This window comes from uncultured Winogradskyella sp. (assembly GCF_947498005.1).
Classification (GTDB): Bacteria; Bacteroidota; Bacteroidia; order Flavobacteriales; family Flavobacteriaceae; genus Winogradskyella.
Window position 1 is genome coordinate 1 of the sequence record NZ_CANMIW010000003.1, and the last position, 57,671, is coordinate 57,671.

Consider the following 57,671-nt stretch of genomic DNA (forward strand, 5'->3'; position numbering starts at 1 on the left):
GAGAATGGTGTGACTTACACAGCATCAGACAGTCCAGTAGTATTAGATTTATCAGATGATAATGGATGTGCTTACACGGCGACATTAGTAATCAATGAAAGCAATGCGACTTCAGATATTTATGAAGAAGTATCAGTATGTGCAGGTTCGGATTATACATGGTCACAAAATGGCGAAACGTATACAGCAGCAGATAGTCCAGTAGTATTAACTATTGATGATAATAATGGTTGTTCGTACACTGCAACATTAACGATTACTGAATATGAAGCACCAGAAAATACAGTAACTGAAGTTACGGTATGTGAAGGTTCGGATTACACATGGTCTGAGAATGGTGTGACTTACGCAGCAGCAGATAGTCCAATAGTATTAGATTTATCTAATGATAATGGATGTGCTTACACGTCAACATTAATTATAAATGAAGGTGGTAATACAGCTTCAGATGTTTACGAACAGGTTACTGTTTGTTATGGTGGTGATTATACTTGGGCTTTAAGTGGAGCTACGTACACAGCAGCTGATAGTCCAGTAGTATTAGAATTAACAACTGATAGCGGATGTCCTTATACTGCAACTTTAACAATTATTGAAAATGAGCCTGTGTGTGATAGTGTAACTGAAGTTTCAATTTGTGATGGAGCTACATATACTTGGGATCAAGATGGTGAATCTTATACAGTAGCCGATAGTCCTGTAGTGTTACATTTAACAGATCTAAATGGTTACGATTATACTGCGGTACTAATAATTTACAGTAATGATGTTGCAGAAGATGTTGTTGATGAAGTTGTGGTTTGTGCTGGTGGAGAATATACTTGGGGTCAAAATGGAGAAACATATACAGCGGCAGATAGTCCTGTAGTGTTGACCATCGATGATAACGGTGGATGTTCGTACACGGCAACATTAATGGTTACAGAATATGAAGCGCAAGAAAATGCTGTAACAGAGGTTACTGTATGTGCTGGTGCGGATTATACTTGGTCAGAGAGTGGTCTTACCTACACAGCAGTAGATAGTCCTGTGGTATTAGATTTAACTGATGCAAATGGATGTGCATTTACTTCAACATTGATTATAAATGAAAGTAATGCAACTTCAGATATTTATCAAGAAGTATCAGTATGTGCAGGTTCAGATTATACTTGGGATCAAAATGGAGAAACATATTCAGTGGCAGATAGTCCTGTTGTGTTAACTATTGATGATAATAGTGGATGTTCTTATACTTCAACTCTAGTAATTACTGAGTATAACACAACTGACGATGTGGTAACTGAAGTTATAGTTTGTGAAGGAACTGATTACTTATGGTCTGAAAATGACGAATTGTATTCAGCAGCCGACAGTCCTGTAGTGTTAGAATTGACAGATGTTAATGGTTGTTCTTATACATCAACTTTAATTATTACCGAGCATGTGCCTGTAAACACTATAGTAACTGAGGTTACTGTTTGTAGTGGAGAAGAGTATGTTTGGTCGCAAGACAATGTTGCATATACTGCAGCAGATAGTCCAGTGGTTTTAAATTTAACAAATGTGAATGGGTGTGCATATACGGCAACATTGACAATTACTGAATTTGTGCCAACGGAAGATATAGTTACTGAGGTTACTATTTGTGAAGATGAAACATATATATGGTCATATAATGATGAGGCATATACAACAGCAGATAGTCCTGTAGTTATAGAATTAATGGATAATAATGGTTGTACTTATACGACATCATTAATTATCAATGAGGAAAGTAATGTTGTTATTGGTGATTATGTTTGGTTAGATGAGAACGAAAATGGTATTCAAGATGATGGTGTTGATTCTGGAATCAATGGTGTTACTGCGACTTTGTATAGTTGTAATGAAAATGCGGAAGTAGATTCTACGGTAACTGCTAATAATCCAGCAGATGGTCAGCCAGGTTATTATATGTTCGAAGTTTGTGCTAACAGTGGTGAATACTATATAGTATTTAGTAATACACCAGACGGTTATGAATTTAGCATGAGTAACAGTGGAAGTGAATCTTCAGATTCTAATGCCAATTCTGATGGAGTTACAACATGTTTTGATGTAACAACTGCAGATGTAACAAGTATCGATGCAGGTTTATTTAATTCATGTCATTTAGAAGTAGATGCAGGTGCAGACGCAGAAGTGTGTGCTAATGAAACTGTAACGCTTTCAGCAAGTTTCAGTGATGTAGATAGTTTATGTCATGGTGGATGTGATTATCCTATTCTTAATCAAGATAGATGTGATGGTCCTTCTGGTGATTTTGAAGTTTGGGTGGTGTCTTCACCTGTAACGGGATCATTTCAGTTTAACGCGTCACAACAATCTTTTGAAACTTTTGATAATGGAACTGCTAAATACACAGCAACTGTATCAAATGGTGTAGATGTATTATTAATAGATTTTACATATAGTGGTTATACAACTGCAACACCTCAGGGAAGTCCAAAATTAAACGACTGTCAAACGTATGATACGTCAGGATATGAGTATTATACACAGTTGACAGGTTTTATTAAATCTCAAAACCATGGTGTTTTTACTGTAACTCCAATGGGTGAAGCATTCCAAATCGGAATGGGAGCAGATGTTAAGAGACTTGGTTTTGGAGCTTCAGGATGGTATACATTATCAGGAGGTGATGGCACATATACTAATGGAGATCTTAATTTAGCGCTTGGTGCATGTCAGCCTAAAGCAGTAGATTACCAATGGACTACACAAGATGGTAGTATTGTAGGAAGCTCTACTCTAGAAACGATTACTGTAGATCAAGCAGGTACTTATACTGTTCAAGCTGTAAACTGTGTAGGTTGTGTAGCAACAGATTCAGTTGTAGTAACGGAATCTAGTGTTTGTAATGGTTCTGATAGTTCTGATCATTCATTAAGAGTTTATCCAGTGCCAGCATCTAGTAATACTAGTGTTACTATTGATGTTGATATCGATGGCTTAGATGGTGATTCAAATTTATCTAATATCGAGGTTAGTGTTTATGATGCAAGAGGAAGACTTGTGCATCAGCCAAAAACATACCAAGTTATAGCTGGTAGAAATTTAATTGAATACGAACTTGGAAATATTGATCTAGGTACTTATTTGATGAAAGTTACTGGTGAAGGATGGTTAGATACAAGCAGACTCATTATTAAGTAAGCTTTTAATAAATTGAAAAGAAAAAGGAATCGTAATTAATTTTACGGTTCTTTTTTTTTTGCTTTAATATTTCCGGCTTGTCATAGGTTATAATCGTCATTCTGTAATTAGGATTGATTATCAGAAGACTAATAAATAATTAAATTCGATATAAAATGTAGCTAATTTGAAATTTGAATTTTTTTATAAATGATTTATCTCTATTTTTAAGCAAACAACAATTCATGCTTAGAAAAGTTTTTGCCAGTGCCGTTTTTGGTGTTGAAGCCTCAACTATTACTGTAGAAGTTAATGTAGATAAAGGTGTAGGGTATCATTTAGTGGGACTACCAGATAATGCTATTAAGGAAAGCAACTATAGAATAGCGGCTGCATTACAGAACAATGGTTATCGAATTCCAGGAAAAAAGATTACAATTAACATGGCTCCTGCTGATTTAAGAAAAGAAGGCTCGGCATACGATTTAACTTTGGCTATTGGGATTTTGGCAGCATCAGACCAAATAAAAGCAGAAAATTTAGATGAATATCTCATAATGGGTGAGTTATCTTTAGATGGAAGTTTGCAACCTTTTAAAGGGGCTTTGCCAATTGCTGTTAAGGCGCGAGAAGAAGGTTTTAAAAAAATTATTTTGCCTATTCAGAATGCAAAAGAAGCGGCTATTGTTGATGACTTAAAGGTCTTTGGTGTTGACAATATTATGCAGGTGATTAATCATTTTGATAATGACGAGCCTTTAGAGCAAACGATTATAAATACGAGAGAAGAGTTTTATAAAAATTTAGATTTTCCTGAATTTGATTTTGCAGATGTAAAAGGGCAAGAGTCTATAAAGCGTTGTATGGAAATTGCGGCCGCAGGAGGGCATAATATTATACTTATTGGACCTCCAGGTTCTGGTAAAACGATGTTAGCAAAACGTTTACCAAGTATATTGCCGCCAATGACTTTACATGAAGCTTTAGAAACTACAAAAATACATTCTGTTGTAGGTCGTGTTAAGGCTCATACAGGTCTAATGGCGCAACGACCATTTAGAAGTCCACATCATACAATATCAAATGTCGCACTAGTTGGTGGTGGAAGTTATCCGCAACCAGGAGAAATATCATTATCTCACAATGGTGTTTTGTTTTTAGATGAATTACCTGAGTTTAAGCGCGAAGTTCTAGAAGTTATGCGTCAGCCATTAGAAGATAGAGAAGTTACTATTTCTAGAGCAAAATTTACGGTTACTTATCCATCATCATTTATGTTAGTGGCAAGTATGAACCCGAGTCCAAGTGGTTATTTTAATGATCCAGATGCGCCAATAACATCGTCTCCAGCAGAAATGCAAAGGTATATGGGGAAAATTTCAGGACCTTTATTAGATCGAATAGATATTCACATTGAAGTCACTCCTGTGCCATTTGAAAAATTAGCAGATGAAAGAAGTGGCGAGTCTTCAGTAGACATAAGGAAACGCGTTACCAAAGCTAGAGAAAAGCAAACCATACGATTTAATGAGCTAGAAAACATTCATTATAATGCTCAAATGAATACCAAACAGATTAGAGAATACTGCAAGCTTGAAGACGCATCAATGCAATTACTGAAATCGGCTATGGAGCGTTTAAACTTGTCTGCTAGAGCTTACGACAGAATTCTGAAAGTTTCAAGAACTATTGCGGATTTAGAAGGTTCACAAGACGTTTTGGGAGCTCATATAAGTGAAGCTATACAGTATCGTAGTTTAGATCGTGATGGTTGGCTCGGTTGATTGTCACTTATGAAAAATCAATAATTATATAGACTAACACCTTAAAGTTAAGTTGTAAAAACAATAATTTAGAAACTTAAAAATTCCATTTATAAAGATGAAAAAATTTTACATATTATCATTAATCTTATTAGTGTTTGGTTGTGGCAATAATGAAAATAAGCAACCAGCAAAACAAGATGTGATTGTTGATGTTGAGGTTGTGGAGATTCCTGCTTTAGACTTAGCTCAAGCTAATAATTTAGCGCAATTACCTTTAAATTGTATTAATACCGAATATCCAAACAAATTGAATCAAGTTATAGGTAGTGCTGACGATTTAAAATCTCCTAGCGAATTGCATCCTGCATTTTATGGCTGTTTCGATTGGCATTCAGCTGTTCATGGACATTGGAGTTTGGTAAGTTTATTAAAGCAATTTCCCGATTTAGAAAACAGAAAGGAAATAGAGCAAAAATTACTTCATAATATTTCAAAAGAAAAGATAGAGAATGAGATATTGTATTTTGAAGGTAAACATTCTAAATCTTTTGAACGAACTTATGGTTGGGCTTGGTTGTTAAAGTTGGCTGAAGAACTACATACTTGGGATGCTGAAGTCGCAAGAGAATTAGAGTCAAACCTTCAGCCGTTAACGGATTTAATTGTTGATAAGTACGTTGAATTTCTGCCAAAATTAAATTATGCTATTCGTGTAGGTGAACATACAAATACGGCTTTTGGGATGAGTTTTGCATACGATTATGCATCAACACTAGATAATGAGGAATTAGCAGAGATTATTGAGAATCGCGCAAAACATTTTTATTATGACGATCAAGATTGTCCATTAGAATGGGAGCCAAGTGGTTTCGATTTTTTATCACCTTGTTTAGAAGAAGCGGCATTAATGAAACGTGTTTTAGAGATAGAAGAATTTAAAGTATGGGTAAATGATTTTTTGCCAGAGCTTAGTGATGCTAATTTTGATTGGTCTGTTGGAGAAGTGTCAGATAGAACAGATGGAAAGTTGGTGCATTTAGATGGTGTTAATTTTTCAAGAGCTTGGAGTCTAAATTATGTTGCGAAGGATTTACCAGAATTTAATCATTTACAAAACATAGCTAATAAGCATATCAATCAGTCATTGCCTAGTATTGTTGGTGATAGTTATGAAGGTGGTCATTGGTTAGGTAGTTTCGCGATTTACGCACTCAATTCTGTTGAGAAATGATAAAAAGCTTTTTTAGAAATATTGGTCCAGGCCCTTTGGTTGCCGCTGCTTTTATTGGCCCAGGAACTGTGACAGTTTGCACTTTAGCTGGTGTAAATTTTGGTTTCGCTTTATTATGGGCTATGGTTTTATCCATTTTTGCTACTATAATTTTGCAAGAAATGGCTGCTAGATTAGGTATTGTATCGCAAAAGGGATTATCTGAAATTATTAGAGAAGAAATAAAGCATCCTGTGGTTAAGGTTTTGGCAATTGTGTTAATTTTAAGTGCGATTGTAGTGGGTAATGCAGCTTACGAAGCAGGTAATATTAGTGGTGGCGCTTTAGGTATGGAGACCATAGTTGGTCATATAGTTTGGGAGCTAGGAAACATAAAGCTCAATGTATTAAGTTTAGTTATTGGTGCAATAGCTTTTGTGTTACTTTATATCGGGAATTATAAATTGTTAGAAAAGGTGTTTGTGATTTTAGTAATCCTAATGAGTTTTGCTTTTATAACAACAGCGATAATTACAAAACCTAATGTTATTGAAATCCTTAGAAGTATAGTCATCTTTGAGTCTCCAGAAGGAAGTGTTTTAACGATAATTTCATTAATAGGTACAACAGTGGTGCCTTATAATCTCTTTTTACATGCTTCGTTGGCTAAAACTAAATGGACGGATAAAAGCGATATTAAAATAGCAAAAAAAGATACGCTTGTAGCTGTTGTTTTGGGTGGTTTGGTTTCAATGTGTATTATCATTGCAGCTTCTACTATACAGAAAACTTCGATTACTAATGCTGCAGATTTGGCTTTGGGCTTAGAACCTTTGTTTGGTAATTTTGCAAAATATTTCTTAGCCATTGGTTTATTTGCTGCAGGTATTACAAGTGCAATTACAGCGCCTTTAGCTGCGTCTTACGTAGCAAGTGGTTGTTTGGGTTGGGATGTAGATTTAAAGTCTAAAAAATTTAAAGCAGTTTGGATGTTTATAGTATTCTTAGGTGTTGCTTTTTCCTCTAGTGGATTTAAATCTATTGAGATTATACAATTCGCTCAAATTGCAAACGGTATACTTCTTCCTGTTATCGCTGGCTTTTTACTATGGATAATGAATAAATCTTCTGTTTTAGGAGCTTATAAAAATTCTAATCTTCAGAATTTCTTTGGCTTAGTTATTTTAGTAATAACCATATTATTGGGTTTAAAAGGGATTTTAAGCGTATTCGAAATGATTTAATATGAAGCAATTTAGCATAGATATAAATGCAGATGTAGGTGAAGGTGTTGGTAATGAAGCCTTATTAATGCCTCTTGTTTCTTCTTGTAATATAGCTTGTGGTGGACATACTGGTGACTTGGAGTCTATGGCTGAGGTTGTGAAATTGGCTAAGGTTAATGGTGTAAAAATAGGAGCGCATCCCTCATTTCCTGATAAAATGAATTTTGGAAGAACAGTTATGAAGCTTTCAAAAGATGAATTATTTAAAAGTTTAAAATCTCAAATAAGCAGTTTGCTTTCTATTGTTAATTCTAATGGTGTAAAACTACATCATATTAAACCTCATGGTGCCTTGTATAATTTGGCAGCGAAAGATGAGGATGTGTCAAATGTTATTATCAAAGTAATTAAGAGCCTAGATTGTTCAGTTCAATTATACGCGCCTTATAATTCTGTATTGGCCATTTTGGCAAAACAAGAAAATATTAATGTTGTGTTTGAAGCTTTTGCAGATAGAAATTATAATGATGATTTGTCATTGGTTTCTCGTTTGAAATCAGGAGCTATTTTACATGATAAAAAGGCTGTTTTAAACCATGTTTTGAATATAATAACAGAACAAAAAATAAGATCAATTAGCGGTGTAGACGTTGCAATAATTGCAGACACCATATGTGTGCATGGAGACACACAAAATGCACTTGAAATTTTAAGTTATTTAAATTTAAATTTGGGTAAAAATAAGATTCAAATTTTATAAATAAAAATGAGATATCAGTTACGATTTTCGCAATATAATGAACGTTCTATTTTGGTGGAATGGCCATCTGAAATTAGTAATGATATACTGCAAGACGTCTTGGTTTTTAAGAAAATTATTGAAAACAATTATAATAAACAAATTATTGAAGTAATATCTGCATATAATTCAATATTAATTGTTTATGTGTTAACTATAGATAATGTCAATAGCACTTTTGTTGAATTAAAAGCGTTAAGTGAAGTAGAACATAACTCAAAATTAGAAACTTCAAAAACATTTAAAATTCCAGTTTGTTATGATGCCGAATTTGCTGTTGATTTGCAATCTTTTTCAAACGCAAAAGGACTATCAAAACACGAAATTATTAAGCGACATACTCAAGAGTTTTATTCGGTGTTTTTCGTCGGATTTTTACCTGGATTTTTATACTTAGGAGGACTAGATTCTAGCTTGCATTTAGATCGAAAAAATACACCAAATCTAAACATCAAAAAAGGGTCAGTTGCAATAGGTGGAAAACAGACTGGGATTTACCCTCAAGACAGTCCTGGTGGATGGCATATTATTGGAAATTCTCCCGTAGAATTATTCAGCCCAAAACGTAATCCTCCTTGTTTTATAAAAGCAGGAGATCGTGTTAAGTTTTATTCAGTTTCAGTAACTGAGTATTATAGAATTAAATCTGATATGATGAGTTCTTCTTTCAATGTTGAAACCTTTTTAAATCATGGTTAAGATACTAAAGGCAGGTTTTTATTCTACTATACAAGACAATGGACGTTTTGGGTATAGTAGTTTTGGGGTGCCAGTTTCAGGAGCTATGGATCAAAAAGCTTATAATTTTGCCAATACTATTTTAGGTAACGACAAAAACTCTGCCGTAATTGAAATGACGATGGTTGGAGCTGAAATACAGTTTATGGTCCCGACCTTAGTTGCCATTACAGGTGCAAACATGACTCCAAAACTTAATGGCATTCCTATAGATATGAATACTTCGATTGTTGTAAGAGTAAACGATGTTTTATCATGTGGCATTGCTAAAAATGGTTTTAGAACTTATATTGCGGTAAAAGGTGGATTTCTTACAGATTTAGTATTGGGCAGTAGAAGTATGCTCAAAGTTGTCACAGAACCTTTTAAACTTAATAATGGAGACAGTATAGCAATTACAGAATCATCTAAATTACAAAATATTAAAAACGCTAAGATTAGATTTAACGATGGATATCTTAAAACAAATTGTATAAAAGTAACAAAAGGACCAGAGTTTTATAAATTAACTCATCAGCAGCAAGAATCGCTTTTAAGTCAAAGTTTTGAGGTTTCAAAATATAATAACCGAATGGCTTATCAACTTTTGCCTTTATTTAATAATAATTTGGAATCAATATTAACAGCACCAGTGTTACCAGGAACGGTTCAGTTAACTCCATCTGGACAACTTATTGTATTAATGAGAGATTGCCAAACTACAGGTGGTTATCCAAGAGTTTTGCAGTTAACTGATCACGCTGTAAATATTTTAAGTCAGAAAATGTCTGGAACTCAAATTTCAATACATTTAAAAATCTAATGCATTTTTAAAATAAATAAATTTCTTTAGCATTTTAATTAAAATGTTTAATTTAACAGATATAACCTTAACAGATTAAATAATATATTATGAACAACATCAACGGCTTAATCACTCCAACAGAGGCTAAAGAATTAAATGACGCGTATACTTCTCGTCATACCTTAATCACAAATCAAATCACTAAAGTAGGAGATAATAGATCATCCTGGTATTCTTTAGAAAAAATTAAAGCATATTTAGAATATGCGGAAAAACAAGCTAAAGATTTAGGCTTTGAAATGAATGGCATCCGCATTTATTGTGGCGCACATGAACCAGAAGAAGGAAGCGACATCGATGCAGAGGGTTTAACTACTTTATTTTTAATACCTACAACTGCCGCAGACGAAGGTAAAGGAGGAGGCGATTCTAATCCTGATATTCCTGGTGCACATGGATTGAACAATGGTAGCCATGGCCAGCCGCCAACTGCTAATTATCCACAATAACGATATATGGACGAATTCATCAATGAATACTATAACCTGATAACACGAGGAGTAGAATTCTTAGCTGCATTTACAGGTATATTAGTTTTTAAAAAATATAAACACACACCGACAAAAACAATAATTTACTTTTTAATTTATGCATTTTGGGTTGATTTTATTGGGTCTTATCCGTCCTTTTTATATAAGAATGATCTTTTTTATTTGATTGAAGGGACGTTAATTCAGAGAAATTATTGGTGGTTTACAATTTTTTGGTGGATTGGTCTATCAGTTTTTGTTTCTTATATAAATTATCAGATAATTGAAAATAATCGGCTAAAAAAAATTATTAAATATAGCTTTTACCTTTATATAGTACAGATATTATTATCTATAGCTTTTAGATTTGAATACTTATTTACACCAAATGAGCAATTTATAAAAATAGCTAGTTTTTGGATGGTTAGCCTGTCTATAATTGTCTATTATTTTGAGTTGTTAGGTTCGGATAGAATAATTCAATTTTATAAATCAGTCTATTTTTATTTTAATTCGGCTTTGTTTTGTTGGATACTTATAATGATACCGATGGATTTTTTTGAGAAATATTTTGTTCCTGAAGATGTAGCCTATATTATGTTGAAATATAAAATATATTTATCATTGAATATTTTTCTTTACCTAACCTTTACAACAGCATTAATATTTTGCAAGCCACAGACCAGATAATAAGTACAGCCGCAGAACGCCAACTAATAATATATATGATTATAGTACTGATTATTATATCAGTACTTATCATATTATTTTTTATTGTCTATCAAAAAAGAAAAAATCAACTTCTTTTAAGTAATATAGAACAACAACAAAAATTTGATGAAGAACTCATTAAAACTCAACAAGAAATTCAAGAAGAAACATTGAAGCATGTTGGGCAGGAGTTACATGATAATATTGGGCAAATGCTTGTATTGGCTACAATGCATATTAATGCTGCTTCTAAAGTGGTAAAGGACGAAGTGAAACCAAAAATTAATAATGCTTCTGATGCATTAAAAAACACTTTAGAAGAAGTTAGAGCACTTTCTAAGTCTTTAAATAGTGATGTTATTAATAATCGTGGTTTCGAAGCAACGGTAAAGAATGAAGTAGAAAGGTTAGGTAAGTTTGGATTTATTGATTCTAAAATGTCAATAATAGGAGAGAAGGTAAACTTTGAAAACAATAAAGATGAAATCATCTTATTCCGAATCTTGCAAGAATTTTTCTCTAATACACTAAAATATGCAGAAGCAGAACATTTGCGTGTAAGCTTAGACTACCAAAAGGAATTTTTAATAATTTCTGCACAAGATGATGGATCTGGTTTTAACTTAGAAACAGCAGAAAAAAGTTCTGGATTAATTAATATGGAAAAACGTGCGGAGTTACTTAATGCAGATTTTCAATTAGAATCTAACATTGGTAAAGGAACAATTTTAAGAATAACGTATCCATATAAAACAGCTTAGTTATTACATGCGTTCCAGACTGCTTCATTTGGCAGAGGTGCTGTAAATTTTAAATCTTCTTTCTTTACAGGATGAACGAAACGCAATGTTCTTGCGTGCAAACTAATACTAGCATCTTTATTACTTCTATTAAAACCATATTTTAGATCGCCCTTTATTGGGCAACCAATAGAGGATAACTGAACTCTAATTTGATGATGTCTTCCCGTTTCTAAATCTATTTCTAGAAGGTAGAAATTATCTAATGTTTGTATTATTTTATAATGAAGAATAGCCTTTTTACTCCCTTCAACTTCTTTGATATAGGCTGTAGATTTATTGTTTTTAGGATTCTTTTTTAGCCAATGTATCAAAGTGCCACTTGTTTTAGGTGGTTCGTTTTTTACTAAAGCCCAATACGTTTTTTTTGCTGTTTTCTCTGCAAATAGTTTATTTAATCTAGGTAAAGCTTTACTTGTTTTAGAAAATAATACAATTCCAGTAGTTGGCCTGTCCAAACGATGAACCACACCCAAATATACATTTCCTTCTTTGTTGTATTTGTCTTTTAGATAAGACTTAACAACTTCACTTAATGGTTTGTCACCTGTTTTATCGCCTTGCACAATATCTCCAGCACGTTTATTCACAACGATGATATGGTTGTCTTCATGCAAAACTTGAAGATTATTTTTATTAGATGAAATTTTTTCTGAACGATGAGCCACTAATACACTACTAATTAATTTCGCTTACTGCTTACTGCTTACTGCTTACTAGTACTGCTCCTTCTCATTAGGAAAATCACTACTTTTTACATCAGTTGCATATTGAGAAATTGCTGTTGTCATTTCTTCATACAAATTCATGTATCGTCTTAAAAAGCGAGGATTAAATTCATGTGTCATACCCAACATATCATGTAAAACCAAAACTTGCCCATCAACACCATTACCAGCACCAATGCCTATTACAGGAATAGAAACACTCTCAGCAACTTCTTTAGCTAATTTTGCAGGAATCTTTTCTAATACAATCCCAAAACAGCCTGCTTTTTCTAACATTAAAGCATCTTCCTTTAATTGCTGTGCTTCTTGTTCTTCTTTAGCTCTTACAGTATAAGTTCCAAATTTATAAATGGATTGAGGTGTTAGTCCTAAATGTCCCATAACTGGAATTCCTGCATTTAAAATCCGTTTAATGGATTCTTTCACTTCTTTACCACCTTCCATTTTTACAGCATGTCCTCCTGATTCTTTCATTATTCTAATCGCAGAACGTAAAGCCTCTTTGGGATCACTTTGGTAGCTACCAAAAGGTAAATCAACAACTACTAAACTTCTATCAATTGCTCTTACAACAGAAGACGCATGGTAAATCATTTGATCTAACGTAATTGGCAAGGTTGTTTCATGGCCAGCCATGACATTACTTGCAGAATCACCAACCAAAATAACATCAATACCAGCACCATCAACGATTTTTGCCATGGTATAATCGTAAGCCGTAAGCATAGATATTTTTTCGCCTTTAGACTTCATATCTATCAAGGTTTTTACGGTAATTCTTTTATATTCTTTTTTTGCTGTAGACATTATTGTTTTTATTAGTTGAATGTAAAAATAAAGAGATTTTTATATTTAGCTTTAAACTTAAGAGGATTTATTGAGTTGCAGAATCAAAGATGAATATACAGGACGTTGTAAAACTTAAAAGGTGTAAGTTAAATTAGCAGTCTGCCAAATGTACTCCAATAGCCAAACCGCCTTCAGAAGTTTCCTTATACTTTGTATTCATGTCCTTTGCAGTTTCCCACATGGTATTAACCACTTTATCTAATGGTACTTTTACGTTTTTAGGATCCGTATCTAAGGCTAATTCTGCTGCATTTATGGCTTTTATAGCTCCCATAGAGTTTCGTTCTATACAAGGAATTTGTACTAAACCACCAATTGGGTCGCAAGTTAATCCTAAATGATGTTCCATAGCAATTTCTGCAGCAACAAGGACTTGTTCTGGAGTTCCGCCTAATAATTCGGTTAATGCGCCTGCTGCCATCGCAGAAGATACACCAATTTCTGCTTGACAGCCACCCATTGCAGCACTAATTGTTGCTCCTTTTTTAAAGATACTGCCAATTTCGCCAGCAACTAACAAGAATTTTTTAATGTGTTCAAAATCTGCGTCATGGTTTTCAATAACCATATAATACATTAATACAGCCGGAATTACACCAGCACTTCCATTTGTTGGTGCAGTAACAACTCTACCTAAAGATGCATTAACTTCATTTACGGCTAAAGCAAAACAACTTACCCATTTTAGGATTTGTCTAAACTTTACCTCAGTTGTCCTAATGGTTTTTAGCCATTCTTCGGGATTGTCATATTTATTTTCGCCAATGAGATTTTTGTGCATATCAAAAGCACGTCGTCTTACATTAAGTCCACCAGGTAAATTACCTTCGGTGTGGCAACCAGTATACATACATTCTAGCATCGTATTCCAAATACGTTTTAACTCAAAATCTATTGATGATTCTGCTCTAATAGACTTTTCATTTTCTAGTACAACACCAGAAATAGGTTGTTTTAACTGATCACAAAATTTTAATAGCTCTTCGCCATAAGAAATAGGATAAGGAAATGTGCAATAGAAAATTATTTTATTGGCTTTAGATATTTTTCGTTCCTCTTGAACTACAAAACCGCCACCAATAGAGTAGTAAGTAGATTTATAGTTTCTGCCATTGATTGTAGCTGTGAACACTAATCCGTTAGAATGAAATGGTAAAAATTTTCTATTAAAATTTATATGAGCTTTAAAATCAAAAGGAATATCTCTTTCGTTATTAAAATGTAGAATGTTTTTCGTCTTTACATTTTCAATAATAGTAGTGATGTTTTCAACAGGCATTCGTTCTGGGTCAGCACCAGTTAAACCTAAAATAACAGCAAAGTCTGTGGCATGTCCTTTTCCTGTTAAGGATAAAGAACCGTAAAGATCTACCTTAATGTTTTCAACTTTATCAAAACGTTTTTTATCTTTTAATTCTTTTATCCAACGTTCTGCAGCACGCCAAGGTCCTAAGGTATGTGAACTCGAAGGGCCAACGCCAATTTTTAGCATGTCAAAAACTGAAATACATTCCATCAAAAAGTAGCTTTAATTTATGTGGACAAATATACATTTTGTTGTTTTATACAAGGTTGAATTTAAAAAAATAAAGAGGCTAACTAAAAAGGTGTAAAATTTGTCATTCTGAATTTATTTCAGAATCTGAAATGAGTTCAAATAAACAAGAAAAACACTTTTTTAGGTAGCCTCTTATAAAATTAGTTTAAAATTTTAATAGCTATTCTACAAATTCCATAACAGCATCGTAGTCATTAATATCTAAATTACTGCTATTTACAAAATCCACAGGTAATACCACAACTCTAAACGTTTGATTAAGGCGTTCATCATCTAATAATAAATTAAAATCGAAAGTAGGATGTGACTCAATGAAAATTGTTACGAAATCAAAATTATGTTCAAAGTTATATTGAAATTCTTCTCCTGCGTTGATATAAACAGTTTCAGGTAATGCTTTCCAAACATCATAACCGTCGACTTGACCTCTTAGATGATACACTAAAACCATATCAGATTCGTACAAGTCAATATCTAATGGAATTTCAATAGTTTCTTGATAACTGTTATTAAATGTAAAGTCTATAGTTCTTTCAAAAGATTGTCCTGTAATGTTTACACCATCATAACCATCAAAGCCTGGAGGTCCTTGCTCGCCTGCACAAGAAGTTAGTAATAATGCAAATACTGTAATAATAGATAATATATGTCTCATAATGTTTAGGTTTTTCAATTAGGTATCAATATTAATACCAAAGTTGAGTTTAATTTAGAAAAAAGATTTAAATCCTTTATGACATCATGTCATATTTTTTGTCATGGCATAATCATTGAATAATACTAATCGAGTTTAAAAATTAATAACACGATACTTTTCGCGAAAGCGGAAAACAAATAACAAATATAATTATGAGTAAGATTATTGGAATTGATTTAGGTACAACCAACTCTTGTGTTTCTGTAATGGAAGGTAATGAGCCAGTTGTAATCCCAAACGCTGAAGGTAAGAGAACAACACCTTCAGTTATCGCTTTCGTAGAAGGTGGTGAAATTAAAGTAGGAGATCCTGCAAAAAGACAAGCGGTTACTAACCCAACAAAAACAGTTTATTCTATTAAACGTTTTATGGGTAACAAGTATTCTGAGTCTAAAAAAGAAGCAGAACGTGTACCATACACAGTGGTAAAAGGTGACAACGATACACCAAGAGTAGATATCGATGGTCGTTTATATACACCTCAAGAATTATCAGCTATGATTCTTCAAAAAATGAAGAAAACTGCTGAAGATTATTTAGGTCAAGATGTGTCTGAAGCTGTAATTACAGTACCAGCATATTTTAATGATGCACAAAGACAAGCAACAAAAGAAGCTGGTGAGATTGCAGGTTTAAAAGTTCGTAGAATTATCAACGAACCAACAGCTGCAGCATTAGCTTACGGAATGGATAAAAAAGGTACTGACCAAAAAATCGTAGTATTTGATTTTGGTGGAGGAACACATGATGTTTCTATCCTAGAATTAGGTGATGGTGTTTTTGAAGTATTGTCTACAGATGGAGATACACACTTAGGTGGTGATGATGTTGATCAACGTATTATCGATTGGTTAGCTGAAGAGTTTATTGCAGACGAAAACATGGACTTACGTAAAGACCCAATGGCTTTACAACGTTTAAAAGAAGCTGCAGAAAAAGCAAAGATTGAATTATCATCTTCTGCTCAAACTGAAATTAACTTACCTTACGTTACAGCTACAGCTAGTGGACCAAAGCACTTGGTACGTACATTGTCTCGTTCTAAATTTGAACAATTAATTGATGATTTAATCAAGCGTACTATTGAGCCTTGCCAAACAGCTTTAAAAGCAGCAGGTTTATCAAAGTCAGATATTGATGAGGTAATTTTAGTTGGTGGTTCTACAAGAATACCAGCAGTACAAGAAGCTGTAGAAAAGTTCTTCGGAAAAGCACCAAGTAAAGGTGTAAATCCTGATGAGGTTGTTTCTTTAGGAGCAGGTATCCAAGGTGGTGTATTAACAGGTGATGTAAAAGACGTTCTTTTATTAGACGTAACACCATTATCTCTTGGTATTGAAACTATGGGTAACGTTAAGACTAACTTAATTGAAGCAAATACAACGATTCCTACTAAGAAATCGCAAGTATTCTCAACAGCAGCAGATAATCAGCCATCAGTAGAGATTCACGTATTACAAGGTGAGCGTCCTATGGCAGCAGATAATAAAACAATTGGCCGTTTCCACCTAGACGGAATTCCACCAGCAAGACGAGGAACACCTCAGATTGAAGTTATCTTTGATATTGATGCCAATGGTATCATTAAAGTATCTGCAGAAGATAAAGCTACAGGTAAGAAACAAGATATTAGAATTGAAGCTTCATCTGGATTAACAGAAGATGAAATTGCTAAAATGAAGCAAGAAGCAGAAGCAAATGCAGAAGCAGATGCAAAAGCAGCTGAAAGTGCTAAAAAACTGAATGAAGCAGATTCTATGATTTTTCAAACTGAAAGCCAGTTGAAAGAATTTGGTGATAAATTATCTGATGATAAAAAAGCACCAATTGAATCAGCTCTTGAAGAATTGAAAAAAGCATACGAAACAAAAGATATCGCAGTTATTGAGCCAGCTTTAGAGAAAATCAATGAGGCATGGAAAGTAGCAAGTGAAGAAATGTATAAAGCACAAGCAGAAGCGCAAGGTGGAGCTGCAGGCCCTGAAGCAGGAGCAGAGCAACCAGTTGACGAGTCTAACGATGTGGAAGATGTAGATTTCGAAGAAGTGAAATAATTTGTCATTCCTGCGAAGGCAGGAATCTCATAAAAATAATCTGTGTGGCATGGGTTCGAATCCGTATTCTCCACTGAAAATTTATAAAAGGGGAATTAGCTCAGTGGCCAGAGCAGCAGTGTGAAATTAGAAAACGCAATCATTAATTTGATTGCGTTTTTTTTGTTTTTTACATGTTTGTTATTTCTATGAAAGCAAAAATCCAATTTATATTTTCTTAATTGTCTAGATTCCTGCTTTTGCAATAATAACAGCAAGATTAGTTTTGTATTTTCGCAACATTACTTAGAGATATGCAATTCACAAAACAGATTAATTCAAAATATAACCCAAAACGCCTTGCTGTAAAGTTAAATGCTAAAGGTGAACAATTTGTGGTAAAAGGCCATCCATGGGTGTTTTCAAACAGTATTGTTAAGATTAATGACGATGCTAGAACAGGTGATTTAGCTATAATTTTTAGCAAGAATAAAAACAAGGTAGTTGGTTTAGGTTTGTTTGATGGAAATTCTCCAATTAGAATAAAAATTATTCATAATGCCGAAAAGAAAGTCACAATAAATGCAGACTTTTTCCATAGTAAGATCGCGTCAGCATATTATAAACGTGAAGAATTATTAAGCACTAACACCAATAGTTATCGATTAATATTTGGAGAGAACGATGGTTTCCCAGGATTAATAGCAGATGTGTACGATACTGTTTTAGTTGTAAAATTATACTCCGAAATTTGGTTGCCCTATTTAGAGCCAATTCTCAAAAGTTTGCAACAAATATCTATGGCAAAAACTATAGTTATGCGCTTAAGTAGAGGCTTACAAAATAGCGATCAGCACAATTTTGTAGATGGTGAAGTTATTTACGGAACCCTAAATAATGAGGTTGTTGAGTTTGTGGAGCATGATGTGAAATTTTCGGCAAATGTTATAAAAGGTCACAAGACAGGTTACTTTTTAGACCATAGAGCAAATAGAAAACGCGTCGGAGAGTTAAGCACAGGAAAATCTGTTTTAGATGTGTTTTCTTATGCTGGTGGTTTTTCAGTCCATGCGTTAGCAAATGGAGCAAAAGAAGTCACAAGTTTAGATATAAGTAAACAAGCCTTAGATATGGCACGCGCTAATGGCAAACTGAATGCGTATTCTGGTCAGCATAAAACGATTTCTGGTGACGCTTTTGAAGAAATGAAAGCATTAATTAACAAAGGAAAAACTTATGATGTTGTAGTTATTGATCCTCCGAGTTTTGCTAAACAACAATCTGAAATTGATTTAGCTAAGAAAAAATATGCTCAGTTAGTAGAACTAGGTGAGAAGCTTACGGCAAAAAAAGGTATTTTAGTTTTGGCATCTTGTTCTTCTAGAGTTTTAGCACAATCGTTTTTTGATTTAAATACCAGAGTTTTAAGTGCGCAGTACAGACTTTTTGAAACAGAACTAAAAACAAGGCATGATAGTGATCATCCTGTCACTTTTCCGGAAGGCGCTTATTTAAAATGTGGATATTATAGATTTTTAGAATAAAAAATTTTCTACTTCATAAGCATAAAGCTTAAATTAGTGCATTAACTTAAAACTGATATCATGAAAAAATTGAAATTTACCTTTATAATGTGTTTGTCAATTTTTATGATGTCATGTTCTTCAGATGACGATTCTAATAATACATTGAGTGAAGACTTTTTGTTAGGCACATGGATAGGAGTAGATTTAGAATATTCTGGCACAACGGAATTTGAATATTTAGGTATTCCTATAACTACACAATTTGTTGGAGACGCTTATGATATAGATTATTCTATTTCGTTTATGGACGACCCAAATGAATTTACTACAGATGGCACCTATAGTATTGAATTATCAACAACGGTTTTAGGTGAGACTCAAGTGGAGAATATTGAGGGCTTAATGTTTTTAAGCGATGGAAATTGGTCATTATCAGGTAATGAATTAACTATTGTTAACCAAGGTGTAGCATCAGTAGGTACTTTAACTATATTATCAAATGATCTGCTAGAACTTAATGTAGTAGAGATGCAAACGACTGTTCTCGATGGTATAGAATATGTGGTTACAGTAAATTCAGTTTCTACCTTTGAAAGGGAAGAATAAAACCTATTATTTATCAAGATTTTATGGATTGAATTATTTGAATAAGATTCATATTTCATTAAACTATTATGCGTGCATAATAAATTTAATTATATTTGTTAGCCAAAAATTAATAATATAAAGACTTTTTACCCTTAGATTATGCAAAGTAAACTCACAGAACTGCTAGGAATTACACATCCAATAATACAAGCTCCAATGTTTTTGGTTTCTAATGTTGCTATGGTGACAGAAGCGATGAAAGCAGGAATTGCAGGTTGTATACCAGCATTAAATTATAGAACTATTGATGAATTAAGAGCTGCTATAAAAGAATTAAAAGCAAATAAAGTAGAAGGAGGCGCTTTTGGCTTTAATTTAATTGTGAATAAGTCTAATGTTAAATACAAAGGTCAATTAGAAGCTATTTGCGAAGAAGGCTGTGATTTCATCATTACCTCTTTAGGAAGTCCTGAAGAAACCATAATTCAAGCACACGCAGTTGGTATTAAAGTATTTTGTGATGTTACCGATTTAAGATTTGCAAAAAAGGTAGAACAATTAGGTGCAGATGCAGCTATTGCCGTTAATAACGAAGCTGGTGGACACAGAGGTAATTTGTCTCCTGAAGAATTAACAAGCCTATTAAATAAAGAGTTATCAATACCTGTAATTTCGGCAGGAGGTGTAGGCTGTAAAGCAGACATTGATAAAATGATGAGTTATGGTGCAGAAGGAGTTTCTGTTGGTAGTCCGTTTATAGCTTCCGTTGAAGCAGGTGTTACTGATGAGTATAAACAAGCTTGTGTAGATTATGGCGAAAAGGATATTATAATGACAGAACGTATTTCTGGTACTCCTTGTACGGTGATAAATACACCTTATGTTCAAAAAATAGGTACTAAAGCAACATGGATAGAAAACCTATTAAATAAAAATAAGAGCCTTAAAAAATGGGTAAAAATGATTCGTTTTTCAATAGGCATGAAAGCTACAGAAAATGCGGCTAAAAAAGCAACCTATAAAACCGTTTGGGTTGCAGGACCAAGTATTGAGCATACAAAGGCTATTCTTCCGGTTAAGGCCATTGTAGATAAACTAATATCTTAAGTATTGAAAGTATTTGTTACTGTTTTAATCAGTGTTTTATGTTTATCCTGTACATTTAATACACTTCAAATAAAGACTGGAGATATTGTATTTAGAGGCAAAGTTAATAGTAATTTGTCTGAAGCTATAAACGACGTCACGCAAACCACTAAATCCACAAATTATACGCACATTGGCATTTGTAAGGTAATAGAAAATGAGGTTATTGTATATCATTCAGATTTAGGTAAAGGTGTTGTAAAAGAGTCCTTAGAGTTATTTAAAACATCTACTGATACTATAAACTATAACGTAGATTTATACAGAATAAACCCAATAGATATTAAGCAAATTGAAAAAGCGATCTCTACAGCAGATTCCTTACTCGGTCAGTCATACAATACCACATATATTTTAGAAGATGAAGGCTATTATTGCTCCGAATTTATTTATGAGCTATTCAAAACAGATTCTATATTTCAGTTAGAACCAATGACTTTTAAAAATTCTACAACTAACGAATTTCACGATGGTTGGGTTGAGCACTATGAAAATTTAGGTATAGATATACCAGAGGGTAAGCTAGGTTGCAATCCTAATGGTATGGCTAATAGCGATAAAATATTTTTTATCAGAAAAATTCAGTAAACGCTAATTAAGTACTAACTCTTCAAGTTTTTCTTCTTCAACATCTTTCTGTTTATTTTTCTTTTTTCTGGTAAATAAGTTGAAGGTGTAACTCGCAACAAAGCCACCTGCAGCTGTAGCTATAGCTTCTCCTGTGTCAAACTTTCCACTAATAATATAGCCGTCATAAATTTCTTTAGATAAGCCTGCTAATGTAGAAAGTCCTAAACTATACCAAAATGCTTTTTTAGAATTTTTAGTTTTAGAATAGATCACTGCATAAGTAGATGCGGCAATACCAGCACCAATAGTAAAATGCAATTGATCATCATTAGACATTGTTTGCGCATTGCTAGAATTAAAAATGAATAAGATAAAAATGGCTAATAAAAATTTCATGATTGGGGTTTTGAGTCGTGAAATGTATTATTAATGCTAAGAAGTAAAAATTTTTTCCGATTGGATAAGGTTTTTTACGACGAACAACCAAATTTTTAATCAGAAATAATAAATACATTGATTTCTCCATGAATTTAAGAAATTAGGAATAGCTTCAATATCAATTATTTGGTTAATTTTAAAGCATGATTTAAATATTTTTTTTAAAAATTGTCCCTTTTTATGTTTTGGTAAACGTCTTAAGGATATAAATAATTAAATTCTAAAAAATTATGAAAGATTTTATGATGATTTTCGTTGGCAAAGAATACGTAGATTTAGGCTTGTCGCCAGACGAACTGCAAGCGCGAATGGAAAAATGGTTTGCTTGGGGAGCAAAAATGGAAAAAGCAGGAATATTGAAAGGTGGCGAAGCCTTAACACCTCAAATTAGACGTGTAACGGGTAAAAATAGAACAGTAACAGATTTAACCTCTACAGAAGTAAAAGAAATTGTTGGCGGTTTTTATTTGATTAAAGCAAAAGACTTTGATGCTGTACAAGAAATTGCACAAGATTTCCCAGACTACGATTTAGGAAATACTGTAGAAATACGTGAAATTATGGTATTTGACCAATAATGGAAACTAAAGATATAGACCATCTGTTTCGCCATCACAGTGGAAAGATGGTCTCTGTTTTAACACGAATTTTTGGATTGCAACATCTAGATATCATTGAGGATGCAGTACAAGACACTTTTATAAAAGCCAGTTTAACGTGGCGAAAGCAACAACCAGATTATCCTGAAGCTTGGTTAACTAAAGCGGCTAAAAATAGAGTTTTAGATATCTTTAGAACTTTAAAATCTCAAAAAAATAATCTCCCAAACATTTCGCAAGGAACAGATGCAATTGCCATTAATGAGTTGTTTTTAGATTCTGAAATAGAAGATGCACAACTTAGAATGATTTTTACTGCGTGTCATCCCAAATTAGATCCACGTGATAGAATTTCATTTGCCTTAAAAACAGTTTCGGGTTTTAGTATTAAGGAGATTGCTTCGGCATTATTAACGAAAGAAGAAACAATCAAAAAGCGTTTAGTACGCGCTCGAAAAGTCATAAAAAAGGCCAAATTAAAATTTAATATACCACAAGGAAAAGACTTATCGGAACGTTTAGAAAGTGTTTTAGAAGTCTTATATCTAATATTTAATGAGGGATTTCATTCTAATAATAAAACGCAATTAATTAGAACAGATTTATGCACAGAAGCTATGCGCTTATGTCAACTACTGCTAAAACGAAAGCAAACCCAATTGCCAGAATGCTATGCTTTATTTGCCTTAATGTGTTTTCATTCTGCAAGATTAGAAACTAAAATGAGTTTGGATAATGCAGTTTTAGATTTAAAACAACAAGATAGAAGCTTATGGCATTTTCCGTTAATTCAACTTGGTAATTCCATGATGTATAAGGCCGTTGAAACGGATGAGTTTTCTTGTTATCATTACGAGGCAGCAATCGCAGCAGAACATTTAAAAGCTAAAACTTTTGAGGCCACAGATTGGAGTAAAATTTTAAAATGGTACAACGCTTTATATCTTTTGCAACCTATGCCATCACATTTGCTTACTATGGCTGTTATTTGCATGCAGACTGAAGATTATAAAATGGCTAATACCTACTTCAATCAAATACAAGCTTCAGATTTGGAGCAACGTGCCTATTTATTTTATGCGGCGAAAGCAGATTATTATGCTCAAAATGATAATTTTTCTGAAGCAATTCTGCAAATTGATTTAGCGTTAAAATTGGTTAACAATAATTTGGAAAAGGCCTATTTAGAAAAGAAAAAAGAGTTGTGGTTACAAAATTAAAGGGAAGGTAAAGTATATTAAATATTACAGCTTATGAATATTTAAAATTAAACTTCAAGGAATTCGCTAATTTTATACTTTAAACAAAAACCAATATGAAACTAAAACCAAAATCCATAAGACCATTTATAGGCTCTAAACATTTTAATGTCTCAAGACAATTTTATAGAGATTTAGGTTTTGAAGAGTTTGTAATTTCTCATAATATGTCTGTTTTCACTAAAGAAAAATTTGCCTTCTATTTGCAAGATGCATATGTAAAAGATTGGATTGATAATACCATGATTTTTCTTGAAGTAGATAATGTAAAAGAACATTTAGAAAATTTGAAGCAATTAGGATTAGTCAATAAATATGAAAATGTTAGGTGTTCTGAGGTTGTAAATAATGATTGGGGAAATGAGTTTTTTCTTCATGATCCATCTGGAATTCTTTGGCACTTTGGAGAGTTTAATTCCTAAATAATTAGGTTTTTCAATCTTATAATAATAACTTATATCTATCATAAATCCTTGGCATTAAATTTGTTTGTAACAAAACAGTAAGTTCTGCGACGTATAAAGTAGAACACAAGTTTAATTAAAGAAAAAAAAGTTATGATTAATAAAGGAGTAGTAGTTTTAGGTGTATTGTTAGGAGCAGCAGCAGGCGTTTTATTAGCGCCAGAAAAAGGAAGTGTTACACGAGATAAACTAAAAAAAGAAGGTAAGGATATTAAAAATCAATTATCTAGCGACTTAACTGAAGTAAAAGAAGATCTTTCTGAAGCTGTAGCGTCTGGTAAAGAAAAATTTAAACAAGATATGGAAGATTTTGCTTCTAAATCGAGTTACAAAACCGAACAAGCGATTACGTTTATAGAAAAGCAATTGGCTATTTTAAAGGAAAAGAATAAAACCTTACAAAAAACGAGTTAATCCTTTTGTAATATACAAAAACGTCATTTAGTATAAATTTTACTTCCAATAGCTTTTGAAATAGAATTTTGCAAAATGACGTCTTTTATTTAGTACTCGTTTTTATAAAATAAATTAAACTAATGTATTAATTATTTCAACATTGACCACATGTTTTCCTTCAAAAGGGATAACTTTTAATCGTTTACCAAATAAAGATTGAGCGCGTTCAGATTCTAACTGAATTCTGTTGTCATCTAAATATTCATCTTCAGTACCATAAATGAGTTTTACTTCGGTGCTGTCATTTAAATACTTAAAATCTTCATTGGTTAACTCTATTGGTATTCCACCAGAATGTATAACTAGCTGATGGCATTGCAATTCTTTTTTTGATAAATAGCGTAACGCAACACTCACACCTTGTGAATAACCCAAAACAATTAAATTTACATTGTTAGGTATGTTTTCAGATTCCAAAACCGAATCAAAATAATTAATAATAGTTTCCATACCACTTTTAGTTTCATCCCTCGTCAACCAATTAGCACCAACATGCATCTTAGGTTGAATATAAAACTTACTTGGAGCCTGAGGTGCAATTATATAATTTTCTTCTGCATTTAGGCCTTTAAAATATTTAAGAAAATAGCGACTTAGATAACCCATACCATGGCAAACAAACCATACGTTTTTTGTCTCTCTAGTAAGCGAATTTAAAGTGGAATAGGAGTTGGTGGTTTTATATGAAACTTCTTTCTCTATTGATCTCATTTTTGACTTAGTATTCTTTATCTTTGAGGATAAATTTACTCATTTATATGCAATTATCTAAAGAAGAAATTATAGCTAAGGCCAATGCGATTAGTAAAAATACATTAATGGAAACCTTAAGTATTGAAATTGTAGATTTTAGTGATGATTATCTAATTGCCAGAATGCCTGTAACTCCAAAAGTGCATCAGCCAGATGGTATTTTACATGGAGGTGCTGTGGCAGCTTTAGCCGAAAGTGTTGGCGGTTATGCAACTTATATTTTTTTAAATAATGAAGAGTTTTTTATACGTGGATTAGAAATTACAGCCAATCATGTAAAGAGTGTAAGCGAAGGTTATGTCTATGCCAAAGCAACTTTTATGCATAAAGGAAGAACAACACAATTATTAGATATTAGAGTAACAGATGAAGCCGATAATTTAATTTCAATTTGTCGCTTGTCTACCATTTCACTTCCAAAAAAATAAGAAACCAATGACCGAAGATTCATTTTTTGAAGCTTTACAAATTCATTATTCTAAGCACTTGCCTTTTGTTGTTTACAGCAAACCAACAGATAATGACATAAAATGTTGGTTGCAGCAAGACGCAACTTTAAATACATCAGATTCATTTTTAGAAAGTGGCTTTTTATTTTCGCCATTTAATGCTTCGGAAGATAATATTTTATTCGCTTCAGATGCTTGTGAGTTTATAGAAATTAGTGTTTCTTCCTTAAACGGAGAAGTTATAGAACCTGCTGAAATTAGTGCTGAAGTTAAAGATAAAATTCAGCATATAGACTTGATAACAAACGGAATTAAGCATATAAATGAAGATTGTTTACAGAAAGTCGTTTTATCGAGGTGTCAAACTAAATTACTCCAAGATAAAAGCCCGTTTTCTATTTTTAAAAGACTTTTTAATAAGTATAAAAATGCTATGGTTTATTGCTGGTATCATCCTAAAGTAGGCTTATGGCTTGGAGCAACACCAGAGTTATTATTAAAAGTTGAAGGAAAACGTTTAACTACGATTTCATTAGCTGGTACACAACCTTACAGACGAATAGCAAAGCCAATGTGGTCGCATAAAGAATATGAAGAACAACAAATTGTAACGGATTATATTACTAAACAGTTAGAGCCTTTTACCAAGCAAATTAATGTCACAGATGTTGAGACTGTTAAAGCAGGAAGCTTATTACATCTTAAAACAAAAGTTACAAGTTTAATCAATGATACATCTCAATTAAATGACATTTTAAAAGCATTACATCCAACACCTGCAGTCTGCGGTTTTCCAAAAGTCGATGCTAAAGAATTTATTCTTCAGAATGAAAATTATAAGCGTAGTTATTATACTGGTTTTTTAGGTGAACTAAACTTAAAACAAACGACAACACGCAATACAAACAGACGCAATGTAGAAAACAATGCCTACGCTGTAGTGAAATCTACTAGTACGTTTTACGTGAATTTACGTTGTATGCAATTAATGGATAATTTAGCACATATTTATGTAGGAGGTGGTATAACAAAAGACTCTAATCCAGAAAATGAATGGGAAGAAACAGTTAATAAAACAAGCACTATTGGGTCAGTTTTATATTAATAAAGGTTAATTTCAAAAAACAAATGTAAATCTCGAATATTAAAATTGAGAGCAAAGATTTTATGATATATTCAAAAATTCCATTAGCGCAAACTGTAGTCACGCTATGTAAAACGCATAACATAAAGCATATTGTGATTTCTCCTGGTAGTAGAAATGCACCATTAAATATCGGGTTTACACATGATGATTTTTTTGAGTGTTACAGCATTGTAGATGAGCGATGTGCTGCATTTTTTGCCTTAGGCATTGCGCAACAGATACAAGAACCAGTTGCTGTAGTTTGCACATCAGGTAGTGCGCTTTTAAACTATTATCCTGCAATTGCAGAAGCGTATTATAGCAATATTCCTTTAGTTGTATTATCTGCAGACAGGCCAAAACACTTAATAGATATTGGAGACGGCCAAACCATAAAACAGAAAAATGTTTTTGGAGAACATGTATTATATAGTTCCAATTTAAAATTAGATATAAAAGATTCTGAAAACATTAGTCAAGAGAGTGAATTGCCAATTTTTAAAAATCTTGAAAATAAACTCGAACGTTTCCTAGGTTTGCAAAAGGACATTCAAACTTATAATGAATCTGAAATACATGATGCCTTAACAATTTCAAAATTGAATTTAGGACCTGTTCATATTAATATTCCTTTTGATGAGCCTTTATATGAAACCACAGAGGAATTATTGATAAATCCTAAACCTTTTAAAATTCAGAATAGGTTAGATAAGGTTGATGCCTTTGAAATAAAGAGTTTGTTAGATACTTGGCATAGTGCTAAGCGAAAAATGATTTTGGTAGGTGTGTTGCAACCCAATTATATTGAGGCAAAATGGCTTCAAGAAATTGCAGATGATGATAGCATCATTGTATTCACAGAATCTACGTCTAATTTGCATCACAAAGATTTTTTTCCAGGCATTGATAAAATAATCGCGCCTTTTGATGATGACGATTTTAGAGCGTTACAACCCGATTTATTGTTAACATTTGGAGGTTTAATCGTTTCAAAAAAAATCAAAGCATTTCTGAGAACCTATAAGCCAAGTCATCATTGGCATGTTGGGTTAACTAAAGCAAATGATACATTTTTTTGTTTAGAGAAACATATTAAACTGAAGCCAAATACCTTTTTAGAAGCCTTTTTATCACAAGTAACGCATCATACAAAGAGTACATACAAGACTACATGGTTAGCCGTAAGAGAAAAAAGAAGAAAACTACATAAGGATTATCTTCAAACAATAACTTTTTCCGATTTTACAGTGTTTAATAAGATCTTAAAAAGTATACCTAAAAATACGATTTTGCAAGTGAGTAATAGTTCTGCTATTCGTTATGTACAATTATTTAGATTTCCAAATAGCATCGAAGTCTTTTGTAATAGAGGTACTAGTGGTATTGATGGTAGTACAAGTACTGCTTTGGGTACAGCTGTTGCCAGTGAAAAGCAAACTACTTTAATAACAGGAGATTTAAGCTTCTTTTATGATAGTAATGCACTATGGAACAATTATATACCTGATAATTTTAGAATAATAATTATAAATAATAAAGGTGGTGGCATTTTTAGAATTCTGCCAGGAAATAAGAATACAGAAAAATTTGACACTTATTTTGAAACCAAGCATCATTTAACTGCAAAACAATTGTGTGACATGTATGGTTTTGAATATAGTGAAGCAAAAAATGAAGAGGAATTAACAGCTAAATTGAGCACTTTTAACGATATATCAAAACAGCCAAAATTGCTAGAAATATTTACACCTTCAAGGATTAACGATGAAATCTTATTAAATTATTTTAAGTTTATTAAATAAATTTAGAAAAAAAGCTCCTAAAAAGTGACTTTTTGAACATTGACGTTTCTAAAAAATACCTACCTTTAGGAAAACTAATTTAATTAACATAAAATACATAGTAAAATGAGTAAAAGAGACGATTTAATTGTAAAGTATGCAGCAGATTTAAAAGATAAATGTGGTGTTACTGCAGATATGGATTTGTTAACAAAAGTAACTGTAGGTTTAGGACCTTCAATTTACAATGCGGATTCTTCAACTGTTTCTGGTTCTGATGAGAAAGAATTAGCGACAGTAAAAAACAATTATTTAATCAAGAAATTAGGATTAAGTGATGGAGATGCTTTAGATAAAGCTATCGATTCAGTTATTGAAACATACGGAAAGTCTAATAGAACGAAGTACAGAGCTGTAGTTTATTACTTATTATGTAAGCATTTTGGAAAAGAGTCTATTTACTCATAAGTAGATTTATATACTATATAACGAAGCGTTGTAATTTTATTTACAGCGCTTTTTTTATGCAAAAATAATTTCAGTGATCTTTTAAAATATCAATACCTTTGCATTATGATAAAATTAGGCGAATACAATACATTAGAGATTTTAAGAGATACTGAACCAGGTTTATTTTTAGGTGATGGTGAAGAAGGAGAAGTGCTTTTACCTAATAGATATGTGCCAAAAGTTTTTGAAATTGGTGACAAGATTGAAGTATTCGTTTATTTAGATAATGAAGAAAGACCTGTAGCAACTACAGACCAACCTTACATAAAAAAAGGAGATTTTGCATTGTTAAGATGTAATCAAGTTACAGATTATGGTGCATTTTTAGATTGGGGTTTGGTAAAAGAATTATTTTGCCCATTTAGAGAACAAGCGTTTAAAATGAAATCTGGTGGCTGGTATTTAGTGTATTGCTATTTAGATGAGGAATCAGAGCGTTTAGTTGCCTCTAGTAAAACCAATAGTTTTTTAGATAATAAAGAGTTAACCGTTGCTCAATTTGATGAAGTAGATTTAATAGTGTCTCATCCATCAGATTTGGGTATGAATGTTATTGTAAACAAAACGCATCTTGGCTTAGTGTTTAATGATGATATATATAAATACCTAAGCGTTGGTGACCGACTAAAGGGTATCATTAAAAAAGTAAGACCAGATAATAAACTCGATATTTCATTAAATCAAATAGGTTATAGAAATATAGAACCTAATGCAGAGCATATATTAAATGAACTGCATGATAATGGCGGCTTTTTACCTCTTCATGATAAATCTGACCCAGAAGAGATTAAACATCAACTTCAAATGAGTAAAAAAAGTTTTAAGAAAGCCATTGGTACGCTTTACAAAGAAAGACAAATCACTATTGAAGCTGGTAAAGGCATCAGTTTAGTATAACAAAGCTAGAGTTCTATTTTATGCTGTGGGCATGAAATATATTCTGTGATAACTTCGGTAAAAATTAATTTTTATCTATTTACAATATTGACTATCGGTTAGAATGCTAATCATTCAATTTCTTAGCTTAAAACGTAACATTTTCCTAAATTTTCATCGGAATAAAATATCGTCGTTAAATTACAAAAATCAAGGATGATATAGCCACTGTAAGGTTGTTATTCATTTAAATATTATTTTAAAAATCTGTATCTTTGGATGCTAAATTTTTTAAAATGAATAAACCAAAATGGATAACAGCAAAAACCTATGAAGACATCACTTATATGAAGTCTAATGGTGTTGCAAGAATTGCTTTTAACAGACCAGATATAAGAAATGCCTTTAGGCCAAAAACAACCTCAGAATTATACGATGCCTTTTATGACGCTAATGAAGATGTAAACATTGGAGTAGTGCTGTTAAGTGCGGAAGGACCGTCTTCTAAAGATGGTGTATATAGTTTTTGTTCTGGAGGTGATCAAAAAGCGAGAGGACATCAAGGTTATGTAGGAGAAGATGGATACCATCGTCTAAATATATTAGAAGTTCAACGTCTTATACGTTTTATGCCAAAGGCCGTAATAGCAGTTGTGCCAGGTTGGGCAGTTGGAGGAGGACATAGTTTACATGTGGTGTGTGATTTAACTTTAGCGAGTGAAGAACATGCTATTTTTAAACAAACTGATGCCGACGTTACCAGTTTTGATGGTGGTTATGGTTCTGCTTACCTCGCTAAAATGGTAGGTCAGAAGAGAGCAAGAGAAATATTTTTTCTAGGTCGTAATTATTCTGCTAAGGAAGCTTATGATATGGGAATGGTAAATGCCGTTATTCCTCACGCAGAATTAGAAGCTACGGCTTACGAATGGGCTCAAGAAATACTAGCCAAATCACCAACGTCTATAAAAATGTTGAAATTTGCAATGAATCTTACTGATGACGGTATGGTTGGGCAACAAGTATTTGCAGGTGAAGCAACTCGTTTAGCTTATATGACAGAGGAAGCTAAAGAAGGACGTGATGCTTTTTTAGAAAAGAGAAAACCAAACTTTCCAAAAAAATGGATTCCATAATCTAAACTTATTCAAATGAATAAAATTAAACCGTGGCTATCTGCCATGCGCTTAAGAACACTACCTCTTTCTGTTTCTGGTATAATTTTAGGAAGTTGTTTTGCGTACTATAACGGTCAATTTAACATATTAGTTTTTGCATTAGCCATGCTTACAACTATAAGTTTACAAATCTTATCTAATCTCGCAAATGATTATGGTGATGGTGTAAAAGGTACTGATAATGAAGATCGTGTTGGTCCAGAACGTGCTATTCAGAGTGGCGCAATTACGCCACTAGAAATGTTTGAAGCCATAAGGTTTAATATTGTTGTGGTCATCATGCTCACTGTTATTCTATTATGGATCGCATTTGGTTTTGCAAATATCTTATACTTCTTGTTGTTTATGATATTAGGAGGCATGTGTGTATATGCAGCTATTAGGTATACAATGGGTGAATCGCCTTATGGTTATCGCGCTTTAGGAGATGTTTTTGTATTTATATTTTTTGGTTTAATAAGCACAATTGGCAGTTATATTCTATATCTAAATTCTTTTGATCACGTTGTCGTTCTTCCGGCTTTAGCTGTAGGTTTGTTGAGTGTTGGTGTCCTTAATTTAAATAATATGCGCGATATTGAGTCTGATGAGAAATCTAATAAAATAACTGTAGCGGTTAAATTGGGTTTACCTAAAGCTAAGCAATATCATTACTTTTTAATCTTTGGTGCTTTATTTATAAGTATCATTTTTTCTGTATTATATTACGTAGAGCCTTATAATTTCATATATTTAATTGCTTTTATTCCACTATTAATTCACGTTAAGAAAATTAAACATGCGCGTACACCAGATGACTTTGATAGTCAATTAAAAGTATTAGCATTATCTACATTTCTTTTCTCTGTATTATTAGGTGTTGGATATATTTTATATTAAAATTTAAACAGATTGAATTTATTTTTATGAAGAACTTTTTTACACTTTTAGTATTAGCTACGGTTTCACTTGGTTTTGCTCAAAAGACAACTCTAAAAGTCACTGAGAGTGACGAATTTAAGGATAAAGTTAAAGCATTTAATGTACTAACTATCCATACAGAAGGTGACGTTACAGGTGTAGTAAGAGAAGGGAAACGTGATTATTTGTTCGATGTTTTTGATAAAGACCTTAATAAAATTCATAGTTCAGTTATTGAAAGTGATAAGAAAGAAGTCTATGTTGGTGAAGTTGTTTTTGGCAATGAAATAAAAGTATTTACAGTGTATTCGCCAAAAGCTAAAGAACGCATAGTGTATTGTCATATTTTTAATATAGAAACAGGTACACATACCAAAAAGACGTTATTTGAAGTAACAGTAGCTAAAAAACGAAGCTTGTTTTTTAATAGAAATGACAGGCAAACAAGTTTTGCACTTTCACCAAATGGAAACTATTTAGCAATAGCAACAGATAATATTTATAAAGATGTAAATGATTATGCTATACGTGTGTTTGATGCTAATTCATTAAAATTGATTTATACTAAAAGCTATCAAAAGCATAAAGAAAAGCACTTTAAGCACAATGATATTTCGGTTTCAGATAATGCAGACATTTTTATATTAGGTAAGCTATATAAAGAAGGTAAAAGAGAAAAGAAAAAAGGAGAAGCCAATTACGATTTTATTCTTAATAAAGTCACTGAGAATAGTAATGAGGAGTTGTTGGTATCGCTAGACGATCAGCATATTAAAAGTTTAAACATTTCTACTATAAAAGATCAATTACATTTAATTGGTTTTTATTCAGAAAAACGAGCAGGAAAAATTAAAGGTGGATGTAATTTTATTGTTGACGCTGAAAAATTTACAATTTCAAGCAAAAAAAATTATGAATTACCATTAGACGTTTATGAAGACCTTTATGGAGATAGACGTGGTTCTAAAAAAGAAGGAAAAGAATTAGGGAGTTTTTATATTGACTATATCATTGAAGACTCTGTAGGGAATACATACATATTGGCTGAAGAATTTTTTATATCCCAAACTTATGTTTCTAATGGAATGAATGGCGGTGGTTATTGGCAAACAACCTATCATTACAATGATATTTTAATCTTAAAATTTGGTGCTTCAGGTAGTTTAGATTGGGGCAGAAGTATTTTTAAAAGAGCAACAGCACCATCCTATAATGCATTTTTAAAGAATGATGAACTTCATGTTTTACTCAATTCGGGTAAACATCTACTTGAGAAAAAGGATGGAAGAACTAAGGTTTCTCAAGGTTTATTTGAATCGTCTTCATTATATGACATTACATACAACAATGCAGGAGAGGTCGTTTACAGTAAAATTCAAGATAATAAAAGTAATACTTATTACTTACCATTTTTTGGTACTTTCAGTAACGATGTGTTTATTATGATGAGTGATGGACGAAAGAAAAGACAATTCATGATTTTAGAATAATTAGATTTCTGTACTTATTTAAGAGACATTTTCTTAACTTTTAAATCTTCAAAAATAATAGTAAACATGAAAATTACATTCTACGGTCATTCATCATTAGGCATTCAAATAAAGGACACTTTTATTTTAGTTGATCCTTTTATTACAGGAAATGAAAAAGCTTCAAGCATTGATATTGATACTTTAAAAGCGGATTACATCTTAGTTACTCATGCGCATCAAGATCATACTTTAGATGTTGAAACCATTGCCAAACGTACAGGAGCTGTTATTGTTTCTAACTATGAAATTATTGAATATTATCAAAAGAGAGATTTAGAAGGGCATCCAATGAATTTAGGTGGATCTTGGGATTTTGAATTTGGAAATCTAAAATATGTCAATGCCATTCACACATCGTCGTTTCCAGATGGTAGCTATGGTGGACAACCAGGTGGATTTATTATAGAAGGCGAACATAAAACCATATATATTGCTGGTGATACAGCTTTGACAATGGATATGAAGTTAATTCCTATGCAAACCAAGTTAGACTTAGCTATCTTACCAATTGGAGATAATTTTACAATGGGAGTTGAGGACGCAATTTTGGCAAGTGATTTTGTAGAATGCGATAAAGTCTTAGGTTATCATTTTGATACTTTTGGTTATATTGAAATAGACCATGAAGAAGCTAAACGTAAATTCTTTGATAAGGATAAGGATTTAATGCTGTTAGAGATTGGTGAGAGTGTAGAATTGTAGAATTAAATCAAATATTTATTTATCTATTGTATGAAAAAAATCATTTATGTATCAATTTTACTGATCGTTGCGTTTGGTTGTAAAAACGGAGCACAATTTAATGATCCAATTCCTGAGCATGATAATTTTACAATCGCGTCTAAAATAGTAAATGAAACTAGGGTAATTAACGTATGGACTCCTCCAAATTATAAAACAAGTAAAGATGCTTTTCCTGTTTTGTATATGCCAGATGGAGGTGTAGTACAAGAGGATTTTCCGCACATAGCAAATACTATTGCAAAGTTGGTTGCGAATAAAAGTATTCCGCCAATCATTTTAGTAGGTATAGAAAATACAGATAGGCGAAGAGATTTATCGGGTTTTTCTAAAGTTAAAGAAGATGAAGAATATTGTCCTTTAACTGATGGCGCAAAACAATTTAGAGCTTTTATCACAGATGAATTAATGTCTGAGGTTAATAAAAGGTATAGAACAACAACCGAAAAAGGGATTATTGGCGAATCTTTAGCTGGTCTTTTTGTGGTTGAAACATTACTTTTAACGCCAGAAACATTTGATTTTTATATCGCCATGGATCCTTCACTTTGGTGGAATGATCATTACTTAGAAAAAAATGCGGAAGACTTCTTAAAAAATATTTCAGATAAGAAAAAGCGATTTTGGTTTGCAGGCTCTAGCGTAGAAGATATTTCTGTACATACTAATAATTTAGCTAAGACCCTTGAAGAATTAAATATAGAGAACTTAGTTTGGCAGTATTCAGATGAGCCAAATGAACAACATAATACAATTTTTAGAGCAACAAAAGAGAAAGCCATTACCTGGATATTAAATACAGATAGTGAATAGTTAAAATTTAGTTGTTATATAACAAAACTAATTTAACTGTATCTTTGCAGCACTATGAAAACGAATCAACTTACAGATTGGCTGCCAACAACTAACAAAGAAGTAAAACTTAGAGGTTGGGAAGAATTAGATGTTATACTATTTAGTGGAGACGCTTATGTAGATCATCCCTCTTTTGGTCCTGCTGTAATTGGTCGTATTTTAGAGAGTTACGGTTTAAGAGTCGCTATTGTTCCACAACCAAGTGTCAACGATAATTTACAAGATTTTACTAAATTAGGTACGCCAAGATTATTTTTTGGTGTCACAGGTGGTTGTATGGATCCTATGGTAAGTAATTATACGGCAACTAAGAAACGTCGTGATAAGGATGCGTATACACCAAATGGAGATAAAGGATTTAGACCAGATTATGCAACTTCTGTATATTCTAAGATATTAAAAGAGAAGTTTCCAGATGTACCCGTTTTAATTGGTGGTATAGAAGCATCATTGCGTCGGGTTACGCACTACGATTATTGGAGCGATAAACTATTGCCTTCTATTCTAGAAACCTCTAAAGCAGATATGCTTGTTTATGGCATGGGAGAACAACCATTACGAGAAGTGGTAGAGTTGTTGCAAAAAGGGGTTCCGTTTTCTAGTTTAAGAACAATAAAGCAAACAGCGGTTTTATTAGATAAGAATGAAGCAATTCCTAAAAATAAGAATTGGGAAGATGTAGAAATTCATTCCCATACCGTATGTTTAAACGATAAGAAGAAATTCGCTTCTAACTTTAAAGTGATTGAGCAAGAATCTAATAAGTTGAAAGCCAACCGTATTTTTCAACAGATTAATGATAAAACTTTAGTTATCAATCCACCTTTTCCGACCATGTTAGAAGAAGAGATTGATGCATCCTTCGATTTACCTTATACGCGTTTACCGCATCCTAAGTACAATAAACGAGGACCAATTCCTGCGTTTGAGATGATTAAGTTTTCTATAAATATTCATCGTGGTTGTTTTGGAGGTTGTAGTTTTTGTACCATTTCGGCCCATCAAGGGAAATTTATTGCTAGTCGAAGTCAAGAATCGGTTTTAAAAGAAGTAGATAAGGTCGCTAATATGCCAGACTTTAAAGGCTATTTGTCCGATATTGGTGGACCATCTGCCAATATGTATAAGATGAAAGGCAAAGTGCAATCTATTTGCGATAAATGTGTGGCACCTTCTTGTATTTCGCCTGTAATATGTAGTAATTTAGATACGTCACATAAGCCTTTAACAGAGTTATATCAGGCTGTAGATAAGCATCCAAAAATCAAAAAATCTTTTATTGGTAGTGGAATTAGGCACGATATGTTGGTGCCAGAATTCAATAAAAATGCTGACCCAAAAGAATTAGACGATTATACAGAAGAAGTAATGACTAAACATATTTCTGGGCGATTAAAAGTTGCACCAGAACATACGTCAGACCCTGTTTTAAAGTTGATGCGTAAACCTTCGTTTACTTATTTTCATAAGTTTAAAGAGCGTTTCGATAAAATCAACATTAAGAAAGGTTTAAAGTTGCAGTTGATTCCTTATTTCATATCTAATCATCCTGCTTGTGAAGTTGAAGATATGGCAAACTTAGCCGCTGAAACTAAAGATATGGGCTTTCAGTTAGAGCAAGTACAAGGGTTTACACCAACACCAATGACGGTTGCTACTGTAATTTATTATAGTGGTTATCATCCATATACTTTGAAGCCAACCAAGACGCCTAAATCTAAAAAAGAGAAAGATGACCAACATCGTTTCTTCTTTTGGTATAAAAAGGAAAACAGAGACTGGATTAAAAAGACCTTAAATAAAGTTGGACGAAAAGATTTAGTAGAAGCTTTGGTACCAGAACAAGAAAGTAAAGGTTGGAAAAGCGTGAATCTTAAAGCTGTTAAAAACACATTTGATGATGCTGTACCAGCTACAAAATCAAATTCTTCTAGTGGTTCTCGTAGAAAACGCAAACATAAGTCTCGTAAGAAGCGACGATAGAAGCATCATGTGGATTCTTAGTATTAAAAATAAACCTCAATTGAACTCTAAGAATTTCAGTTAAATTGATAATTCATATCCCTATTATTGCCTATTTTTGGTTGTACATATGAAAGCAACCTATCACAAATATAATTTAGAGTTTAAACGACCAAGCGGAACATCGAGAGGTGTAATGACTACCAAAGAAACGTGGTTTATTGTTATAGAACAAAACGGTAAAACAGGCGTAGGCGAGTGTGGCATTTTAAGAGGTTTATCTATTGATGATAGACCAGATTACGAAACCAAACTAAAATGGACCTGTGATAATATTCATTTAGGATTAGATATGCTTTTAAGTGAGCTTATCGAATTCCCAAGTATTCAATTTGGTCTAGAAACTGCTTTTAAATCTTTAGAAAGTACTGATCAATTTAATCTGTTTCCATCAGAATTTACAAGAGGTAATGACGCTATTCCTATTAATGGTTTGGTATGGATGGGAAGTGAGGATTATATGCGCACTCAAATTAAAGAAAAGATTGCAGTTGGTTTTGATTGTATAAAGTTAAAAATTGGCGCAATAGATTTTCAAACGGAATTAAATATTTTAAAATCAATAAGAAAAGAGTTTTCTGTTAACGACATAGAATTGCGAGTAGATGCCAATGGCGCTTTTTTACCAAATGATGCTTTAGAGAAACTAAAACAGCTTTCAGAATACAAATTACATTCTATTGAGCAACCCATAAAACCTAAGCAGTTTGAGGTTATGGCAAAACTTTGTGAAGACACGCCTTTGCCAATTGCTTTAGATGAAGAATTAATAGGTGTTTTTCAAAAAGAGGAAAAGCAAAATGTATTGCAGACTATAAAGCCACAATATATAATTCTAAAACCGAGTTTAGTTGGTGGATTTTCAGGCAGTAAAGCGTGGATAGACTTAGCTGAAAATTTAAATATAGATTGGTGGATAACAAGTGCATTAGAAAGTAATGTTGGTCTAAATGCCATCTCACAATGGACGTATACTTTAAATAGTAAAATGCCTCAAGGGCTAGGAACTGGCAGTTTATTTACAAACAATTTTTCTTCGCCATTGATGGTAAAAAATGGTAATTTGCACTACAATAAAAAACAAAATTGGAATTTTAATTTATAAACATGAATTTTATACAACAAGCTTATAAAGGTCATCGCGATCTATGGATGTTTTTGCTAACTACATTTTTAGTTGCAGGTATTTTTATAGCAAATTTTATTTTCTATTTAGTATCAGATCCAAGTGATTTAGCTGCTGCAATGGAGTCTATGGAAAAATGGGGATTACCTGCTAATGTTACCTTGGCAATTAACTTAATTCCTTTTGCTTTTTTATTAGGTCTTTTATTTGTTTTAGTAAAATTTGTACATCAAAGAAGTTTATTGTCCTTAACAACAACAAGACCTAAGGTCGATTTTAAGCGTATTATATTTTCATTTTTACTAATTACAATATATACGGTCGTTTCATTTTTTGTCATGTATTATATTGATTCATCAGAGATTGTATTTCAGTTTAAGCCAGTGAAATTTGCGATTTTATTCATAATTAGTATCATTTTATTTCCATTTCAAATTGGCTTAGAAGAGTATTTATTTAGAGGTTACTTAATGCAACATATTGGTGTTATGGTTAAGAACAAATGGTTTCCGTTACTTTTTACATCTATTCTATTTGGTTTAGCGCACAGTGCAAATCCTGAGGTTGGAGCCATAGGATTTTGGCAAATGATGATTTTTTATGTTGGTACAGGATTGTTATTAGGTATCATGACGTTAATGGATGAAGGATTAGAATTGGCTTTAGGATTTCATTTAGGAAACAACCTTATTGCATCCTTATTAGTAACAGCAGATTGGACAGCTTTACAAACAGATGCTCTTTTTAAAGATATGTCCGAACCAGAATTAGGATCAGTTTTCGAAATTATTTTACCAGTCTTAGTTGTTTATCCATTATTTCTGCTAATTCTATCAAAAAAATATGGCTGGAAAAACTGGAAGGATAAATTATTTGGAAAAGTCACTAAGCCACCGAAAGAAGATTATAAAATTATTGAATAACCTAAGTATTGAACTTTAACCTTAAACTTATTAAAGATGACACCAACTTACAATAAAGTACATAACCGTTTTAAATTTAACGGACTCCATTTTAGTCATGAAGAATTAAAAGAAGTGGCTTACAGTCTTATAAAAGAAGGTAAACCTTATGAGAAAGTAACAGGCGATTTTTTAATTGATTGGTTAAATAATAAGGACTTTTTAGTAGTAACAACATCTGGATCTACAGGTTACCCAAAACAGATTAAACTAAAAAAACAAGCCATGGTTAATTCTGCCATTGCAACAGGGAACTTCTTTGGTTTAGAACCAGGAGATAAAGCGTTACATTGTTTGCCAAGTCATTTTATTGCAGGTAAAATGATGTTTGTACGTGCTTTGGTTTTAGGTTTAGAGATTGATTTTGTAGAGCCTGCGGCACAGCCAGTTTTTGATTTTGAGAAAACGTACGATTTCTGCGCAATGATTCCTTTACAATTGAAGCATACTATAAAGTATATAGATAATATTAAAAATATTATTGTTGGTGGATCTAAGGTGACAAAACCGTTAATTGAGAAGATTAAAGATTGTAAACCTAGGTTTTATGAAACGTATGGAATGACAGAAACGGTAACACATGTTGCTGTACGTTCTTTAGAATCTAAGAATGGAAAAAAAGAGCCCTATTTTACAGCGCTACAGAATATAAAATTTGAGCAAGACGATAGAGGTTGTTTGGTAATTCATGCGCCTAAATTGGTAAAGGAAACTTTGGTAACAAATGACATTGTAGAATTAAAATCAGATCAAAGTTTTAAACTTCTCGGTCGCTTTGATAATGTGATTAATTCAGGCGGTGTAAAGTTATTTCCTGAGCAGATAGAAGATAAAATTCAACCTGTAATTGAAGAACGTTTTATTCTAGTAGGAGAGGAAGATGCGACTTTAGGAGAAAAATTGATTCTTATTGTAGAGCAACCTAAAGATTCAGTAGAGGATATTCTTAAGGTTATTAAGGAACTTAAGAACTTAGAGAAATTTGAAGTGCCTAAAAAAATATATACTATTGATAAGTTTCCTGAAACTAATAATAGAAAAATACAGCGTAAAAAAGCGGCTAAATTAGTCTTAGAAGCGAAGTAGTTATTGTAATAATTCTTTTCAAAAGAAAAGAATAAATTTTACAATTTACTTAGAATTAAAAAACCCAATGCAAATGCATTGGGTTTTCTTATATTATTAATCTTAAGATACTAGTTACCTTCAGATAAGTTTTTCATTTCAGATTCAACCATTTCGTAGAATTGGTCAATTTTTGGTAGTACCACAATACGAGTACGTCTGTTTTTCGCTCTGTTTTCAGCAGTATCATTTTCTACTAAAGGAACGTAAGAACTACGACCAGAAGCAATTAATTGTTGAGAGTTAACACCTAAGCTTTCTAAAACTCTTACAATTGATGTAGCACGTTTTACACTTAAATCCCAGTTGTCAATTAATGGTGGTTTGTTATATGGTACATTATCAGTATGAGATTCTACCATAGCTTCAAAATCTGGTTTGCTATTTATAACCTTAGCAACTTTACCTAATATTTCATTAGCTCGAGTTGTTACGTTGTAACTACCACTCTGAAATAATAACTTATCAGCAATAGAGATGAATACAACACCTTTTTCAACATTGATTTCTATATCAGGATCACTAATACCAACGGCCTTTTTAAGACTCGTTACAACGGCTAGAGTTACGCTGTCTTTCTTTGTTAAGGCATCTTGTAATCTTGTGATTTTTAAATCACGTTCTTTTAAACTTTCTAGAGACTTTTCAAGATTCTCAGCACCTTTTTGTGTTAAAGTTGTTAAGTTTCCTTTTGTGTCAATTAAATCCTGATTAGACTTTCTTAAATCGGCCAATTGATCTTTCATTGTTTCTACTCTCGCATTGGCCGCAGCAACATCAGATAAACAACTATTTAATTTTACAGTTGCCGTATTTAATAAATCTTGAGTTTCTTGATATTTTTCTTGCAATGCAACATGCTCTTTTTTAGACACACAAGACGCCAAAAACAACATTGAACACGCACTTAATAACATTAGTTTTTTCATAATTTAATTATAGTTTAAAATTTTAGTTTTAACATAACAAAATTATGTAAAAGAATAGACGGCTGAACACGGATTAACAAAAACTTTAACAGTTTTATAAACAATTAAAAGGTTCTCCTATTTTTTATAAAATACGACCAAACAATGGAGTTGCTTTCGTAGTAATTAGCCCTTTGAGATAATAGATTTCGTTGTTTTATTAACCGTGGTAAATTAGAATAAAAAGAAAAATGAGCTTTAAGAATGGCTAAGAAAAATGCTGGTTTCAGCTGAAATAAAAATCTAACACCTGCTACACCATCTAAAAGCATACGTGCAACAATGCGTACAAAAACTTTAGAGTCCGTATTTTTTAATAAAGTAAATAAGCTATTTCTAAAATTAAGATAGGTTTTCCTAGGATTTGTATTACTCAATGTCGCACCACCAACATGATTAACGGTTGAAGTACCAACATATTTAATAGTGTAATTGGCGTTAAAAGCGCGCCAACACAAATCTATTTCTTCCATATGAGCAAAATAAGATTCATCAAAACCTTTTAATGTTCTAAATACAGATTTTCTTATAAATAAACATGCACCAGAAGCCCAAAATATATCTCTTGTGTCGTTGTATTGTCCGTTGTCTTGTTCTATAGTGTCAAAAATTCGACCACGACAATAAGGATAGCCATATTTATCAATAAATCCGCCTGCAGCTCCTGCATATTCAAATAGTGATTTGTTTTTAAAATCTAATATTTTAGGTTGAATAATGGCTGTATTCTCATTGGCACTAAATTCTGAAACGATAGGTTGAAGCCAATTTTTAGTAACTTCAATATCACTATTTAGTAAGCAGAGTAGTGGTTCTTCAACATGTTGTAAAGCCTCGTTGTAACCTTTAGCATAACCTCCATTTTCTGTGTTTTTTATAACCTTAACCATTGGAAATGTTTTTGCAATAAATTCAACGGAGTCATCTGTTGATGCATTATCAGCTACATAAATCACAGCATCATTAGAATACTTTATAACGGAAGGTAGAAACTGCTCTAACAATGCTTTTCCATTCCAGTTTAAAATAACAACCGCTAAGTCTTTTGTTTGAAGCATTTATAGAGATTTATAATCTGGAATATCTTTTAAAAACGAATAGCGTTCTTGTTCCATATCCATTTCACAATAATAATGATTTAAACCGTTAGTTACCATTAAATACGTGGCATTTAAAACAAGGTTATAACGCGCAATTTGGTCAAAGGTAGTTTGGTCAATCTTTATACTGTGCGATTTGCATTCTACAATTAAAAAAATACTGCCATCAGGATTAAAAATAACAATATCATAGCGTTTTTTTAAACCATTAATAGTGAGTTCTTTTTCAACGTTAATCAGTGATTTTGGGTAGTTTTTATCATTAATTAAATAGTGAACACAATGCTGTCTTACCCATTCTTCAGGTTGAAGAATGATGAATTTTTTACGAATGACATCAAAAATAGAAACTTTATTTTCTGTACTTTTGAAACGGTATTCAAACTTTGGAAAGTTGAGTTCTTGAAACACTAAAATTACTGATTTGGTTCAAATTTAAGGACATACAAGCAATATCCAAAGAACAAACTATAAACTTGGAATTTTTAAACTTTTGGACGACGTAAAACAACTTGTATCTGCTATAAAAAAAGGCGACCTTAAACCTATTTATTTCTTAATGGGTGAAGAAGCTTATTATATTGATAAGGTTTCAGATTATATTGAAGACAACGTGTTAGATGAAGCCGAAAAAGGGTTTAATCAAATGGTGCTTTACGGTAGAGATATTACCATAGATGATATTGTGAGCAATGCTAAGCGTTATCCAATGATGGCTGAGCGTCAAGTAGTGATTGTAAAAGAAGCCCAAGATTTAAGCAGAACTATTGAGAAATTAGCGCAATATGCTACAAATCCACAACCTTCAACAGTTTTAGTGCTTAATTATAAGTATAAAAAGTTAGATAAACGTAAAGCGTTGTATAAAGCCATTAAGAAGGTTGGTGTTGTTTTTGAAAGTAAAAAAATGTACGAAAACCAAGTTGCGGATTGGATTAGACGCGTACTCGCTGGCCAGAATTACAATATTTCGCCAAAAGCGGCCCAGATGCTAGTTGAATTTTTGGGTACGGATTTAGGTAAAATTGATAATGAACTGAGTAAGCTTAAAATTGTTTTACCAGCAGGCACACAAATTACACCAGAACATATTGAAGAGAATATAGGAATTAGTAAAGACTACAATAACTTTGAATTGCGTAAAGCTGTTGGTCAGCGCAATGTGCTAAAAGCACATAAAATCGCTAAGTATTTTGCCGACAATCCTAAGGATAATCCTATGGTTGTAACTGTGTCTTTATTGTTTGGTTTCTTTTCGCAATTATTGCATCTTCATGGCATGTCTGATAGAAATCCTAGAAGTGTGGCATCTGCTCTAAAAGTGAATCCGTATTTTGTAAATGAATATTTAGATGCAGCTAGAAATTACCCTATGAAAAAAGTGAGTTATGTTATTGGAGTGCTACGAGATTTCGATGTAAAAAGTAAAGGTGTAGGATCTAATGCAACACCTCAAGGCGACTTGCTTAAAGAGTTGTTAGTCAAAATTCTAGGATAAGTTTATAAAATTTATTTTATTCTTTAAAACAGCATATTATAATGCTGTCATTCTGAACTTATTTCAGAAACTATAGAATTATCAATTGCCTAATTATTGTCGATGTTTTATCATAATTGTGAATTTTCACAAAGTAAATTCCTGTTTCAAATCCTGAAATATCAACCTTATTTTTTGTGGTAGTTGATATAATTTCCCCAGTTGAATTATAGATTGAAACGATACAATTCTCCTTATTTATTTCGAAATAATCTTGAGCCGGATTTGGGAAAATGATAAGCTTATTATCTTCAAATTCTTCAACATTTAAAGTGGGTATATCCAAGTGATACAGACCTTGTAAATCACTATTATTTTCTTCAGCAGAAATGTAATATTCAGTTGAATTAATAGCAGTTATGCCTTCAATTTGTGTTGAATAATTTAGAGGCACTTCAACAGAGGTCTTAGTTATTGTTCCGTTAGAAAATAGACCAGAATTAAAATCACTTAACTGAATTAAAAAAGCACCATTAAGGTCGTAACCACAAATAAGAATTGAATTAGTTATACTGTTATAAGTTGCTCCAGACACTAAGCCTTGGCTTACAATCGTGTCAATAGGAGCAATGCTATACGTTCCTGGTGTTTTAGATACTTGATAAATATTAGTGTTGCCATCTACCCAGTTTTTACTGAAAATATAAAGGTTATTGTTATAGTGAATTAATGCTTCAGCATCAAAATTAGTAGCTAAAGGACTTGGCGTAAAATCAGTTTGGTTGCTATAATTAAAGTTAATAATATCAGCTGTTACAGATATGTTGGCAAAATAATCTGCAATACTAATTCTGTAGATTTTTAAATCGGTTCGTTCGCCTGTATAGTTGCCAAAATCGCCAATATAAATGTAAGTATCATCATGCGCTAAATCTTCCCAATCTGTGTTAGTTGCATTGGTTATGGTAACGGTTCTTGTGATGTTTCCTGTGCTGACATCAACATCATAAAGCTCGTTAGAAGCATCAGAATCGTTATGAGAAATCAATGTATTATTAAGATATAATAAGCCTGATGTTTCGGTTAATGCTGTATCTAAACCAGAATGTAAGGTTAATTGTTGTGCATTAGAATTAATAATAAAGACTAAAAAAAGGAGTTGAGAAAATTTAATCTTCATTCTAACATTAGTTTTTAATTCAAACAAAAATAACAATTCATTACTTTTTTAGTTTATATTTTTATTTAGGGCTTGAAGGTTATGTTTATTTGCGAAATTTTTATTTTGCCACTCTCAATCCTTCAGCATAACTACTGCTAAACTCACTATTTTCAACGGCTTTCGCTGCTTTCTCAATATCATATACTGCTCGTTTAAAGGTGACTTTTATAGCGTTAGGATTAGAAGGTATTGTGTTTTGGTTCAATTCCACAATAGCATAACAAAGTCTAGAATCGCCATCTTTTGGTTTGCCTACGGAACCAATATTTACAACATGTTTATAACCGTTTTCACTTTTAATAACACGATGAAAGGGTTTATGAGTATGGCCACATAAAAGCACATCGGCTTTTTGTGATTGCATCATCTCTAAAACGTCTTTTTCAGGATAATCAACAACCATATAATCGTTAATCGCTTTTACGCTACCATGAACCATTAATAAATTAAAAGATTCATTATTACTCATAAAATTGAGTACTAATTGTCTCGGTAAATTAATGAGATAATTTCTATTATTATCTGAAACCATTGCACGTGTTAAGCCTTTGTTTGACGGTTTTAATTCTTGCACAAGAGGTAATAACAAGGCTTCATCATGGTTTCCCATAATTGTAGGTATGTTTCGCTCTCTGATGGCGTTAACTACTTCATTTGGCCAAACATTATAGCCAACCAAATCACCTAAACAATAAATGGCATCTACATTTTCCGCATCAACATCTTTAAAAAAGGCTTCTAAAGCTGGTAAATTGGCATGTATATCTGAAAAAAAAGCTATTCTCATTTACTTACAATTTTTGGTGTGTCAAAATACTTCTTTTTCAACCAAAAGGACACACGAACTAGTAAAATTAAAGCTGGTACTTCTACTAAAGGTCCAATGACACCAGCAAATGCTTGTCCGGAATTTAAACCGAAAACAGCAATTGCAACGGCTATGGCTAATTCAAAATTATTTCCTGCTGCAGTAAAGGCAACAGCTGTTGTTTTGTCGTATTCTGCACCTGTGGCTTTTGTGAAAAAGAAACCAATGATAAACATTAAGGTAAAATAGACTAACAAAGGAACCGCAATTATTAAAACATCCATTGGGATTTCAACAATAAGTTCGCCTTTTAAAGAAAACATGATGATAATTGTAAATAATAATGCGATTAAAGTTAATGGCGAAACCGCTGGAATAAATTTAGTAGTGTACCACGCTTCGCCTTTTATTTTGACTAAAATTACTCGACTTAAAATGCCTAAAGCAAACGGAATACCTAAATATATAGCAACACTTTCTGCAATAGTGGCAACAGAAATATCTACAATGGCACCTTCAAACCCAAAATAGGGTGGAAGTACTGTAATAAAAATCCATGCATAAAAACTATAAGCAAAGACTTGAAAAATACTGTTTAAGGCTACTAAACCTGCACCATATTCACTACTGCCTTCTGCTAAATCATTCCAAACTAAAACCATGGCGATACAACGTGCTAATCCTATTAAGATTAAACCAACCATGTATTCTGGATAATCGCGCAAGAATATAATGGCTAAAAAGAACATTAAAACAGGGCCAATAATCCAGTTGAGAATTAATGAAATCGATAAGATTTTTGTATTTCGAAAAACCTTTGGTAGCAACGCAAAATTTACTTTCGCTAAAGGTGGATACATCATAACAATTAACCCGATGGCGATAGGAATATTGGTGCTTCCACTACTAAATGAATTTACAATTTCTGGAAATGACGGGAAAAAATAACCAATTCCGACACCAATGGCCATGGCTGCAAAAATCCAGACCGTTAAATAACTATCTAAAAAACTTAATTTCTTTTTCATTACTTATGTGTTGATTTGAGAGAAAATATAGAATAATTCAGTGGCGATTTGAAGACTTCTTTCGTTATACTTTTCTGCTTGCTGTGGTGTATTGTCAAAGGCTTTTGGGTCTTCAAACATAATAGGAATTCTTTGTTCTGCACCAACAACTAAAGGACAAGCTTCATTAGCAGAATCACAGGTCATAATAGCTGCGAATTCTGATTTTGGATTAAAGTCATCATTTAATTTCTTAGAAAAACCAATAATAGGATGCTCATTTTGATCATATTTTATACTGTAAACTGGGTTTTTACCTTCAGAAAGGGTCTTGATTTCAAATCCAGAGTTCTCTAATGTTTGCGCAACCATAGGAAAAAGCGCAGTAGCTTCAGTTCCGCCAGAATAGCAAAACACATTTTGTATGCTGAAGTAATGTGCCAAGGTTTGCGCCCAAACTTGTGATAAATGACTTCTACGTGAGTTATGCGTACAAATAAAATTGATATGTACGTCTTTTTTGTTAGTAACCTTATCTTGAATAAATGCTACTAAGGGTTGTAATATCAATTTTCTTTCTTCAGAAATGGTGTCTGTGTTTAAGCTTAGTATAGCAATTTCTATTTCAGAAAACAGGTTGGATTTTGTGGTTATCATTTTATATTATTTAAAGGTTAACAACAGTTGCCATCTGGTGTACAACAAGGTTCTTCGGTTAGATCTCTAAATTGTAATTTTGGTTTTTCTGCAGGAATTCCGCATTTATCTTTGGCTAAACAATCTGTTTGTTTGTTGGTTAATAAGAAGTTTTTACCATCAAAATCTAACCCGAATTTACCAATAGTATCGTCTTGGTATTCTACTTCGATTTCTAAATCTCCTATGCCTAATACGTTTTCAGAAAGTTCAATGATTGATAGTAATTTTTCAGGATGCAATCTATGGTCGTAGTCATTGGCATTCCATAATTGAAAGTTAACTACCTCTTCGTTTCTAACAGTTCCTCCACAATCGATAAAGTTTTTTGTGATTTTTCCAACTTCAGTAACATGAAAGTGATTTGGAACTAATTCGCCATTTGGTAATTGAAACGCTATGGTTTCTAATGCTTTTAGCTTGTTTTTAATTTCTGATAGTTTCATAATATATTGTATTTGTTTATTGCAATAATGCGATTAATGAATATAAATTTTTTTTAGCAACAATTTTTATTTGAAAGATCTTGGTCTAAAAACTGCGATATAATTGCTTTCATTTTAGTCCAATTTTCTGAGTCTATACAATAGCAAACGCTTGTACCTTCTACATTTCCTTTAATTAAACCTAATAGTTTTAGTTCTTTTAGATGTTGAGAAATGGTTGGTTGCGCTAATCCTATTTCGCTAACTAAATCGCCACAAACACAGGTATCCATTTTAAATAAGTGTTGTAAAATAGCGACACGAGCAGGATGACCAAAGGCTTTAGATATCACAGCTATTTCATTCTGTAAATCGGTAAATATTTCTGTTTTAGCTAATCCCATTGGTTTGTTGTATTTGTTCATTGTAATATTACGATTAATATTCTTAATACAAAACAATTTTAATCTTTTTGTGAATACATTAAGAGAATAGGGAAGTGGTTGTAAATTTAATTGAGCGTGGTAATTTTGATATTTCTAAAACTTACTTTTCCGTTGCCTTTGGCTTGTAAACCAATATAACCAGTCGCCGAAAAACTATCCATAGCATCAATTGTTAGGGTGTCATTAATCCAAACTTTTAGTTGGCTTTCTTTAGCTAAAATTCTGTAAGTATTCCATTGGTTAATTGTGGTTACATTTGCTAAAGGATTTGCTTTAGCGACAATAGCACCTGTTCTATTTGTTTGGTCAGGATGTAAATCCCAAATATTAAGTTCATAACATGTTTTAGGATTCATATTTTCGCTATTACAACGTATAAAAACGCCAGAATTTATAGTACTATCAGGTTTAAATTCTAACTTTAATTCAAAGTCTCTATAGTTTTGTTTTGTAATTAGATAACCTTCTCCATTTTGAATATTTCCAGTTAGTGTATTATCGGAAAATAACCAATTAGCATCGCCATAAGACGACCAATCATTTACGTTCTCTTGAAACAAGTTTTTTGATTGCTTACATGCAGAAATTAAGAACAATAAACTAAAGCATAAGATAATTTTAAACTCTGAATTTTTAATCATAATCACACGTTTTATTAAGCTTCTTTCCAAAGTTTTTGAATCATTTTTAAATCTGATTTCATAGCATCAAAAACCACTTTTTTATCGACTTTAATGTCGCTTCGTCCTTTTTCAGCACCTCCTAAAGAATATTCTAGGTGTAAGGATGTTGGTGGATTTAATTCATAAGATTTTAATAGTTTAAAGTACTTATTAAAATCTACCATACCTTCTCCAATGGGTACATTTATTACTTTGTATTTCCCATTAACTTTTGCCCATTTATAATCTTTTAGAACAATGGTCTGAATTTTATCATTTAAAAGTTTTAATCCATTCTCCCAAGATAATCCACCATCTACCATGGCATGACGAATGTCGTATTGAACACCAAAATAATCTAAGTCTACGCTATCTAATATTTGATTTATTTCCCAGTACGATGCGCCAACTTTTGTGCCTGCATGGTTTTGGTAACAGCCTATAATATTGTGTTGTTTGTTAATTTCTCCTAGGTTTTTAATCTGTTCTTGGTAGATTGCTATGGATTCTTCCATGGTTAATGCTTCATGATATTTATACCAATTCATTCTGTAGTAATGCACATCTTGTTGTGCAGCTGTTTTTATAATATCTAAGTCGTAAGAATTATTAATATCAGTAATTGCCGTTGTAATCATTTTACAAGAAGAACCTATAGATTTAATGTCTTTAATGGCTTTTGGTAAGTCAGTAAGTACATCTTCTGTTAAAACATGACCTTTTGGTCTAACGGTTAAGTCTAGTCCATTAAAGCCTAGTTCGGCAGCAACTTCAGCAGCTTCTTTAATATCTAAAAACTGTAAATGTTTTGAGAAAAGATGAATATCTAAAGGTTTATCATCTGCAATTCCGCTAGACATATTTATTAACAAAGGCGCAAAGGGCATTGCTGCAACGGTAATTCCAGCTTTTTTAATAAATTTTCTTCTAGATAAATTCATGTATTAAAATATTAGAATCCAACCATAATAAATGGAAAGAAGTGATAAAAACAGTATGCCTAAGTAGGTTAAGAATTGTAACCCTCGTTTTGGTTTTTGATTAACTGGAACTTCATTACTTAAAACATTTTTTAAATTCATATAACCAACAATAGGAGCAAGAACAAAGGATGTTGCTGTGGCTACGGCTAAAATTAATCCCATATTGGCGCCAAGTGCATAAAGAACAACAATGCTCATCACAGCAATAATTACAATACTAGAAGCGTAGTATTTTCGGCCTTTAAATTTTTCGTGTTCGCCAACTAATAAACCAATAATATCTACACTCACTCTTGCAATAGCATCATGTTGCGTTAAACAAGTGCTATACATGGTCGCAAAGGCTGAAATAGCGATAAAGACATATGCCCAATTGCCAATATGAGTAGAAAATAGACTAATCACTTGATCCGCAAAGATAGTTGCGTTTCCACTTAATTCTGTTCCAGAGCCATAAAGCGTCATGCAGCCTATAATTAAAAAGAAAATCGCCAAAACAGCCGTCATTATATAACCTAAATTAAATTCTTGCAATGCTTCTTTTAAAGGTGGTTTTTTGTGGTCAACTTTATATTTTTCAGCGCTCCAAAGACTCAGCCAACTACTGCCTTCAACAGCTGTTGGCATCCAGCCGATTAATACAATTAAAAATAATATGCCTGTTTCGTTAAAGATTTCAGGAGCATTAAAATTAGCAATAGAAGAGATTTGTCCTTTGTTAATGACAAGTACAGTGGTTACTAATAAAGCGCCAAATAATATAGGTATTAAGAACTTCAGTGTGGTTTCTAATAATTTATATTTTCCAATAATTAAAATGATACTATTGAAAAGAAACAAACCTAAAGCCACTGTGGTTATGCCAACATCATGAATACCTAAAATATTAATTAAAAGACCTGCAGCAATAGAACATAATGCGGCAGGACTAGCAATGCTAGTTGCTAATGTAATAAAGGCATACAACCATAAATAGCCTTTTCCTCGATTACTATAACCTTCAATTATACTTTTACCCGTTACGTTGGTGTATCTAATGCCAAATTCAAAAAATGGATATTTTAAAAGGTTGGCCAAAATAATCGGAATAACCATTATCCAGCCATATTGAGCACCTGCTTTTGTAGAAAGAACTAGATGTGATGTACCGATTGCCATACTAGCAAATAGAAGACCAGGACCAAGGTTTTTGAGAATTGTTTTAATTGTATTCATTGAGTCGTTGGTTATTAGTACAGGATTTCTAGTTTTTGTTGGTCTTCAACTTTAATATCTCCAGAATTAATGACCGTATTATTTTTATGATGATTATTCTTTTCGCCCCAAAGTAAAGCGACAAGTTTTACAGGATTATCCTTAAATGTATTATCAGAAATATGAACATTGATAATACCTGGTGTTTTAATCAACAACTCAGATTTTTCTGTTTTACCACAATTTGTAAATAGGTTATTAGAAAGCGTTAAAACACCACCAATAGTAGATTCATCATAACCACCTCTGTAAAAATGAATCAGATTTTGGCTGATATTATTGAATTCACAATTGTTGAAAGTAACCATTTCTGCATTATAATCGCCTTTTTCATCAGCAGCTAATACAAAGCCGTTTTTACTGTTTTTAATAATGGTTTTGTTGAAGTTGATACTATCTGCAAAAGACCCTTTTGAAGCTTTTAAGATGAAGTTGAAATTGTCAATAATACAATCGTCGATAAGTAGATAGTATGCTGAAGCCATATTTTCAGAGAGAGGCGCAAATGCGAGTTGATTGCCTTGTCCTTTTATACTAATATTTTGAAGCTTAAGATTCCCTTTAGGATTCATTTCAAACAAAGGAGTTTGTTCTTTTCCTTTATAAATAATTTCAACACTATTTTCTCCATTAGCTCGAAGCGTTATCTCCTTATCAATTTTAAGAGATGTATTCACTGAATATTCAGTATCAGTGAGCTCAATAATATCGCCTGATTGTGCTTGAAGAATTAATTTTGAAAGCTCGCCTGATTTTGATGATGCCCTATGAATATTAGGTTTTGAAATTTCTTTTTCGGTTGAAAACCAATCTGGTCCATATAGACTTTTATCTATTTTGAAGTTTTCAGCAGCCGTTAATTGATTAATTGCTCCAACTTTACTGTTATCGCTTCGAGATGAGCCAAATAAGTCGTTTTTTATTCTTACAAAGTCATAACCATTGAATACGCTATCTAAAGCTTGGTTATTGGGAGTTTCAGGTGCATATAACCAATCATTGATTTTCTTCATTTTAATGGTTTCATTTTGAAACACATCAAATTCTGAATAAACACTAGCATTATTATCTAAAACATTGTTTTTAAATAGAATTCCGCTCATGTCATCATGATTGACCAAAGGTGCCGAATCTGATTTTGTATTGTAAATAAGGTTATTGGCAATAGTTGTTCTGATAGGAGGTGCCGAACGAATTTCACTTTTTGGTAAAACATCTGCACTTGCTAAATTTTGACCAACTCCAATTTGAAATGGCGATTTACAATCTACCCAAGTATTATAAGCTACAACCACATCTGCGACCTGTTTGTAGCGATTTAAAGGCGTCATAGGAATGCCATTCATTATGGCAAGAGGACTTCTAAATTGTTCGCCTCTTATTTTGTAGAAATAGTTGTTGGTAATCCAATGACCTGTATTTACAGCTCTTATTCCTCCGTAAAAATCCGAATCGTCGCCACCAATAAAAATGTTAGCATCTACATTGGCATAATTGCTATGCCTTAGCACTAATGAGCCTTCGCATTTATAGAAAATATTGTTAGTAAATGCATTGTAATTTGTTTTATCTGAAATGATTTCAACTTCGCCATTACAAGCATCAAAATAATTGTTAGAGACGTTAACGTAACCAGGTGTTAATCTTGTTTTACTATCGCCAACCCTTATGGTTTCTGCTCTTGGACCACCTTTCCTTGGTCGTGGGCCAAAATAATTATTCACTATTTGATGATGGTTATTTATATGTTCATTACCTGTAAAAAAGACTCTAATCGTTTCGCCATCATTAGATTTTCCAGAAATATAACAATGGTCTAATTGATTGTGTTTACCATAAAACTCTACCCAACGGTCGTTTGTAGAACGGTTTGGTTTTGTAAACCCTTCAATCACTGTATTTGTAACTCTAGTGTGGTTGGCAATACTATCCTTACTAATCATGTATTTGATGATAGAACTTTCGGGAGAATAGCCATTTCTAAAATATAAACCTTCAACATTAAGATATGTACCACCTAAATGCAAAAATGATTGGCCTTCAATAAATACTTCGCCTGGCGTTTCAGCTTTTAGCGTAATTGGTGCTTCTTCAGTACCTAAGCCATAGAATTTTATTTGGGTATCTTTCCAAATACCATTAGCTAAAATGATTGTGCTTCCTGGTTCAGCTTGTGATATAGCGTTTTGAAGTTCTGCTATATTTTTGATTAAAACCTCGTCGTCAACTTTGTTTTTATCGTTGCAAGAAAACAGTAAAAGCGTTGTTAAGGCTATTATTAGATTGTATTTCATTATTTAGTTTATTAGATATAATTTGTAGAGATTTATCTTGTTTTGAGTGCTGTCATCGTCCCATCCAACCACCATCTACAGTTAGGATACTACCATTCATGTAACTTGAAGCTTCTGAGCATAGAAACACTATTGGTCCTGCGAAATCTTCAGGTTTTCCCCAACGTTCTGCAGGAATTCTAGAGAGAATAGATTCTGAACGGTCTAGGTCTTTTCTCAACGCCTCTGTATTATCTGTACTTATATAGCCAGGAGCAATAGCATTAACATTTATGCCTTTTGAAGCCCATTCGTTAGAGAACGCCATAGTCATTTGGCCAATAGCACCTTTGCTTGCTGCATAACCAGGAACCGTAATTCCGCCTTGAAACGTTAATAGCGAAGCAGTGAACACAATTTTACCAGCTTGTCTCGCAATCATGTCTTTTCCTATTTCTCTTGTAAGAATAAATTGTGCTGTTTGGTTGACTTCAACTACGTGGTCCCAAAGTTCATCGCTGTGCTCTGCTGCAGGAGCGCGTTTTATAGTGCCTGCATTGTTTACTAAAATATCTATAATAGGAATATCTGTTTTTAGTGCTTTAATGAACGCGTAGAGTGCTTTTCGGTCGCTAAAATCACAAGTATACGCTGTAAATTTTCTGCCGAGTTTTGTGATTTCTTTTTCTACTTCACTTCCTGATTTTTCTAAAGTAGCGCTAACTCCAATTATATCAGCACCTGCATCTGCAAGTGCAATAGCCATCGCTTTTCCAATACCTCTTTTACAACCAGTGACTAATGCGGTTTTTCCGTTAAGTTGAAATTTTTCTAATACACTCATGTTATATCATTATTATAAAATAGAAGCTTTGATGCGAATTATTTATGTAATTAGTTAATGCGTTTAAAATATAGATTATAAACTCTTAATTAACTTAGAATTATAAAAATACGAGGTAAAATTGGAATAGAATAAGCAAGTGAAGTTAATTTTAAAATAGGACAAAAAAAGAGGGCAGAAGCCCTCTAATGTAAGTTTTAATAATTTTGATGTTTCAGCGTTTTAAACGAGTATCATAAAATGGTTTATGTTTTCTTTAATTATGTCTGAATTTGAAAATTAGTACACTATAAATTCTGAAAAATTTTCCTCTTTCAATGATTTCCATTCTTCTTTGATGATGCTATAATAAACATCATTTCTACTTTTTCCGTTTGAAGCAACATAGTTATTTCTAAAAACACCTTCTTTCTGTGCGCCAAGATTTTCTATAGCTTTTTGAGACCTTAAGTTATCTTGGTCTGTACTAAATTGTATTCTTCTAAATCCAATAGTTTCAAAACCAAATTTTAATAATTCGAATTTACACGCTTTGTTTAAACCGGTACCTTGGAATTCTGTTCCATACCACGTCCAGCCGATTTCACATTTTTTACTTGCGGAATTTACATTACCATATCTTGTACAACCAGCAACTTTATTAGTTTCCTTATCTATAATTAGAAAAGGATAACAAAGTCGGTTGTTTTTATCCTTAATTGTTTTTGAAATATAGTTTTTAAGCCCTTGTTCATTGTTTATACTCATTCCCATAAACTCCCAAATATCTTTATCGAAGATTATATCTTTGAGTTCTTCGTTTCTTTTATTATCAAAAGGTATAAGTAAAACTCTGTCGTTTTCAAGTTGAATATTCGATTTTAGAAGTTTGATTTTCATTATAGAAGTTTGTTATCGTATTTATATAATATCATTTGCTCGCGGACTAAGGTAGCAAAAATGAATCTTTAGTTTTGTTTAATCTAATTCAAAAAAAACGCGTCAGATTTACTATAAAAACAAAAAAAAGAGAGCAGAAGCCCTCTTTTAAGTTTAACAAATGCAATTGTTTTATTCTGCACTTTCTTCCATAGTATGATATACGTTTTGCACGTCATCATCCTCTTCTAATTTTTCTAAAAGCTTTTCAACATCTTCAGCTTGCTCTGGTGTAATCTTTTTAGTGACTTGTGGTATACGGTCAAATCCAGAAGAAATAATCTCTATATCATTAGCTTCTAAGTAAGATTGAATATCTCCAAAACTTTCAAAAGGTGCATAAATCATAACACATTTTTGCTCTTCGCCATTTTCATCTTCATCAGTATCTGCAAAAATTTCATCCACACCAAAGTCAATCAATTCCAATTCTAATTCTTCTAAATCAAAATCTTTGTCTTCAATTTTAAAATTACAAGTATGGTCAAACATAAAAACAACCGAGCCCGAAGTCCCTAAGCTACCATCTGTTTTATTAAAATAAGACCTTACATTGGCTACGGTACGTGTGTTATTGTCAGTGGCTGTTTCAACTAAAACAGCAATACCGTGTTGTGCATAACCTTCAAATAGTACAATTTTATAATCGCCTTGACCTTTTTCACTTGCTTTTTTAATGGCACGTTCTACATTGGCTTTCGGCATATTTACCGACTTAGCATTTTGCATAACAGCTCTTAAACGTGCATTACTACCAGGATCAGGACCGCCTTCTTTCACAGCCATTACAATGTCTTTACCTATACGTGTAAAGGCTTTGCTCATGGCAGACCAACGTTTCATTTTTCTTGCTTTTCTAAATTCGAAAGCTCTTCCCATAGTAAAAAATAGTTATAAATTATTAAGTAAAAAATTGCCAATTGAAAGGCAAAACAAATTTAAGAAAATATTGAAAATCTTAAAGTAACATTAAAGGTAAATATAATTTAATGTTATTCCTCTTCCTCAACAATAGCTTCAATAGCTTCGGCAAGTTTAAAATCTTTTATGGTTACGCCGTCTGCATCATGTGTGGATAGTGAGATTTTCAGAATATTATAGGTGTTGCTCCAATTTGGATGATGGTTTAAGGCTTCGCATTCAAAGGCAATTCGACTCATAGCACTGAAGCAATCTTTAAAATTATCAAATTCATATTCTGTGTGAATGGCATTGTCGTGATAATCCCATTCCGGAAGGTGTAATAATTTCTTTTCTATAGTATCGTCGTCTAATTTCATACCCTATGTTTTTATTAAAATTACTATAAAATTTATAATCACTACAAAAAATCACAGTCTTTATTTTAAAATCACTTTTTTAATTCTTCAAGAACCGTGTCGCTTGTAATTTGAAGGTGTTTAGGTAAAAGATTGAATTTTGGTAAAACCGCTAGATAACGGTCCTCATTAGTAGTAAATACTTGTTTAGTAACTACTTTTTTGTCTGTAATGAGTTTTAGTATTTCTTTTATAAAATCGTCATGATGTACTAAATCTGTACTACCAAGATGAAAAACACCATGTTTATTTCTGTTGATGATATAATGAATTTGTTGTGTCAATTTTTTGTCTAACATAACGTTCATTATAAGATTAGGAAACACTTCTACAGCTTCCTTGTCTTTTATAGCTTGTTTCAGTTCGTCTAATCGTGGCGAAGCAGGACCAAATACCATAGGAAGTCTAATTATGGCGACTTGCTTTTTGGGCATTCGTAATAATAAATTTTCAATCTTTATTTTAAAATGTCCGTAAACACTATGGCTTAATGTTTTGTCTAATTCGTAGCTAGGATACTGACTATACGCATCAAAAACATTAGCAGAAGACAAAAATATAAGTTTACACTTATGCTTTAAAACATATTCTGCAATATGTTGATGTGCAATAACTTGTGCGTTAAAATTTCCGCGAAGCGCAGAGATAATTATAGAAGGTTTTGTAGCTTCAAGAATTTCGTAAACATCGTCTTCTTCTACA

The 57,671-nt window shown here is 32.5% G+C and carries 58 protein-coding genes (1 of these 58 running past the window's edge); 34 read left to right on the top strand and 24 right to left on the bottom strand.

Annotated features, from left to right (window positions below; translation table 11 throughout):
• The 10 genes from Q0891_RS05860 to Q0891_RS05905 all read left to right on the top strand — a co-directional run.
• On the top strand, positions 1–3,177 hold a 3,177-nt coding region (locus tag Q0891_RS05860), incomplete at its 5' end, for an SdrD B-like domain-containing protein (RefSeq protein ID WP_299099691.1).
• Positions 3,178–3,401: 224 nt separating this feature from the next.
• Positions 3,402–4,940 carry a YifB family Mg chelatase-like AAA ATPase gene (locus Q0891_RS05865; RefSeq protein WP_299099694.1) on the top strand — a complete coding sequence of 513 codons (1,539 nt, stop codon included), beginning with the start codon at positions 3,402–3,404 and terminating at the stop codon, positions 4,938–4,940.
• Positions 4,941–5,037: 97 nt separating this feature from the next.
• A complete protein-coding gene (locus tag Q0891_RS05870; protein WP_299099696.1) occupies positions 5,038–6,153 on the top strand; it encodes a DUF2891 domain-containing protein in 1,116 nt (371 codons plus the stop codon).
• Positions 6,150–7,376, top strand: a complete 1,227-nt coding sequence (locus Q0891_RS05875) for an Nramp family divalent metal transporter (RefSeq protein ID WP_299099698.1) — start codon at positions 6,150–6,152, stop codon at positions 7,374–7,376. The genes Q0891_RS05870 and Q0891_RS05875 overlap by 4 nt, the downstream gene beginning before the upstream one ends.
• Before the next feature lies 1 nt (position 7,377).
• Positions 7,378–8,118: a 5-oxoprolinase subunit PxpA gene (gene pxpA / locus Q0891_RS05880; RefSeq protein ID WP_299099700.1), complete on the top strand. Its 741-nt coding sequence runs from the start codon at positions 7,378–7,380 to the stop codon at positions 8,116–8,118.
• 6 nt (positions 8,119–8,124) lie between these two features.
• Positions 8,125–8,856 carry a 5-oxoprolinase subunit PxpB gene (gene pxpB / locus Q0891_RS05885; protein WP_299099702.1) on the top strand — a complete coding sequence of 244 codons (732 nt, stop codon included), beginning with the start codon at positions 8,125–8,127 and terminating at the stop codon, positions 8,854–8,856.
• The gene (locus tag Q0891_RS05890) at positions 8,849–9,697 is read left to right on the top strand and encodes a biotin-dependent carboxyltransferase family protein (protein WP_299099704.1); all 849 of its coding nucleotides are present in this window, start codon (positions 8,849–8,851) and stop codon (positions 9,695–9,697) included. The genes pxpB and Q0891_RS05890 overlap by 8 nt, the downstream gene beginning before the upstream one ends.
• An 89-nt stretch (positions 9,698–9,786) precedes the next feature.
• Positions 9,787–10,188, top strand: a complete 402-nt coding sequence (locus tag Q0891_RS05895) for a hypothetical protein (RefSeq protein ID WP_299099706.1) — start codon at positions 9,787–9,789, stop codon at positions 10,186–10,188.
• Positions 10,189–10,194: 6 nt separating this feature from the next.
• Positions 10,195–10,899, top strand: a complete 705-nt coding sequence (locus Q0891_RS05900) for a hypothetical protein (RefSeq protein WP_299099708.1) — start codon at positions 10,195–10,197, stop codon at positions 10,897–10,899.
• Between the two features lie 35 nt (positions 10,900–10,934).
• Entirely contained in the window at positions 10,935–11,681 is a 747-nt protein-coding gene (locus Q0891_RS05905) for an ATP-binding protein (RefSeq protein WP_299099710.1), read from the top strand.
• Here the strand turns inward: Q0891_RS05905 and Q0891_RS05910 are convergent.
• The 4 genes from Q0891_RS05910 to Q0891_RS05925 form a co-directional block, all read right to left on the bottom strand.
• Complete coding sequence (locus Q0891_RS05910; RefSeq protein ID WP_299099712.1) at positions 11,678–12,388, bottom strand: RluA family pseudouridine synthase; 711 nt, start codon at positions 12,386–12,388, stop codon at positions 11,678–11,680. The two genes, Q0891_RS05905 and Q0891_RS05910, sit on opposite strands and share 4 nt — an antisense overlap.
• A 48-nt stretch (positions 12,389–12,436) precedes the next feature.
• The gene (gene panB / locus Q0891_RS05915; protein WP_299099714.1) at positions 12,437–13,255 is read right to left on the bottom strand and encodes a 3-methyl-2-oxobutanoate hydroxymethyltransferase; all 819 of its coding nucleotides are present in this window, start codon (positions 13,253–13,255) and stop codon (positions 12,437–12,439) included.
• A gap of 133 nt (positions 13,256–13,388) precedes the next feature.
• A complete protein-coding gene (locus tag Q0891_RS05920; protein ID WP_299099716.1) occupies positions 13,389–14,813 on the bottom strand; it encodes an L-serine ammonia-lyase in 1,425 nt (474 codons plus the stop codon).
• Positions 14,814–15,015: 202 nt separating this feature from the next.
• Positions 15,016–15,510: a dihydrolipoamide dehydrogenase gene (locus Q0891_RS05925; protein WP_299099718.1), complete on the bottom strand. Its 495-nt coding sequence runs from the start codon at positions 15,508–15,510 to the stop codon at positions 15,016–15,018.
• A 194-nt stretch (positions 15,511–15,704) separates the two neighbouring features.
• Between Q0891_RS05925 and dnaK the strand changes: the two genes are divergently transcribed.
• The 5 genes from dnaK to Q0891_RS05950 all read left to right on the top strand — a co-directional run bounded on the left by dnaK (position 15,705) and on the right by Q0891_RS05950 (position 21,433).
• A complete protein-coding gene (dnaK, locus tag Q0891_RS05930) occupies positions 15,705–17,606 on the top strand; it encodes a molecular chaperone DnaK (RefSeq protein WP_299099720.1) in 1,902 nt (633 codons plus the stop codon).
• 293 nt (positions 17,607–17,899) lie between these two features.
• The gene (locus Q0891_RS05935) at positions 17,900–19,129 is read left to right on the top strand and encodes a class I SAM-dependent rRNA methyltransferase (RefSeq protein ID WP_299099722.1); all 1,230 of its coding nucleotides are present in this window, start codon (positions 17,900–17,902) and stop codon (positions 19,127–19,129) included.
• Positions 19,130–19,189: 60 nt separating this feature from the next.
• The gene (locus tag Q0891_RS05940; protein ID WP_299099724.1) at positions 19,190–19,717 is read left to right on the top strand and encodes a hypothetical protein; all 528 of its coding nucleotides are present in this window, start codon (positions 19,190–19,192) and stop codon (positions 19,715–19,717) included.
• Positions 19,718–19,858: 141 nt separating this feature from the next.
• Complete coding sequence (locus tag Q0891_RS05945) at positions 19,859–20,806, top strand: nitronate monooxygenase (RefSeq protein ID WP_299099726.1); 948 nt, start codon at positions 19,859–19,861, stop codon at positions 20,804–20,806.
• A gap of 3 nt (positions 20,807–20,809) precedes the next feature.
• Positions 20,810–21,433 carry a YiiX/YebB-like N1pC/P60 family cysteine hydrolase gene (locus Q0891_RS05950; RefSeq protein ID WP_299099728.1) on the top strand — a complete coding sequence of 208 codons (624 nt, stop codon included), beginning with the start codon at positions 20,810–20,812 and terminating at the stop codon, positions 21,431–21,433.
• Between the two features lie 3 nt (positions 21,434–21,436).
• Here Q0891_RS05950 and Q0891_RS05955 read toward each other — a convergent pair whose 3' ends face one another.
• Positions 21,437–21,811, bottom strand: coding sequence for a hypothetical protein (locus Q0891_RS05955; protein WP_299099730.1), 375 nt, complete (start codon positions 21,809–21,811; stop codon positions 21,437–21,439).
• Between the two features lie 272 nt (positions 21,812–22,083).
• On the opposite strand from Q0891_RS05955, the gene Q0891_RS05960 reads away from it, so the two are divergent.
• The 4 genes from Q0891_RS05960 (at position 22,084) to Q0891_RS05975 (ending at position 24,589) form a co-directional block, all read left to right on the top strand.
• Positions 22,084–22,431: a YciI family protein gene (locus Q0891_RS05960; protein ID WP_299099732.1), complete on the top strand. Its 348-nt coding sequence runs from the start codon at positions 22,084–22,086 to the stop codon at positions 22,429–22,431.
• Entirely contained in the window at positions 22,431–23,672 is a 1,242-nt protein-coding gene (locus Q0891_RS05965; RefSeq protein WP_299099734.1) for a sigma-70 family RNA polymerase sigma factor, read from the top strand. Before Q0891_RS05960 ends, Q0891_RS05965 begins: the two co-directional genes overlap by 1 nt.
• A 95-nt stretch (positions 23,673–23,767) precedes the next feature.
• A complete protein-coding gene (locus Q0891_RS05970) occupies positions 23,768–24,133 on the top strand; it encodes a glyoxalase (protein WP_299099736.1) in 366 nt (121 codons plus the stop codon).
• Between the two features lie 135 nt (positions 24,134–24,268).
• Positions 24,269–24,589: a YtxH domain-containing protein gene (locus tag Q0891_RS05975; RefSeq protein WP_299099738.1), complete on the top strand. Its 321-nt coding sequence runs from the start codon at positions 24,269–24,271 to the stop codon at positions 24,587–24,589.
• A gap of 114 nt (positions 24,590–24,703) precedes the next feature.
• Here the strand turns inward: Q0891_RS05975 and Q0891_RS05980 are convergent, their stop codons facing one another.
• Positions 24,704–25,342 (bottom strand): esterase, encoded by a 639-nt coding sequence (locus tag Q0891_RS05980; RefSeq protein ID WP_299099740.1) that lies wholly within the window; start codon positions 25,340–25,342, stop codon positions 24,704–24,706.
• A gap of 47 nt (positions 25,343–25,389) precedes the next feature.
• On the opposite strand from Q0891_RS05980, the gene Q0891_RS05985 reads away from it, so the two are divergent.
• From Q0891_RS05985 to Q0891_RS06050, 14 genes are all read left to right on the top strand, one after another.
• A complete protein-coding gene (locus tag Q0891_RS05985) occupies positions 25,390–25,812 on the top strand; it encodes a hotdog fold thioesterase (RefSeq protein WP_299099742.1) in 423 nt (140 codons plus the stop codon).
• 7 nt (positions 25,813–25,819) lie between these two features.
• On the top strand, positions 25,820–26,938 hold the full coding sequence (locus Q0891_RS05990; protein WP_299099744.1) for a chorismate-binding protein: 1,119 nt from the start codon (positions 25,820–25,822) through the stop codon (positions 26,936–26,938).
• Between the two features lie 62 nt (positions 26,939–27,000).
• Positions 27,001–28,761, top strand: coding sequence for a 2-succinyl-5-enolpyruvyl-6-hydroxy-3-cyclohexene-1-carboxylic-acid synthase (gene menD / locus Q0891_RS05995; protein ID WP_299099745.1), 1,761 nt, complete (start codon positions 27,001–27,003; stop codon positions 28,759–28,761).
• 105 nt (positions 28,762–28,866) lie between these two features.
• Positions 28,867–29,208 carry a DUF2853 family protein gene (locus Q0891_RS06000; RefSeq protein WP_299099747.1) on the top strand — a complete coding sequence of 114 codons (342 nt, stop codon included), beginning with the start codon at positions 28,867–28,869 and terminating at the stop codon, positions 29,206–29,208.
• Positions 29,209–29,313: 105 nt separating this feature from the next.
• A complete protein-coding gene (locus tag Q0891_RS06005) occupies positions 29,314–30,147 on the top strand; it encodes a S1-like domain-containing RNA-binding protein (protein ID WP_299099749.1) in 834 nt (277 codons plus the stop codon).
• 275 nt (positions 30,148–30,422) lie between these two features.
• A complete protein-coding gene (locus Q0891_RS06010) occupies positions 30,423–31,262 on the top strand; it encodes a 1,4-dihydroxy-2-naphthoyl-CoA synthase (protein WP_299099751.1) in 840 nt (279 codons plus the stop codon).
• A 15-nt stretch (positions 31,263–31,277) separates the two neighbouring features.
• A complete protein-coding gene (gene menA, locus Q0891_RS06015; protein WP_299099753.1) occupies positions 31,278–32,183 on the top strand; it encodes a 1,4-dihydroxy-2-naphthoate octaprenyltransferase in 906 nt (301 codons plus the stop codon).
• 26 nt (positions 32,184–32,209) lie between these two features.
• Complete coding sequence (locus tag Q0891_RS06020; RefSeq protein ID WP_299099755.1) at positions 32,210–33,694, top strand: hypothetical protein; 1,485 nt, start codon at positions 32,210–32,212, stop codon at positions 33,692–33,694.
• Positions 33,695–33,760: 66 nt separating this feature from the next.
• Positions 33,761–34,438: a metal-dependent hydrolase gene (locus Q0891_RS06025; RefSeq protein ID WP_299099757.1), complete on the top strand. Its 678-nt coding sequence runs from the start codon at positions 33,761–33,763 to the stop codon at positions 34,436–34,438.
• 30 nt (positions 34,439–34,468) lie between these two features.
• Positions 34,469–35,290, top strand: coding sequence for an alpha/beta hydrolase-fold protein (locus Q0891_RS06030; protein WP_299099759.1), 822 nt, complete (start codon positions 34,469–34,471; stop codon positions 35,288–35,290).
• Positions 35,291–35,344: 54 nt separating this feature from the next.
• The gene (locus Q0891_RS06035; protein ID WP_299099761.1) at positions 35,345–37,315 is read left to right on the top strand and encodes a YgiQ family radical SAM protein; all 1,971 of its coding nucleotides are present in this window, start codon (positions 35,345–35,347) and stop codon (positions 37,313–37,315) included.
• Positions 37,316–37,424: 109 nt separating this feature from the next.
• Complete coding sequence (locus Q0891_RS06040; RefSeq protein WP_299099763.1) at positions 37,425–38,459, top strand: o-succinylbenzoate synthase; 1,035 nt, start codon at positions 37,425–37,427, stop codon at positions 38,457–38,459.
• Between the two features lie 2 nt (positions 38,460–38,461).
• On the top strand, positions 38,462–39,403 hold the full coding sequence (locus tag Q0891_RS06045) for a CPBP family intramembrane glutamic endopeptidase (RefSeq protein WP_299099765.1): 942 nt from the start codon (positions 38,462–38,464) through the stop codon (positions 39,401–39,403).
• 36 nt (positions 39,404–39,439) lie between these two features.
• Positions 39,440–40,528 (top strand): AMP-binding protein, encoded by a 1,089-nt coding sequence (locus tag Q0891_RS06050; RefSeq protein ID WP_299099767.1) that lies wholly within the window; start codon positions 39,440–39,442, stop codon positions 40,526–40,528.
• Between the two features lie 110 nt (positions 40,529–40,638).
• Here Q0891_RS06050 and Q0891_RS06055 read toward each other — a convergent pair whose 3' ends face one another.
• The 3 genes from Q0891_RS06055 to Q0891_RS06065 all read right to left on the bottom strand — a co-directional run bounded on the left by Q0891_RS06055 (position 40,639) and on the right by Q0891_RS06065 (position 43,046).
• Positions 40,639–41,496 (bottom strand): OmpA family protein, encoded by an 858-nt coding sequence (locus tag Q0891_RS06055; RefSeq protein WP_299099769.1) that lies wholly within the window; start codon positions 41,494–41,496, stop codon positions 40,639–40,641.
• A gap of 104 nt (positions 41,497–41,600) precedes the next feature.
• Entirely contained in the window at positions 41,601–42,593 is a 993-nt protein-coding gene (locus tag Q0891_RS06060; protein WP_299099771.1) for a glycosyltransferase family 2 protein, read from the bottom strand.
• Complete coding sequence (locus Q0891_RS06065) at positions 42,594–43,046, bottom strand: type I restriction enzyme HsdR N-terminal domain-containing protein (RefSeq protein ID WP_299099773.1); 453 nt, start codon at positions 43,044–43,046, stop codon at positions 42,594–42,596.
• A gap of 82 nt (positions 43,047–43,128) precedes the next feature.
• On the opposite strand from Q0891_RS06065, the gene holA reads away from it, so the two are divergent.
• Positions 43,129–44,133, top strand: a complete 1,005-nt coding sequence (holA, locus tag Q0891_RS06070) for a DNA polymerase III subunit delta (RefSeq protein ID WP_299099775.1) — start codon at positions 43,129–43,131, stop codon at positions 44,131–44,133.
• 70 nt (positions 44,134–44,203) lie between these two features.
• On the opposite strand, the gene Q0891_RS06075 is transcribed toward holA, so the two are convergent.
• From Q0891_RS06075 to Q0891_RS06145, 15 genes are all read right to left on the bottom strand, one after another.
• Positions 44,204–45,292 carry a T9SS type A sorting domain-containing protein gene (locus Q0891_RS06075; RefSeq protein WP_299099777.1) on the bottom strand — a complete coding sequence of 363 codons (1,089 nt, stop codon included), beginning with the start codon at positions 45,290–45,292 and terminating at the stop codon, positions 44,204–44,206.
• A 100-nt stretch (positions 45,293–45,392) separates the two neighbouring features.
• The gene (locus Q0891_RS06080; RefSeq protein WP_299099779.1) at positions 45,393–46,121 is read right to left on the bottom strand and encodes a metallophosphoesterase family protein; all 729 of its coding nucleotides are present in this window, start codon (positions 46,119–46,121) and stop codon (positions 45,393–45,395) included.
• Positions 46,118–47,170 carry an ACR3 family arsenite efflux transporter gene (arsB, locus tag Q0891_RS06085; RefSeq protein WP_299099781.1) on the bottom strand — a complete coding sequence of 351 codons (1,053 nt, stop codon included), beginning with the start codon at positions 47,168–47,170 and terminating at the stop codon, positions 46,118–46,120. The genes Q0891_RS06080 and arsB overlap by 4 nt, the downstream gene beginning before the upstream one ends.
• Before the next feature lie 3 nt (positions 47,171–47,173).
• Positions 47,174–47,806: a protein-tyrosine-phosphatase gene (locus Q0891_RS06090; RefSeq protein ID WP_299099783.1), complete on the bottom strand. Its 633-nt coding sequence runs from the start codon at positions 47,804–47,806 to the stop codon at positions 47,174–47,176.
• A 17-nt stretch (positions 47,807–47,823) separates the two neighbouring features.
• On the bottom strand, positions 47,824–48,291 hold the full coding sequence (locus Q0891_RS06095; RefSeq protein WP_299099785.1) for a DUF6428 family protein: 468 nt from the start codon (positions 48,289–48,291) through the stop codon (positions 47,824–47,826).
• Positions 48,292–48,344: 53 nt separating this feature from the next.
• Positions 48,345–48,674 carry a helix-turn-helix transcriptional regulator gene (locus tag Q0891_RS06100; protein ID WP_299100582.1) on the bottom strand — a complete coding sequence of 110 codons (330 nt, stop codon included), beginning with the start codon at positions 48,672–48,674 and terminating at the stop codon, positions 48,345–48,347.
• Between the two features lie 107 nt (positions 48,675–48,781).
• On the bottom strand, positions 48,782–49,357 hold the full coding sequence (locus tag Q0891_RS06105) for a DUF1080 domain-containing protein (RefSeq protein WP_299099787.1): 576 nt from the start codon (positions 49,355–49,357) through the stop codon (positions 48,782–48,784).
• A 14-nt stretch (positions 49,358–49,371) separates the two neighbouring features.
• Positions 49,372–50,319 carry a TIM barrel protein gene (locus Q0891_RS06110; RefSeq protein ID WP_299099789.1) on the bottom strand — a complete coding sequence of 316 codons (948 nt, stop codon included), beginning with the start codon at positions 50,317–50,319 and terminating at the stop codon, positions 49,372–49,374.
• Positions 50,320–50,322: 3 nt separating this feature from the next.
• Positions 50,323–51,576, bottom strand: a complete 1,254-nt coding sequence (locus Q0891_RS06115; RefSeq protein ID WP_299099791.1) for an NRAMP family divalent metal transporter — start codon at positions 51,574–51,576, stop codon at positions 50,323–50,325.
• A gap of 14 nt (positions 51,577–51,590) precedes the next feature.
• Entirely contained in the window at positions 51,591–53,909 is a 2,319-nt protein-coding gene (locus Q0891_RS06120; protein ID WP_299099794.1) for a chondroitinase-B domain-containing protein, read from the bottom strand.
• A gap of 52 nt (positions 53,910–53,961) precedes the next feature.
• Positions 53,962–54,732, bottom strand: a complete 771-nt coding sequence (locus Q0891_RS06125; RefSeq protein ID WP_299099796.1) for an SDR family NAD(P)-dependent oxidoreductase — start codon at positions 54,730–54,732, stop codon at positions 53,962–53,964.
• Positions 54,733–55,011: 279 nt separating this feature from the next.
• Positions 55,012–55,611 (bottom strand): GNAT family protein, encoded by a 600-nt coding sequence (locus tag Q0891_RS06130; RefSeq protein ID WP_299099798.1) that lies wholly within the window; start codon positions 55,609–55,611, stop codon positions 55,012–55,014.
• A 171-nt stretch (positions 55,612–55,782) separates the two neighbouring features.
• On the bottom strand, positions 55,783–56,529 hold the full coding sequence (locus Q0891_RS06135) for a YebC/PmpR family DNA-binding transcriptional regulator (protein WP_299099800.1): 747 nt from the start codon (positions 56,527–56,529) through the stop codon (positions 55,783–55,785).
• Between the two features lie 113 nt (positions 56,530–56,642).
• On the bottom strand, positions 56,643–56,930 hold the full coding sequence (locus Q0891_RS06140; RefSeq protein ID WP_299099802.1) for a 4a-hydroxytetrahydrobiopterin dehydratase: 288 nt from the start codon (positions 56,928–56,930) through the stop codon (positions 56,643–56,645).
• A 71-nt stretch (positions 56,931–57,001) separates the two neighbouring features.
• Positions 57,002–57,671 carry the 3' portion of a sugar nucleotide-binding protein gene (locus Q0891_RS06145; protein ID WP_299099804.1) on the bottom strand. Its footprint extends 164 nt past the window's final position, so the window shows 670 of its 834 coding nt (coding positions 165–834); its start codon lies beyond the right edge, outside the window; its stop codon occupies positions 57,002–57,004.

Bases quoted from the DNA above. Each gene is read 5' to 3' on its own strand.
- dnaK (WP_299099720.1), top strand. From the start codon at position 15,705: ATGAGTAAGATTATTGGAATTGATTTAGGTACAACCAACTCTTGTGTT.
- Q0891_RS06045 (WP_299099765.1), top strand. From the start codon at position 38,462: ATGAATTTTATACAACAAGCTTATAAAGGTCATCGCGATCTATGGATG.
- Q0891_RS05960 (WP_299099732.1), top strand. From the start codon at position 22,084: ATGAAAGATTTTATGATGATTTTCGTTGGCAAAGAATACGTAGATTTA.
- Q0891_RS06115 (WP_299099791.1), bottom strand. From the start codon at position 51,576: ATGAATACAATTAAAACAATTCTCAAAAACCTTGGTCCTGGTCTTCTA.
- menA (WP_299099753.1), top strand. From the start codon at position 31,278: ATGAATAAAATTAAACCGTGGCTATCTGCCATGCGCTTAAGAACACTA.
- Q0891_RS06050 (WP_299099767.1), top strand. From the start codon at position 39,440: ATGACACCAACTTACAATAAAGTACATAACCGTTTTAAATTTAACGGA.
- Q0891_RS06080 (WP_299099779.1), bottom strand. From the start codon at position 46,121: ATGAGAATAGCTTTTTTTTCAGATATACATGCCAATTTACCAGCTTTA.
- Q0891_RS05945 (WP_299099726.1), top strand. From the start codon at position 19,859: ATGCAAAGTAAACTCACAGAACTGCTAGGAATTACACATCCAATAATA.
- Q0891_RS05970 (WP_299099736.1), top strand. From the start codon at position 23,768: ATGAAACTAAAACCAAAATCCATAAGACCATTTATAGGCTCTAAACAT.
- Q0891_RS06130 (WP_299099798.1), bottom strand. From the start codon at position 55,611: ATGAAAATCAAACTTCTAAAATCGAATATTCAACTTGAAAACGACAGA.
- Q0891_RS05935 (WP_299099722.1), top strand. From the start codon at position 17,900: ATGCAATTCACAAAACAGATTAATTCAAAATATAACCCAAAACGCCTT.
- Q0891_RS06040 (WP_299099763.1), top strand. From the start codon at position 37,425: ATGAAAGCAACCTATCACAAATATAATTTAGAGTTTAAACGACCAAGC.
- arsB (WP_299099781.1), bottom strand. From the start codon at position 47,170: ATGAAAAAGAAATTAAGTTTTTTAGATAGTTATTTAACGGTCTGGATT.
- Q0891_RS06030 (WP_299099759.1), top strand. From the start codon at position 34,469: ATGAAAAAAATCATTTATGTATCAATTTTACTGATCGTTGCGTTTGGT.
- Q0891_RS06110 (WP_299099789.1), bottom strand. From the start codon at position 50,319: ATGAATTTATCTAGAAGAAAATTTATTAAAAAAGCTGGAATTACCGTT.
- Q0891_RS05905 (WP_299099710.1), top strand. From the start codon at position 10,935: ATGATTATAGTACTGATTATTATATCAGTACTTATCATATTATTTTTT.
- panB (WP_299099714.1), bottom strand. From the start codon at position 13,255: ATGTCTACAGCAAAAAAAGAATATAAAAGAATTACCGTAAAAACCTTG.
- Q0891_RS06090 (WP_299099783.1), bottom strand. From the start codon at position 47,806: ATGATAACCACAAAATCCAACCTGTTTTCTGAAATAGAAATTGCTATA.
- Q0891_RS06025 (WP_299099757.1), top strand. From the start codon at position 33,761: ATGAAAATTACATTCTACGGTCATTCATCATTAGGCATTCAAATAAAG.
- pxpA (WP_299099700.1), top strand. From the start codon at position 7,378: ATGAAGCAATTTAGCATAGATATAAATGCAGATGTAGGTGAAGGTGTT.
- Q0891_RS05900 (WP_299099708.1), top strand. From the start codon at position 10,195: ATGGACGAATTCATCAATGAATACTATAACCTGATAACACGAGGAGTA.
- Q0891_RS05920 (WP_299099716.1), bottom strand. From the start codon at position 14,813: ATGGAATGTATTTCAGTTTTTGACATGCTAAAAATTGGCGTTGGCCCT.
- Q0891_RS05865 (WP_299099694.1), top strand. From the start codon at position 3,402: ATGCTTAGAAAAGTTTTTGCCAGTGCCGTTTTTGGTGTTGAAGCCTCA.
- Q0891_RS05895 (WP_299099706.1), top strand. From the start codon at position 9,787: ATGAACAACATCAACGGCTTAATCACTCCAACAGAGGCTAAAGAATTA.
- Q0891_RS05890 (WP_299099704.1), top strand. From the start codon at position 8,849: ATGGTTAAGATACTAAAGGCAGGTTTTTATTCTACTATACAAGACAAT.
- Q0891_RS05965 (WP_299099734.1), top strand. From the start codon at position 22,431: ATGGAAACTAAAGATATAGACCATCTGTTTCGCCATCACAGTGGAAAG.
- Q0891_RS06035 (WP_299099761.1), top strand. From the start codon at position 35,345: ATGAAAACGAATCAACTTACAGATTGGCTGCCAACAACTAACAAAGAA.
- Q0891_RS06010 (WP_299099751.1), top strand. From the start codon at position 30,423: ATGAATAAACCAAAATGGATAACAGCAAAAACCTATGAAGACATCACT.
- Q0891_RS06125 (WP_299099796.1), bottom strand. From the start codon at position 54,732: ATGAGTGTATTAGAAAAATTTCAACTTAACGGAAAAACCGCATTAGTC.
- Q0891_RS06060 (WP_299099771.1), bottom strand. From the start codon at position 42,593: ATGCTTCAAACAAAAGACTTAGCGGTTGTTATTTTAAACTGGAATGGA.
- Q0891_RS05990 (WP_299099744.1), top strand. From the start codon at position 25,820: ATGACCGAAGATTCATTTTTTGAAGCTTTACAAATTCATTATTCTAAG.
- pxpB (WP_299099702.1), top strand. From the start codon at position 8,125: ATGAGATATCAGTTACGATTTTCGCAATATAATGAACGTTCTATTTTG.
- Q0891_RS06105 (WP_299099787.1), bottom strand. From the start codon at position 49,357: ATGATTAAAAATTCAGAGTTTAAAATTATCTTATGCTTTAGTTTATTG.
- Q0891_RS06055 (WP_299099769.1), bottom strand. From the start codon at position 41,496: ATGAAAAAACTAATGTTATTAAGTGCGTGTTCAATGTTGTTTTTGGCG.
- Q0891_RS05955 (WP_299099730.1), bottom strand. From the start codon at position 21,811: ATGAAATTTTTATTAGCCATTTTTATCTTATTCATTTTTAATTCTAGC.
- Q0891_RS05940 (WP_299099724.1), top strand. From the start codon at position 19,190: ATGAAAAAATTGAAATTTACCTTTATAATGTGTTTGTCAATTTTTATG.
- Q0891_RS05925 (WP_299099718.1), bottom strand. From the start codon at position 15,510: ATGAGACATATATTATCTATTATTACAGTATTTGCATTATTACTAACT.
- Q0891_RS06140 (WP_299099802.1), bottom strand. From the start codon at position 56,930: ATGAAATTAGACGACGATACTATAGAAAAGAAATTATTACACCTTCCG.
- Q0891_RS05980 (WP_299099740.1), bottom strand. From the start codon at position 25,342: ATGAGATCAATAGAGAAAGAAGTTTCATATAAAACCACCAACTCCTAT.
- Q0891_RS06135 (WP_299099800.1), bottom strand. From the start codon at position 56,529: ATGGGAAGAGCTTTCGAATTTAGAAAAGCAAGAAAAATGAAACGTTGG.
- Q0891_RS06100 (WP_299100582.1), bottom strand. From the start codon at position 48,674: ATGGGATTAGCTAAAACAGAAATATTTACCGATTTACAGAATGAAATA.
- Q0891_RS06020 (WP_299099755.1), top strand. From the start codon at position 32,210: ATGAAGAACTTTTTTACACTTTTAGTATTAGCTACGGTTTCACTTGGT.
- Q0891_RS06005 (WP_299099749.1), top strand. From the start codon at position 29,314: ATGATAAAATTAGGCGAATACAATACATTAGAGATTTTAAGAGATACT.
- menD (WP_299099745.1), top strand. From the start codon at position 27,001: ATGATATATTCAAAAATTCCATTAGCGCAAACTGTAGTCACGCTATGT.
- Q0891_RS06075 (WP_299099777.1), bottom strand. From the start codon at position 45,292: ATGAAGATTAAATTTTCTCAACTCCTTTTTTTAGTCTTTATTATTAAT.
- Q0891_RS06120 (WP_299099794.1), bottom strand. From the start codon at position 53,909: ATGAAATACAATCTAATAATAGCCTTAACAACGCTTTTACTGTTTTCT.
- Q0891_RS05870 (WP_299099696.1), top strand. From the start codon at position 5,038: ATGAAAAAATTTTACATATTATCATTAATCTTATTAGTGTTTGGTTGT.
- Q0891_RS05875 (WP_299099698.1), top strand. From the start codon at position 6,150: ATGATAAAAAGCTTTTTTAGAAATATTGGTCCAGGCCCTTTGGTTGCC.
- Q0891_RS05985 (WP_299099742.1), top strand. From the start codon at position 25,390: ATGCAATTATCTAAAGAAGAAATTATAGCTAAGGCCAATGCGATTAGT.
- Q0891_RS06095 (WP_299099785.1), bottom strand. From the start codon at position 48,291: ATGAAACTATCAGAAATTAAAAACAAGCTAAAAGCATTAGAAACCATA.
- Q0891_RS06000 (WP_299099747.1), top strand. From the start codon at position 28,867: ATGAGTAAAAGAGACGATTTAATTGTAAAGTATGCAGCAGATTTAAAA.
- Q0891_RS05975 (WP_299099738.1), top strand. From the start codon at position 24,269: ATGATTAATAAAGGAGTAGTAGTTTTAGGTGTATTGTTAGGAGCAGCA.